The 56265-nt window shown below is 68.1% G+C and carries 56 protein-coding genes and 1 pseudogene (2 of these 57 only partly in view); 28 read left to right on the forward strand and 29 right to left on the reverse strand.

The features are described from left to right. Positions 1-952, reverse strand: the 5' portion of a protein-coding gene (locus tag AC0LPE_RS18360; protein ID WP_145693254.1) for a helix-turn-helix domain-containing protein. The gene continues 56 nt to the left of window position 1, outside the view; the window shows 952 of its 1008 coding nt (coding positions 1-952); the start codon lies at positions 950-952; its stop codon lies beyond the left edge, outside the window. Between the two features lie 67 nt (positions 953-1019). Further along, on the reverse strand, positions 1020-1877 hold the full coding sequence (locus AC0LPE_RS18365) for an SDR family oxidoreductase (protein WP_019291163.1): 858 nt from the start codon (positions 1875-1877) through the stop codon (positions 1020-1022). Positions 1878-2000: 123 nt separating this feature from the next. Between AC0LPE_RS18365 and AC0LPE_RS18370 the strand changes: the two genes are divergently transcribed. Next, positions 2001-3002 (forward strand): iron-containing redox enzyme family protein, encoded by a 1002-nt coding sequence (locus tag AC0LPE_RS18370; RefSeq protein ID WP_490604931.1) that lies wholly within the window; start codon positions 2001-2003, stop codon positions 3000-3002. Positions 3003-3080: 78 nt separating this feature from the next. Here AC0LPE_RS18370 and AC0LPE_RS18375 read toward each other — a convergent pair whose 3' ends face one another. The 3 genes from AC0LPE_RS18375 to AC0LPE_RS18385 form a co-directional block, all read right to left on the reverse strand. Next, positions 3081-3353, reverse strand: coding sequence for a hypothetical protein (locus tag AC0LPE_RS18375; RefSeq protein WP_016693687.1), 273 nt, complete (start codon positions 3351-3353; stop codon positions 3081-3083). A gap of 79 nt (positions 3354-3432) precedes the next feature. Continuing rightward, a complete protein-coding gene (locus tag AC0LPE_RS18380) occupies positions 3433-4539 on the reverse strand; it encodes an NAD-dependent epimerase/dehydratase family protein (RefSeq protein ID WP_088897037.1) in 1107 nt (368 codons plus the stop codon). Between the two features lie 25 nt (positions 4540-4564). Then, complete coding sequence (locus AC0LPE_RS18385; protein ID WP_490604932.1) at positions 4565-5110, reverse strand: Dps family protein; 546 nt, start codon at positions 5108-5110, stop codon at positions 4565-4567. A 218-nt stretch (positions 5111-5328) separates the two neighbouring features. On the opposite strand from AC0LPE_RS18385, the gene AC0LPE_RS18390 reads away from it, so the two are divergent. Next, a complete protein-coding gene (locus tag AC0LPE_RS18390) occupies positions 5329-5484 on the forward strand; it encodes a DUF6131 family protein (RefSeq protein WP_006552398.1) in 156 nt (51 codons plus the stop codon). 202 nt (positions 5485-5686) lie between these two features. Here AC0LPE_RS18390 and AC0LPE_RS18395 read toward each other — a convergent pair whose 3' ends face one another. The 4 genes from AC0LPE_RS18395 to AC0LPE_RS18410 all read right to left on the reverse strand — a co-directional run bounded on the left by AC0LPE_RS18395 (position 5687) and on the right by AC0LPE_RS18410 (position 8804). Next, complete coding sequence (locus AC0LPE_RS18395; protein ID WP_016693683.1) at positions 5687-5941, reverse strand: CDGSH iron-sulfur domain-containing protein; 255 nt, start codon at positions 5939-5941, stop codon at positions 5687-5689. 4 nt (positions 5942-5945) lie between these two features. Next, on the reverse strand, positions 5946-6572 hold the full coding sequence (locus AC0LPE_RS18400; RefSeq protein ID WP_145709031.1) for a HemK2/MTQ2 family protein methyltransferase: 627 nt from the start codon (positions 6570-6572) through the stop codon (positions 5946-5948). 199 nt (positions 6573-6771) lie between these two features. Then, entirely contained in the window at positions 6772-8364 is a 1593-nt protein-coding gene (locus AC0LPE_RS18405; protein ID WP_490604933.1) for a phytoene desaturase family protein, read from the reverse strand. After that, complete coding sequence (locus AC0LPE_RS18410; protein WP_145693253.1) at positions 8361-8804, reverse strand: SRPBCC family protein; 444 nt, start codon at positions 8802-8804, stop codon at positions 8361-8363. The genes AC0LPE_RS18405 and AC0LPE_RS18410 overlap by 4 nt, the downstream gene beginning before the upstream one ends. 115 nt (positions 8805-8919) lie before the next feature. Here AC0LPE_RS18410 and AC0LPE_RS18415 point away from each other — a divergent pair, with 115 nt between their 5' ends. Together AC0LPE_RS18415 and surE are read left to right on the forward strand one after the other, a co-directional pair. After that, a complete protein-coding gene (locus AC0LPE_RS18415; protein ID WP_026061461.1) occupies positions 8920-9879 on the forward strand; it encodes a 1-phosphofructokinase family hexose kinase in 960 nt (319 codons plus the stop codon). Beyond that, on the forward strand, positions 9876-10667 hold the full coding sequence (gene surE / locus AC0LPE_RS18420; protein ID WP_490604934.1) for a 5'/3'-nucleotidase SurE: 792 nt from the start codon (positions 9876-9878) through the stop codon (positions 10665-10667). Before AC0LPE_RS18415 ends, surE begins: the two co-directional genes overlap by 4 nt. A gap of 109 nt (positions 10668-10776) precedes the next feature. On the opposite strand, the gene AC0LPE_RS18425 is transcribed toward surE, so the two are convergent. After that, positions 10777-11763, reverse strand: coding sequence for an alpha/beta hydrolase (locus AC0LPE_RS18425; RefSeq protein ID WP_490604935.1), 987 nt, complete (start codon positions 11761-11763; stop codon positions 10777-10779). Between the two features lie 258 nt (positions 11764-12021). On the opposite strand from AC0LPE_RS18425, the gene AC0LPE_RS18430 reads away from it, so the two are divergent. From AC0LPE_RS18430 to AC0LPE_RS18445, 4 genes are all read left to right on the forward strand, one after another. After that, positions 12022-13548 carry an FAD-dependent oxidoreductase gene (locus AC0LPE_RS18430; RefSeq protein ID WP_160876719.1) on the forward strand — a complete coding sequence of 509 codons (1527 nt, stop codon included), beginning with the start codon at positions 12022-12024 and terminating at the stop codon, positions 13546-13548. 90 nt (positions 13549-13638) lie between these two features. After that, the gene (locus tag AC0LPE_RS18435) at positions 13639-14205 is read left to right on the forward strand and encodes a type 1 glutamine amidotransferase domain-containing protein (protein WP_490604936.1); all 567 of its coding nucleotides are present in this window, start codon (positions 13639-13641) and stop codon (positions 14203-14205) included. Positions 14206-14308: 103 nt separating this feature from the next. Then, positions 14309-14455, forward strand: a complete 147-nt coding sequence (locus tag AC0LPE_RS18440) for a hypothetical protein (RefSeq protein WP_016693674.1) — start codon at positions 14309-14311, stop codon at positions 14453-14455. Between the two features lie 138 nt (positions 14456-14593). Next, complete coding sequence (locus tag AC0LPE_RS18445) at positions 14594-16036, forward strand: alpha,alpha-trehalose-phosphate synthase (UDP-forming) (protein WP_490604937.1); 1443 nt, start codon at positions 14594-14596, stop codon at positions 16034-16036. An 87-nt stretch (positions 16037-16123) separates the two neighbouring features. Here AC0LPE_RS18445 and AC0LPE_RS18450 read toward each other — a convergent pair whose 3' ends face one another. After that, on the reverse strand, positions 16124-16324 hold the full coding sequence (locus AC0LPE_RS18450) for a hypothetical protein (protein ID WP_033096357.1): 201 nt from the start codon (positions 16322-16324) through the stop codon (positions 16124-16126). 294 nt (positions 16325-16618) lie between these two features. Between AC0LPE_RS18450 and AC0LPE_RS18455 the strand changes: the two are divergent. The 4 genes and pseudogenes from AC0LPE_RS18455 to AC0LPE_RS18470 all read left to right on the forward strand — a co-directional run. Beyond that, a pseudogene (locus AC0LPE_RS18455) lies at positions 16619-16792 on the forward strand (PAS domain-containing protein); the annotation flags it as partial. Positions 16793-16795: 3 nt separating this feature from the next. Further along, positions 16796-17179 carry an ANTAR domain-containing protein gene (locus tag AC0LPE_RS18460; protein WP_423658666.1) on the forward strand — a complete coding sequence of 128 codons (384 nt, stop codon included), beginning with the start codon at positions 16796-16798 and terminating at the stop codon, positions 17177-17179. A gap of 214 nt (positions 17180-17393) precedes the next feature. Beyond that, positions 17394-17750, forward strand: a complete 357-nt coding sequence (locus AC0LPE_RS18465; RefSeq protein WP_490604938.1) for a hypothetical protein — start codon at positions 17394-17396, stop codon at positions 17748-17750. Between the two features lie 168 nt (positions 17751-17918). Next, a complete protein-coding gene (locus AC0LPE_RS18470) occupies positions 17919-19142 on the forward strand; it encodes a glycosyltransferase (protein ID WP_490604939.1) in 1224 nt (407 codons plus the stop codon). 33 nt (positions 19143-19175) lie between these two features. On the opposite strand, the gene AC0LPE_RS18475 is transcribed toward AC0LPE_RS18470, so the two are convergent. Then, complete coding sequence (locus AC0LPE_RS18475; RefSeq protein WP_160876713.1) at positions 19176-19676, reverse strand: hypothetical protein; 501 nt, start codon at positions 19674-19676, stop codon at positions 19176-19178. Between the two features lie 182 nt (positions 19677-19858). Further along, positions 19859-20485, reverse strand: a complete 627-nt coding sequence (locus AC0LPE_RS18480) for an STAS domain-containing protein (RefSeq protein ID WP_367652610.1) — start codon at positions 20483-20485, stop codon at positions 19859-19861. Positions 20486-20610: 125 nt separating this feature from the next. Between AC0LPE_RS18480 and AC0LPE_RS18485 the strand changes: the two genes are divergently transcribed. Then, positions 20611-21030 carry an ATP-binding protein gene (locus AC0LPE_RS18485; RefSeq protein WP_026061321.1) on the forward strand — a complete coding sequence of 140 codons (420 nt, stop codon included), beginning with the start codon at positions 20611-20613 and terminating at the stop codon, positions 21028-21030. Continuing rightward, entirely contained in the window at positions 21027-21809 is a 783-nt protein-coding gene (locus AC0LPE_RS18490; RefSeq protein WP_016693083.1) for a SigB/SigF/SigG family RNA polymerase sigma factor, read from the forward strand. Before AC0LPE_RS18485 ends, AC0LPE_RS18490 begins: the two co-directional genes overlap by 4 nt. A gap of 45 nt (positions 21810-21854) precedes the next feature. Here AC0LPE_RS18490 and AC0LPE_RS18495 read toward each other — a convergent pair whose 3' ends face one another. The 4 genes from AC0LPE_RS18495 to aceA form a co-directional block, all read right to left on the reverse strand. Then, a complete protein-coding gene (locus tag AC0LPE_RS18495; RefSeq protein ID WP_016693082.1) occupies positions 21855-22913 on the reverse strand; it encodes an NAD(P)-dependent alcohol dehydrogenase in 1059 nt (352 codons plus the stop codon). 79 nt (positions 22914-22992) lie between these two features. Next, positions 22993-25293, reverse strand: a complete 2301-nt coding sequence (metE, locus tag AC0LPE_RS18500) for a 5-methyltetrahydropteroyltriglutamate--homocysteine S-methyltransferase (protein ID WP_033096358.1) — start codon at positions 25291-25293, stop codon at positions 22993-22995. 105 nt (positions 25294-25398) lie between these two features. Beyond that, positions 25399-26295: a 3-hydroxybutyryl-CoA dehydrogenase gene (locus tag AC0LPE_RS18505; RefSeq protein ID WP_016693080.1), complete on the reverse strand. Its 897-nt coding sequence runs from the start codon at positions 26293-26295 to the stop codon at positions 25399-25401. 168 nt (positions 26296-26463) lie between these two features. Continuing rightward, positions 26464-27753, reverse strand: coding sequence for an isocitrate lyase (gene aceA, locus AC0LPE_RS18510; RefSeq protein ID WP_006553580.1), 1290 nt, complete (start codon positions 27751-27753; stop codon positions 26464-26466). A 534-nt stretch (positions 27754-28287) separates the two neighbouring features. Here aceA and AC0LPE_RS18515 point away from each other — a divergent pair. Genes AC0LPE_RS18515 through AC0LPE_RS18525 form a run of 3 tightly spaced genes read left to right on the forward strand, consistent with a single transcriptional unit; the run spans position 28288 to position 31320 of the window. Beyond that, complete coding sequence (locus AC0LPE_RS18515) at positions 28288-29433, forward strand: globin domain-containing protein (protein ID WP_253249981.1); 1146 nt, start codon at positions 28288-28290, stop codon at positions 29431-29433. Positions 29434-29486: 53 nt separating this feature from the next. Next, positions 29487-30899 (forward strand): acetate metabolism transcriptional regulator RamB, encoded by a 1413-nt coding sequence (gene ramB, locus AC0LPE_RS18520; protein WP_088897027.1) that lies wholly within the window; start codon positions 29487-29489, stop codon positions 30897-30899. A 19-nt stretch (positions 30900-30918) separates the two neighbouring features. After that, entirely contained in the window at positions 30919-31320 is a 402-nt protein-coding gene (locus AC0LPE_RS18525; protein ID WP_088897026.1) for a PPOX class F420-dependent oxidoreductase, read from the forward strand. A 67-nt stretch (positions 31321-31387) separates the two neighbouring features. Here the strand turns inward: AC0LPE_RS18525 and AC0LPE_RS18530 are convergent, their stop codons facing one another. Continuing rightward, a complete protein-coding gene (locus tag AC0LPE_RS18530) occupies positions 31388-32281 on the reverse strand; it encodes a type IV toxin-antitoxin system AbiEi family antitoxin domain-containing protein (RefSeq protein ID WP_490604940.1) in 894 nt (297 codons plus the stop codon). Positions 32282-32613: 332 nt separating this feature from the next. On the opposite strand from AC0LPE_RS18530, the gene urtA reads away from it, so the two are divergent. From urtA to atzF, 9 genes are all read left to right on the forward strand, one after another. After that, positions 32614-33888 (forward strand): urea ABC transporter substrate-binding protein, encoded by a 1275-nt coding sequence (gene urtA / locus AC0LPE_RS18535; RefSeq protein ID WP_490604941.1) that lies wholly within the window; start codon positions 32614-32616, stop codon positions 33886-33888. 26 nt (positions 33889-33914) lie between these two features. Further along, positions 33915-34799 (forward strand): urea ABC transporter permease subunit UrtB, encoded by an 885-nt coding sequence (gene urtB, locus AC0LPE_RS18540; RefSeq protein ID WP_016693074.1) that lies wholly within the window; start codon positions 33915-33917, stop codon positions 34797-34799. Further along, entirely contained in the window at positions 34799-35935 is a 1137-nt protein-coding gene (gene urtC, locus AC0LPE_RS18545; RefSeq protein ID WP_016693073.1) for an urea ABC transporter permease subunit UrtC, read from the forward strand. The genes urtB and urtC overlap by 1 nt, the downstream gene beginning before the upstream one ends. Further along, a complete protein-coding gene (gene urtD / locus AC0LPE_RS18550; protein WP_088897022.1) occupies positions 35932-36714 on the forward strand; it encodes an urea ABC transporter ATP-binding protein UrtD in 783 nt (260 codons plus the stop codon). Before urtC ends, urtD begins: the two co-directional genes overlap by 4 nt. Further along, entirely contained in the window at positions 36714-37406 is a 693-nt protein-coding gene (gene urtE, locus AC0LPE_RS18555; protein WP_039585648.1) for an urea ABC transporter ATP-binding subunit UrtE, read from the forward strand. The genes urtD and urtE overlap by 1 nt, the downstream gene beginning before the upstream one ends. Then, positions 37406-38092, forward strand: a complete 687-nt coding sequence (locus tag AC0LPE_RS18560; protein WP_039585441.1) for a GntR family transcriptional regulator — start codon at positions 37406-37408, stop codon at positions 38090-38092. Before urtE ends, AC0LPE_RS18560 begins: the two co-directional genes overlap by 1 nt. A 54-nt stretch (positions 38093-38146) precedes the next feature. Next, on the forward strand, positions 38147-38677 hold the full coding sequence (locus tag AC0LPE_RS18565; protein ID WP_490604942.1) for a carboxymuconolactone decarboxylase family protein: 531 nt from the start codon (positions 38147-38149) through the stop codon (positions 38675-38677). Positions 38678-38778: 101 nt separating this feature from the next. Further along, positions 38779-42420: an urea carboxylase gene (gene uca, locus AC0LPE_RS18570; RefSeq protein ID WP_490604943.1), complete on the forward strand. Its 3642-nt coding sequence runs from the start codon at positions 38779-38781 to the stop codon at positions 42418-42420. After that, a complete protein-coding gene (gene atzF / locus AC0LPE_RS18575; RefSeq protein ID WP_490604944.1) occupies positions 42420-44174 on the forward strand; it encodes an allophanate hydrolase in 1755 nt (584 codons plus the stop codon). Before uca ends, atzF begins: the two co-directional genes overlap by 1 nt. Positions 44175-44249: 75 nt before the next feature. On the opposite strand, the gene AC0LPE_RS18580 is transcribed toward atzF, so the two are convergent. The 4 genes from AC0LPE_RS18580 to AC0LPE_RS18595 form a co-directional block, all read right to left on the reverse strand. Further along, positions 44250-45686 (reverse strand): fatty acid desaturase family protein, encoded by a 1437-nt coding sequence (locus AC0LPE_RS18580; RefSeq protein ID WP_490604945.1) that lies wholly within the window; start codon positions 45684-45686, stop codon positions 44250-44252. A 28-nt stretch (positions 45687-45714) separates the two neighbouring features. After that, positions 45715-46812, reverse strand: a complete 1098-nt coding sequence (locus AC0LPE_RS18585; RefSeq protein ID WP_160876703.1) for a 2Fe-2S iron-sulfur cluster-binding protein — start codon at positions 46810-46812, stop codon at positions 45715-45717. Positions 46813-46880: 68 nt separating this feature from the next. Next, positions 46881-47213, reverse strand: a complete 333-nt coding sequence (locus tag AC0LPE_RS18590; RefSeq protein WP_159417702.1) for a cupin domain-containing protein — start codon at positions 47211-47213, stop codon at positions 46881-46883. Then, the gene (locus tag AC0LPE_RS18595; RefSeq protein ID WP_490604946.1) at positions 47213-48025 is read right to left on the reverse strand and encodes a class I SAM-dependent methyltransferase; all 813 of its coding nucleotides are present in this window, start codon (positions 48023-48025) and stop codon (positions 47213-47215) included. The genes AC0LPE_RS18590 and AC0LPE_RS18595 overlap by 1 nt, the downstream gene beginning before the upstream one ends. 179 nt (positions 48026-48204) lie before the next feature. On the opposite strand from AC0LPE_RS18595, the gene AC0LPE_RS18600 reads away from it, so the two are divergent. Beyond that, entirely contained in the window at positions 48205-48882 is a 678-nt protein-coding gene (locus AC0LPE_RS18600; RefSeq protein ID WP_253249976.1) for a helix-turn-helix transcriptional regulator, read from the forward strand. Between the two features lie 74 nt (positions 48883-48956). On the opposite strand, the gene lpdA is transcribed toward AC0LPE_RS18600, so the two are convergent. The 5 genes from lpdA to AC0LPE_RS18625 all read right to left on the reverse strand — a co-directional run bounded on the left by lpdA (position 48957) and on the right by AC0LPE_RS18625 (position 54071). After that, positions 48957-50360, reverse strand: a complete 1404-nt coding sequence (gene lpdA, locus AC0LPE_RS18605) for a dihydrolipoyl dehydrogenase (protein ID WP_059384716.1) — start codon at positions 50358-50360, stop codon at positions 48957-48959. A 108-nt stretch (positions 50361-50468) separates the two neighbouring features. Further along, positions 50469-51107 (reverse strand): response regulator, encoded by a 639-nt coding sequence (locus AC0LPE_RS18610; protein WP_268654346.1) that lies wholly within the window; start codon positions 51105-51107, stop codon positions 50469-50471. Then, positions 51104-52339, reverse strand: a complete 1236-nt coding sequence (locus AC0LPE_RS18615) for a sensor histidine kinase (RefSeq protein ID WP_490604947.1) — start codon at positions 52337-52339, stop codon at positions 51104-51106. The genes AC0LPE_RS18610 and AC0LPE_RS18615 overlap by 4 nt, the downstream gene beginning before the upstream one ends. A gap of 26 nt (positions 52340-52365) precedes the next feature. Further along, entirely contained in the window at positions 52366-53166 is an 801-nt protein-coding gene (locus tag AC0LPE_RS18620; protein WP_363886693.1) for an ABC transporter permease, read from the reverse strand. Continuing rightward, positions 53163-54071 carry an ABC transporter ATP-binding protein gene (locus AC0LPE_RS18625; protein WP_174246997.1) on the reverse strand — a complete coding sequence of 303 codons (909 nt, stop codon included), beginning with the start codon at positions 54069-54071 and terminating at the stop codon, positions 53163-53165. Before AC0LPE_RS18625 ends, AC0LPE_RS18620 begins: the two co-directional genes overlap by 4 nt. Before the next feature lie 181 nt (positions 54072-54252). Here AC0LPE_RS18625 and AC0LPE_RS18630 point away from each other — a divergent pair, with 181 nt between their 5' ends. Beyond that, positions 54253-54543 (forward strand): hypothetical protein, encoded by a 291-nt coding sequence (locus tag AC0LPE_RS18630; RefSeq protein ID WP_363886695.1) that lies wholly within the window; start codon positions 54253-54255, stop codon positions 54541-54543. Positions 54544-54580: 37 nt separating this feature from the next. Here the strand turns inward: AC0LPE_RS18630 and AC0LPE_RS18635 are convergent, their stop codons facing one another. Together AC0LPE_RS18635 and AC0LPE_RS18640 are read right to left on the reverse strand one after the other, a co-directional pair. After that, the gene (locus AC0LPE_RS18635) at positions 54581-55426 is read right to left on the reverse strand and encodes an SDR family oxidoreductase (RefSeq protein ID WP_490604948.1); all 846 of its coding nucleotides are present in this window, start codon (positions 55424-55426) and stop codon (positions 54581-54583) included. A 30-nt stretch (positions 55427-55456) separates the two neighbouring features. Continuing rightward, positions 55457-56265: the 3' portion of a wax ester/triacylglycerol synthase domain-containing protein gene (locus tag AC0LPE_RS18640; RefSeq protein ID WP_088897010.1), read on the reverse strand. The gene runs 526 nt beyond the window's last position; only the last 809 of its 1335 coding nucleotides appear in the window; its start codon lies off the right edge, out of view — the gene reads right to left on this strand; its stop codon occupies positions 55457-55459.

The raw sequence follows: 56265 nt of genomic DNA on the forward strand, positions 1-56265 counted from the left end.
CCGCCCGCATCATGTGCCGCGCGAGTTGTCGGCGGTGTGCGGCGAAGGTGAGGACGTGGGTGACCACTCCCCCGAGGACGAAGCTCTCGGGAGGGTCGCACAGGGCGTCGATGAGTATGTCGCCCCAGGCGCCACGGCGATGGATGTCACGGATCGTCTCCACCCAGCGTGGAGCGACGTCCTCGAAACGGGCTGTCAAGGAGTCGATCCCGACGCCCGCATCATCGGGATGGTCGGCGCCGGCCATCGAGGCCAGCCACATCTCCTTCGCGCGCACCAGATTGCCGAGCACCCGGGAGACGGATTCCTCGGGGCCGTCCCATTCGAGGACGACCAGGCCGGGGAACCGGATCCGGTCGCGCTCGTCGTCGTCGAGTTCGGTGGCGCGCTCGAGGAGATAGCGGGTGTCCGCGAGGTCGTGCTGCACCATCTGCGCGAGGACCTCGGCGGCCGGGTGGGCGGGCGCGGTGGGCCGTCGCCCGTCCTCCTCGACCCAGAGGTTCGTGGGCGGATGGAAGTGGACTCCGTTGGGGGCGGGCAACCAGTGGTCGACGGGCGCAGGCGCCCAGGGGTCGACGGGTGCGGGTGCCCCGGGGTCGACGGGCGCAGGCGCCCCGGGATCCCTACGGCCGATGCCGAGCACCCGGGCGGCCGCGCTGGGCGGATATCCGTAGGCACGGGCGAAGGCCCGGGCGAACCCTTCGACGCTGTCGTAGCCGGCGGCGAACGCCGCATCGGTGACCGAACTGCCGTGACGCAGTTGCCAGGCGGCGCGTTCGAGCATCACCCGGCGCCGCAACGCCACCGGCGACTCGCCGGTGCCCACCGCGAAGGTGCGGCTGAAGTGCCACTGCGACGCGTAGGCGTGCTGCGCCATCCGTTCGAGGGTCGCGTTGTTCTCGTCGAGAACGGCGTCGAGCAGTTCCCGGAGTCGGTCACGGCCGAAGGTCATGCGTTCAGTGTCGCGCGCAGACCCCGGCCGCCGCCCGACCGTTCTTGCTCTCTACCGGCTCACCCGGTCAGCCCGGCATGGTCTCGCCGCCGAGCGGGGCGAGCACCTCACCGCTGTAGTACGAGGACATCGTCTCCGATGCGAAGAAGACGTAGGACGGGGCGATCTCGTCGGGCTGCGCGGCGCGGCCGAAGGGTGCCTGTTGCCCGAACTCGGAGACCTTCTCCGCGTCCATGGTCGCCGGGATCAACGGTGTCCACACCGGTCCGGGGGCCACGCAGTTCACGCGGATCTGCCTGTCCTGCAGTGCCTGCGCGAGCGAGTAGGTCAGGGCGATCACCGCGCCCTTGGTCGCCGAGTAGTCGATGAGCGTCTTGTTTCCGCGCAGGCCGTTGACCGACGCGGTGTTGATGACGGAACCGCCCGGCGTCAGATGCGGCAGGGCCGCCTTCGTCACGTGGAAGAAGCTGTCGATGTTCACGGCGAAGGTGTGCCGCCACTGCTCCTCGCTCAACTCGGCGAAATCGTCGACGGGCTGCTGGGTGCCGGCATTGTTGACGAGGATGTCGAGGCCACCGAGTTGCTCGACCGTCTCGGCCACCACCGCCCGGCAGTGCTGCGCGTCGCCGAGGTCGCCCGCGATGACGTGGCACGTGCGGCCCTCGCGTCGCACCAGGTCGGCGGTGTGTTCGGCGTCGCGGTGTTCCTCGAGATACGCGATCGCGACGTCGGCACCCTCCTTCGCGAAGGCGACGGCGACCGCCCGTCCGATGCCGGAGTCGCCGCCCGTGACCAGGGCCTTGCGGCCGGACAGCAGCCCGCGGCCGACGTAACCGCGCATCTCGTCGGCGGGGCGCTCGGCCATCTCGTCGGTCTCACCCGGATAGTCGATGGTGTGGGGTTCTCGTTCGCGGTCCTCGCTCATGGCCGCCGGATACCCACAGGCTGCACCGATATTCACGTCCGTTTCCCCGGTTCGCACCGACCCGGAGGTCGTTTCTGCGTGCCCCCGAGCGGGTAATCCCGGCGTATGGCTCATGAGACCCGGATGTGCGACGTGCACGACGCCCCGCTGCCCACGCCTCGCGGCCCCGTCTCCGCCGAGATCGTCGAGCGACTCGGCGGCCCGGTGGACGATGCCGTGTGGGACATCGCGACCGACGGCGCGGACGCCTACGGCGAGGACGTCCAACTCGCCCTGGCCGTTCTCTACGAGCTCCACTACCGAGGATTCGCGGGCGTCGACCCGGCATGGGAATGGGCACCGGGACCACTCGGGGTCCGGGCACGACTCGAGCGCATCTTCCTCGATCGGCTGCGCGCCGACGTCCCGGCCTCGGACGATCCGCAGAGTGTCCTCGAGGACCTGTGCCGTGAGCCGGACGATTCGTGGGGCGTCTCCCACGAGCTCGCCGCGAACGGAACGTGGGAGATGATGCGCGAGTTCTTCGTCCATCGCTCCATCTACCACCTCAAGGAAGCCGACCCGCACGCCCTCGCGATCCCGCGACTGTCCGGCCGCGCAAAGGCGGCGTTGGTCGCCGTCGAGTTCGACGAGTACGGCGGAGGCCGGGCCGAGCGTATGCACTCGCGGCTGTTCGCCGACCTGCTGCTCGCCGCCGGCCTGAAGGACGACTATCTGGGCTATCTCGACGTCGTTCCCGCCGTCACCCTTGCGACGGTGAACTTCATGTCGTTGTGCGGTCTGCACCGCGCACATACGCCGATGCTGGTCGGGATGTTCGCCGCAGCCGAGATCACCACCGCCCCGAGCGCCCGGCGCATGGTCGAGGCGCTCGAACGTCTGGGTGCCGACGACGCATGCGTCCTCTTCTACTCCGAGCACATCGAGGCCGACGCCGTTCACGAGCTCGTCCTGCGGCACGACGTGGTGGGTTACATTCTCGAGCAGGACCCGGCTCGGGCGCAGGACATCTCGTTCGGTGCACAGGCCATCGAGTTCCTCGAGGGCCGGCTCGGGAGCCACCTGCTGGGCAGCTGGGCCGCCGGGCGCAGTTCGCTCCTCACCTCGGCCGGGGCACCGGCCTGACGAGCGGGTACGAGACAGCGAACGGAGCCCCGGGACAGTGTGTCCCGGGGCTCCGTTCGTCGGTGCCGGAGTCCCGGCTCAGTCGATGAGACCGGGTTCGTGTGTGGGGGTACCACCGGATCCGCGCAGGCGACGTCGACGGAGGTTGAGAGCGGACATCACCACGCCGACGACGATGAGCACGAGCGCAGCGATGGCCCCGACGAGCACCCATCCCTCGAATCCGTCGCCAGCCGCGTAGAGGACGAGAGCGACGACGGCGATCCCTGCGAGGATGCAGGCGTATCCGACCCAACCCGAAGCTCGGGACGCAGTGGTGGAAGCGTGAGCTCGATTCGATGGTTTCGTCATGGTCGTGGATACCGCATCCGATCCTCCCCGAAACCACGGGGAGACAAGAGGGGAGCGGATGATTCTGCGCGGGAAAGTGTTACGGCGGGATCCGCCGGCCGATGGACCCACGTTCGACGAGTGCCGCGAGTCGTTCCCGCGCGCTGCGCGGAGAGAGGACAGGGCTGTCGGTGCCCGTCGCACTGCGCATGCCGCGTACCGTCTCGGACCACACCTCGGGTCCGTCGTACTTCGGCGACCATCCGAGTTCCTCGCGGGCCCTGCTGCAGTCGAGCATCGGGCAAGTGTAGGCGAGGTCGATCCAACCGCCCTGCACCGGTTGCAGCCGTAGGCGCCAGGTCGCTTCGGCGACGGACGACAGACCCCATCGCGGCACCGGAATCGTCGGGCAGTCGAACGGAGCAGCGAAGTCCCGCGCCCCGACCGGTGTCGGTGCACCCAGGTTGAACGGGCCGGGCACCCGCCGTTCGAGCGCTGCGACCAGCGCGTCCGCGACATCGTCGGAATGTACGGCGGGGATCGTGAGCCCGTGGTCGATCGGGATCAGCGGCAGGTGGTTCGTGATGCCGGCGGGCACGAACTCGGGCAGCACGTAGCGTTCGAGACCCGAGCCGGAGACGAGCTGCCCGATGAATCCCGGACGGAAACGGGTGAGGACGGGCGCCTTCGTGCCGGTCTCGAAGTCGTCGAGGAATTTCTCCGCCGCGACCTTGTCGACGCTGTACACGCAGGTGGGTACACCTTCGCGCGCCCACGATTCGTCGACCTCCCGACCGTAGGCGCCCTCGGAGTAGACCGCGGCGGAGGACATGTGGATCACGTGCCCGACACCGGCGTCGGCGGCGGCCGTCACGACGGCGCGGGTGCCGTCCACCGCCACCCGCCGGAGATAGTCACGACGGTGCGAGGGCTGGAATCCCCACGCCAGGTGCACGACGGCGTCGGCCTCCGCGAAGATAGGCGTCAGGACCTCGGCGGCGTCGGGAGCCGCGAGATCCACGGCGCACCACCGTGCCGCCGCATACGGATCGCGCGCCGGGGGAATCCGGCGCGCGATCGCGACGATATCGAGTTGTGCGGGATGAGCGGCCAGCCGGCGCAGAAGCGCCGTGCCGACATTTCCGCTCGCTCCGGTGACGACGATGCGTCGTGGCAGACCGGTTCGGGATGTGGAAGCCATCGGCATCGCCGGTATCGTCCGAGCGTCCCGGTCAGCGGGCCGATTCCGCTGCGTCCTTCTCAGTCTGCGCATCGGCGTTCTGGAGAGTACCGGCAGCGTTCTCGAGGTGGGCGCGGACGAACCACTGGAACTTCTCCAGCTGGCCGGTCTGGCCGATCAGGACGTCCTCGGTGATCGGGTCGAGCTTGCCGACCTTGTCGATCGCCTTGCGGTTGTCGGTGATGATCCCGTCGTAGACGAGGTCCAGCGCGGCGAGATGCGCCTGCGCGGTGTCGCGGCCGACCGAGTAGTCGTCCCACGTGCGGTTCTTCTCGATGGCGCCGGGCGTGCCCTTGGGGGACGCACCGAGCGCGGCGATCCGCTCGGCGACCTCGTCCGCGTATCCACGCACGAGCTCGACCTGCGGGTCGATCATCTCGTGGACGCCGATGAAGTTCGGACCGACGACGTTCCAGTGGATGTGCTTCAGCGTGAGGTGCAGGTCGTTGTAGGCACTCAGGCGCTCCTGGAGAATCTGCGCGGTGCGCGAGCCGTCGGCATCGCTCAGACCGGGAACCGTGTAGCTCGAGTTCGACATATTCTTCCTCCAGAATGCTCTCGGGTGTGTCGGAGGGCGAATACCCGAGGCGCGGTGGAATCCAAACATCCGGACGCGCTGGGCGTCCCGTGACCTGCGGCGAAGAATTTCGTCCGAATTCGGCGAGTCACAAACGTTTGAAAACGGACCAACCCGGTTATTCGATCGCCGGGCACCGAGGCTTCCAGGTTTCGGTCATGACATCTGAGGTGGCGACAATGATCATTCTGGGTCTGATTCTGTTGGTGGTGGGGTTCTTCACGGGTATCTCGATCCTCACCACACTCGGAGTGATACTCCTGGTGATCGGCGTGATCCTTGCGATCCTGGGCGCGACGGGCCGGGCGATCGGCGGACGCGCGCATTGGTACTGACCCCCTACCGATCGTCCGTGCCGGAAGGAGACGTCCGGCACGAAGTAGAACTGCGGATCCCGGGTGCTCACTGCACCCGGGATCCGTCGTTTCCGGACCTCTACGGACCGGTCCCGACAGGACGGACGGACCGGGTCCCGGAACGACATCCGGGCCGGCCCCTGTGCAGGGGCCGGCCCGGATCGGCAGATTCGTCGGGTGACTACGTGTCGGTGCGCGCCGCGGCTTTCGGCGTGCGGAGTGCGCGATGGCTGGTGTCGCAGAGGGGGTACAGGGCGCTGCGGTGACACCGGCACACGGCCACCACAAAACGGTCCGAAACCGTCTCCGCGCCGTCGTCCTCGACGATCCGCACCGGACCCTCGACGAGGGTCGGACCACCCCTCACCTGCCGCACGACTCGCGCCTCGCACTCTCCGTCGGCGGTGAGCTGCGTGATCTTCGGTGTCCTGCTCACGTTCTCAACTCCTCGTGCGGGGACGGTCGGCGCGGACGACCACCACTTCCTCGGTCAGTGCCCCCGGCTCCGCCAGCTGCGACGAGTACAGATAGTCCGTGCGGCTGCGAAGGACCGGTCCGAACGGGATACGGCTGCGGGCAACGACGGAGGCCTTGAGATCCGCGTCGCGCAACCGGGACAGCGTCGCTTCCACACCGGTGAACTCGGAGTGCACGATCAGCGCGAATCCGCCGGGCGTGAGCAGCGTGGGAAGGCTGTCGCACAACGGATCGAGAACGCAGCGACCGTCGGCCCCGGCATCCCAACGCGGGTCACGGTTCTCCCCATCGCACGGAACATACGGCGGATTCGACAGCACGATGTCGAACGGACCGTGCCGCAACGCCGCGTTCAGATCTCCCTGCCGGGCACGGATCGGCAACCGGCGCGACCACGCATTGACGCGGGCGCTGAACACCGCTCGCGGGTTGATATCGAAGGCCGTCACCGACGAAGCACCGAGCATGGCGGCGTTCACCGCCAGAAAGCCTGTCCCCGTGCAGAAGTCGAGCACCTTCGCGCCCTTCGTGCCGCCTGCGTCCGCAAGCGCGCTCGCGAGCAGGTACGAATCCTCCTGGGGGCGGTACACCCCCGGAAGGCGCCATACCCGCGGCGAATCCGATCCGTCCAGTGCCAGGGAAGCTGTCACGTCACACCACCTCGGTATCTCGAGTTCGACGGCATCTCCACCACCCCGGGCCGAAGACCCGGATCCATCCGTTCGCGGGCGGATACCCGCACGACTTCCGTGTGAAACACGCCACCGATCCGCGAGCGACACCCGGCGGTCACGAGAACAGCACCCGGCGCGCGGTGTTTCGCACGCGCCGGGTCACCGGAGCAGTACGCTTCCGGTCCGCGAGTGCGGCGTGAGCGGCGTTCCAGCCGCCCATGCCGTGGACTCCCCCGCCCGGATGGGCACCCGAACTGGCGAGATACACCCCTTCGACCGGGGTTCGCGGTCCACCGAAACCGGGAGTGGGCCGCAGGAACAACTGCTGGTGGACCTGCGCGGTTCCCCCGTTGACGGCGCCGCCGACGAGATTCGCGTCGGCCGCTTCGAGGTCGCCGGGACGCTGGACGTGCCGGCCGACCACGCGTGCACCGAAACCCGGTGCGTAGGCCTCGAGTTGCGCGTCGACGCGTTCGGCAAGGAGCTCGGCCGACGCGTCGTCGGTGATACCCCGCGGCAGATGCGTGTAGGCCCAGCAGCTTTCGGTTCCCTCGGGCGACCTCGTCGCATCGGTGGTCGTCATCTGCCCGAAGAGCAGGAAGGGGGACTCGGGGACGACCCCGGTGGACAGATCGGCCGACCACCGGATCATCGCGTCCGTATCGGCACCGACGTGCACCGTGCCGGCCCCGCTCAACGAGGGCGAACGCCACGGCACGCGGCCGTCGAGCGCGTAGTTCACCTTCACGACCGGGGTGTCCCACTCGAATTTGCGCAGGTCGTCGAGCACCCGTGACCCGACGGCGTCGGCCGGCAGGAGCCGTGAGTACAGGGCCGGGGCCGAGGTGTCGGCGAGGACGGCGCGGCGCACCTTCACCCGCTCGCCGCCGGCGGTCCGGACCGCGGAGACCTTCCCGCCCTGTACCTCCACGCCGACGACCGGCGAGTCGCACCGCAGCTGAGCGCCCGCCGAGGCGCCGCGCCGGACCAGCGCGTCGGTGAGCGCTCCCGCCCCGCCGACCGGCGCGGGGAATCCGACGTCCTGCGCGAGCATCGTGAGCATGTAGCCCATGACCCCGCTGCCGGGCGCTTCCGGCGGTGTGTCGGCGTGCATGGCATTGCCCAGGAGCAGCAACCGCGCCGCCGAACCGCCGAACAGTTCGGAGGACATCCGGGTGACGGGCAGCGCCAGCATGCGCGCGTAACGCAGTAGATCACCCGTCTTCATGGTGCGCAGCAGGTCCACCGAGCCCCGGACGGGCGGGAACGGGCCGAGGAGCAGTTCGAGCAACGGTCCACGCACCTGTTTCCACTGGTCGAACACCGCCAGCCACGCTTCCCCGTCACCGACGCAGCGACGCTCGAGGTCGGCTGCCGTGTCGGTGGGATCCGGAGAGACGACGATCGCGTCCTCGTCGTCAGGGCCGAGCGGATGACCGAAGGCCTTCGGCGAACGCGCCCAGCGGAGGCCGTGCGATGCGAGGTCGAGAGCCTGGAAGGCCGGTGAGGCCACGCCGAGCGGATAGAACGCGCTGAACAGATCGGCGCAGTATCCCGGGTGGAGTTCCGCGCTGCGCACGGCGCCACCGGGTTCGGGTTGTTCCTCGAGCACGAGGACGTCCCATCCGGCGTCGGCGAGCACCGCGGCGGCGGTCAGACCGTTGGGTCCCGCGCCGATGACGACCGCGTCGACCGTCGTGTCGCTCATTCGGTGGCGCCTTCGGCGAGCAACACCAGCCGTCTCAGGCATTCCTGATTCCTGGGCAACACCAGTTCCTCCTGCACGCGGTCGGGGACGAGGGCGTACGGGCCTGCAACGATGTGTTCGGCCATCGTGATGCGGGTGCCGCCGTCGTGGGTCGGTTCGAGGGTGATCGTGATCTCGGCCTTGCCGAACAGCCACGCGCGGGCGCGCAGCACCAGTTCCCGTTCGGGCACCATGGCCTTGACCTCCGTGTGGTCGTCGAGCAGGAGAGGCCACAGACCCACCGAATGGTGGATCCGGGTGCCCTTCTGCGGCCAGGCGGGATCGACGGCCCGGATGCGGGACGCACCCACCACCCATCCCGCGTACCGCCAGCCGTCCGCGAGGATCTCCCACACTCGCGCCGGCGCCACCGAAGTCTCGATCGTCGCGATCCTGGCCATGCCCGCTCCTCATCTGCTGGACGACAGCTCGCTTGCGGCAGACGCATACCCCGCCACCGCAGGTGTCACACGACGCCGGGTGTCATCGCTGTTCGGAGGGGGTATCCGGGCGGGCATGGAAGCCGAGAACACCCCCTCCTCGAACCCGTACGCCTTCGTCTTCGCACCGTCCCCGCTCCTCACTGTGACACTCGAGAAGGCACCCGACGGAAGCACCGAACTGCACGTGCACCCCGGCGGGCAGGGATTCTGGATCGGCCGCATGGCGGCGACCCTGGGAATGGACGTGCACCTGTGCGGACCGTTCGGCGGCGAGTCCGGCACGGTCCTCGTCGACATGATGAACCGCGAAGGGGTGACGGTGCACGCCGTGGAGACCGCGTCGCCCAACGGCTCCTACATCCACGACCGTCGCGAAGGCGAACGGAAGGAGATCGTGGAGATCGACCCGCCGGCGCTCACCCGGCACGAGACCGACGATCTGTTCAGCGCGTCGCTGGCGTCCGCGATGTGCGCGAAGGTCGCGATGCTGGGCGGACCGCACTGCGACGACGCCGTGCCGGCGGAGATGTACACGCGGCTGTGCTCGGATCTGGGAGCGCTCGGCGTCCCGGTCGTCGCCGACCTGTCCGGCCCCACCCTCGGCGCGGCCCTCGAAGGCGGGGTGACCGTGCTGAAGGTCAGCCACGAGGATCTCATCGAGGACGGTCGCGCGAAGTCCGAGGACCTCGACGATCTCATCGAGGCCATGCACCGTCTCCACGACGAAGGTGCCGCCTCGGTGGTGATCTCCCGCGCCGGTGATCCGGCGATCGCACTGCACGACGGAACCGTCTGGGAGGTGGAGGCCCCCTCGGTGCAGACGGTGGACCACCACGGCGCCGGAGACTCGATGACCGCCGGCATCGCCTCGGCCTACGCCGCGGGTGCGAAGTTCGAGGACGCGCTGCGTCTCGGCGCCGCAGCGGGCGCGGTCAACGTCACGCGCCGCGGTCTGGCGACGGGACATCGTGGCGCGGTGGAGAAGATGGCCGAGAAGGTGGAGGTCCGGAAGGTGAAGGGGAAGCGTTCATGAAAGCACTGATCGTCAACGACGACGGCATCGACAGCCCCGGTCTCGCCATGCTCGCACGCCTCGCCGTGGAGGCGGGATTCGACGTGCAGGTCGCGGCGCCCCATGTCGAGCGCAGCGGCGCGAGCGCATCGTTGACCGCTCTCCAGGACGAAGGAAAGCTCCTGTTGAGCCGTCGCCCGATCGACGACCTGCCCGAGGTGGAATCCTATGCGGTGGAGGCATCTCCGGCGCTGATCACCTTCCTCGCCTCGTACGGCGCGTTCGGGACGGCACCCGACATCGTGTTGTCCGGGATCAATCTGGGCCCCAACACCGGTCACGCGATCCTGCATTCGGGAACGGTGGGCGCGGCCCTGACCGCGGCCAGCCACGGCGCCCGCGCGGTCGCGTTGTCCCTCAACGGGACGGCTCCGTCGCAATGGGAGACCGCCGAACTGGTGGCCCGTCACGCTCTCGAGTGGGCGGTCGAACACAGCCGTCCGGGTGCGGTTCTCAACGTCAACATCCCCGACATACCCGTCCACGAGTTGCGCGGACTGCGCAGTGCCCCGCTGGCGGAGTTCGGTGCCGTCCAGGCCGAGATCGGGGAGGTCGAGGACGACGGCGACATCTCCCGCGCCCTGCCCATCACCTTCCGGGCCGTCGAACTCGACGAATCCCACGACAGCGACGCCGTTCTCGTCTGCCAGGGATGGGCCACCGCGACCGTGCTGACGATGCCCTTCGAGGTGGCGGACACCGATCTCGACACCCTGGAGTTCGCCCATTCGGACAGTGCGCAGTCGTAGGTTCGGATCCCGCTCGGTCGCGGACGCCGCGACCGAGCGGTCCCGGCCGTGAAAAGATATCGTTCCCTGCGATTCTCAGGGCACTGTAGTTCTCAGGACACTGCGGTTATCAGGCCACGGCGGAATTCGAGACGTAGCGGGAGATCGGCGTGACGACGGACCGTTCGGCGCGACCGGCCGTGTCCGTCACGGACTGCACGAACCTGCCGGCCTCGGCGAGCGCGCGCCGGCTCTCGGGAAGACTGTCGGCGAATATCGGAAACGCGTGCACCTGGTGTCGCCACAGGTGCAGGTCGCAGCTGACCCCGGCCTCCCGCACGGCCCGTGCCATGGATTCGGCGTCGCTGCGCAACAATTCGTCGTGACCGGCGTGGATCATCATCGGCGGCAGCACACTGAGGTCGTTGTCCAGCGGGCACATCAGCGGTCCGGGCTCCCCGTCGACGGTCAGACGCGTGTGGGTGCCCTCGATGTAGCGCACGAGCGACTGCACGGCCGATCCGGGGAACATGGGGCAGGCCGCCTGCATGTCGTGTTCGGCGCGGCGATCCGAATCGAGGTCGACGAGCGGCGACAGCGCGACGATGCCGGCGGGGCGGGGCAGATCGGATTCCGCGATGGCCAGGGCCGTCATGAACGACAGGTATCCCCCGGCGGAATCGCCGGCGATGACGATGTCCTCTCCCCGATAACCCTTCTCGCACAACCACTCGTAGCCGCGTACCGCGTCGTCCACCGCGTGTGCGATGGGAGCGTTCGGCAGCATCCGGTAGTCGACGCTGAGAACCGCGCCGTCGGCGCGATCCGACAGGCTCACGGCGAGCGAACGGTGAGTGTTGAGTCCGCACATCAGGAAAGCGCCGCCGTGCAGGTACAGCACCGCGCGCTTGGTCGATCGTCCTTCCGCACGGATCCACTCGGCACTGCACGTACCCAGGTCGACCTCCACGTACTGGGCTCCGGAGGGCTTGGGGAGCAGGGACGCAGCGCCGTCGACGACCGACAGTGGCCACGCGAGGTCCGGCCGGGCCATCCATGCCCCGACGACCGGCTTCGCGAGTGCGCGCACTGCGCCCCGAACGAATCGGGAGCGCACGCTTCCACCTCGGTGGGTGCGGCTGACGCCCTCACATCCACCGAAATCGTCGATCTCAGAAGACAGCACTGGAACCTCCCGTGGGACACCCACGAAACCGGTTGATTTATTTCGCCATACGCGACGTGGTACTGCGGTTTACCCACACCTGTCCGGCATCGAAACACCCGGTTCGGATCACGAACCGGACACGAACGGGTGCGAGGCGCCCCCACGGCGCCCCGTTTACCGGTCCGACCGGGGAGGTAACCAGCGCGTATGCCTACCGAGACCACGGTGTCCCTGTGGCGGGATCGCGCCTCGCGGACCGCGACGTACGACGACTGGACGGCCCGCCGGGAGCGTTACGACGTCGTGGTCGTCGGCGCAGGGATCACGGGCACCGTCACCGCCCTGCTCCTCGCCGAGCGGGGACTGCGCGTCGCGATCGTCGAAGCCCGGGACATCGGGGCCGTGACCACCGGAAACACCACCGGCAAGGTCAGCGTCCTGCAGGGCACACGCCTGTCGCAGATCGGCCGTAGACATTCCGGTGCGGTCCGTCAGGGATATGTCGACGGCACCCTGGCCGCGCAACGGTGGGTGGTCGACTTCTGCACGGAGAACGGACTCGACTTCGATCGTGCGGACGCCTACACCTATGCGCAGGACCCGTCGAACGTGAGCATGATCGACGCGGAGTACCACCACTGCCGCGCGGCCGGACTGCCGGCCGAACGTGTCGGCGAGATCCCGCTCCCCTTCGCCGTGGCCGCGGCGGTCACGATCCCCGACCAGGTGCAGATCGATCCCATGCCGCTCCTGTACACGGCGGTCGACCGGGCACGCACGGCCGGCGCCGACGTGTTCGTCGGGCGTCGCGTGAAGACCGTGGACACCGAGGACGCCGGATGCGTCGTCCGCACCGACGACGGCGACGTCCGTGCAGACCGCGTGGTCCTCGCGACCGGCATCCCCATCCTGGACCGCGGTGCATTCTTCGCCAGGGTGGAACCCGACCGCTCGTACTCCATCGCGGTCGAGGTGCCCGGCGGTCCTCCGGAAGGGATGTTCCTGTCCGCGGACAGTCCCACCAGGTCGCTCCGCACCGCCTCCGCGGCGGGAACGTCCTCGTCGGCGGATCGACTGCTGCTCGTCGGCGGGAACGGGCACGTCGTCGGCCGGCACGAGTCGCCCCGCTCGGCGTACGACGACCTGCTGCGATGGAGTCAACGGACCTTCCCCGGTGCCCACGAGCTGTACCGGTGGTCGGCGCAGGACTACACGAACATGGACAGCCTCCCCGAGGTCGGGCCCGTCCTGCCAGGCGCCGACCGGATCTGGGTGGCGACCGGCTTCGGCAAGTGGGGCATGACCGGCGGGGTCGCGGCGGCGCACATCATCGCGTCCCGGTTCTCGGAGTCGCCGGACCCCGAGGTCGAGGCGTGGGCGCCCGCCCTGGCGGCCTGGCGCACCGAACTGGTGACCGGCGCCCCCACCGCAGCCAAGCTCAATGCCACCGTCGCATGGCACATGGCCAAGGGCTGGTTGCAGGCCGCGACGTCCTCCGGACCGGAGCCCGAAGAAGGACAGGGCCGGGTGGTGCGCAGTTGCGGACGTCCCGTCGGAGTGTCCACGGTCGACGGCCGGACCCGCCGCGTGAGCGCGGTCTGCCCACACCTCGGCGGAATCCTGCGGTGGAACGACGCGGAGTCGTCGTGGGACTGCCCGCTGCACGGTTCCCGATTCGCCGCCGACGGCGCCCTGCTGGAGGGACCCGCGACCGGCGATCTCTCCCCCAGGTGACGTCGAGGGTGAAAGCGGGGGTGAGAGCCTGCGTTTCACACCCACCGCAGCCGGGTAGTTCTGACAGCAGCCGAGAAAGGACACACGAACATGAATTCCGCCGATGGGGCACGACTGTCCGGACTGACCGTCGCAATTCTCGCGACGAACGGAGTCGAGGAGGTCGAGCTCGTCGAGCCGCGTAAGGCTCTCGAGGACGAGGGCGCCACCGTCCGGCTCGTCTCGATCGAGCAGGGCGAGATCCAGGCCATGGAGAAGGACGTCGACGCCGCAGGGAAGTACACCGTCGATCACCTCGTCTCGGAGGTCTCCCCCGGTGACTTCGACGGCCTGGTCCTTCCCGGTGGAACCACGAATCCCGATCAGCTGCGCCAGGACGACAAGGCCGTGTCGTTCGTGCGGGAGTTCGTCACCTCCGGGCGTCCGGTCGGCGTGATCTGTCACGGGCCGTGGACGCTCGTCGAGGCCAACGTGGTGCGCGACCGCACCCTGACGTCGTATCCGAGCGTCCGTACCGACATCCGCAACGCCGGCGGAAATGTCGTCGATCAGGAGGTGGTCGTCGATCGCAATCTCGTCTCGAGCCGCAATCCCGGCGACCTGCCGGCGTTCTGCAAGGCACTCGTCGATCTCTTCGCAGCGAACCCCGCGAGCTGATTTCTTCGGGCCGCGCACCACGCAGGCCCATCCTCTTTCCTCCACCGACCGCGACCGCAGAGGTTCCGGTCCGTCCCCACCTGTTTTCGAAAGGACCTCGACGATGCTCGAGCAGAGCCCCGTTTCCGGCGCCACCGTCTTTCCCTCCGCGCCCCTCCACCAGGGCGTGCGGTTCAGCACCGCGGAGATCAAGAAGCGTATCGACGAAATGTTCGACACCTCGGCCGCTCCCCTGCCGAGCGAGAGCTGATTCCCGAACAACTGCTGGTCGAAGGCCCACAGCAGCGCTCGCGGTTTGCGGCCACCTACCCGCCTTGATAACAAGAAGCAGTCGATTTCGAACATTTGGGATTGGTTCGCCGTAAGGCAATTGCACGAAGGCGGGAATATGAACGAAACGAACTCCGACGATTTCGTCGTGGTCGCCAACCGTTTGCCGGTGGATCTGGAGACGCCGACCGACGGCGGCCCGCCGGTCTGGCGACGCAGCCCCGGCGGTCTGGTGACCGCCATGGAGACCGTCCTGAGGTCCAACAGCGGCGCCTGGGTCGGCTGGCCCGGCACTCCCGACGTGACGGTCGATCCCTTCGAAGAAGACGGGCTCTCGCTGTATCCGGTGGAGCTGTCCGCCCAGGAAGTCGAGGAATACTACGAGGGTTTCTCGAACGACACCCTGTGGCCGCTCTATCACGACGCGCTCGTTCCACCCACCTTCGATCGACGCTGGTGGCGCACCTATCGCGCGGTCAACCAGCGATTCGCCGAGGCCGCGGCCCGCGCCGCCGCCCCCGGGGCGACGGTGTGGGTGCACGACTACCAGCTCCAGCTCGTTCCCCGGATGTTGCGCGAGCTCAGGCCCGACGTCACCATCGGCTTCTTCCTCCACATCCCTTTCCCGCCCACCGAACTGTTCCTGCAGTTGCCGTGGCGTAAGGCGATCGTCGACGGTCTGCTCGGCGCCGATCTCGTCGGTTTCCACCTCCCCGGTGGGGCACAGAACTTCCTCTACCTCGCCAACCGGCTGTTCGGACTCCCGGCACCGCGCGGGACCGCATCCGGCGGCACCATCGATCTCGGCGATCGACAGGTCCGCGTCGGCGCCTACCCGATCTCCATCGACTCCGCGCAGCTCCGGGAACGTTCCAGCGACAAGGCCATTCGCGAGCGCGCCGCCGAGATCCGCAGGGATCTGGGCGATCCGGAGGTCATGCTGCTCGGCGTCGACCGTCTCGACTACACCAAGGGCATCGACGTACGGCTCGAGGCGCTGCACGAGCTGTTCGCCGACGGCACCCTCGATCCCGAGAAGGTCGTGATGGTGCAGTTGGCCACGCCGAGCCGGGAGCGCTTGACGGCATACGCACAGCTCCGGGACCAGGTGGAGCGCGAAGTGGGACGGATCAACGGCGAGTTCGCCCGGCTCGGCTCCCCTGTCGTCCACTACCTCCACGCCTCGGTCGACCGCGACGAGCTGCTCGCGATGTACACCGGTGCCGACGTCATGCTGGTCACTCCCCTGCGCGACGGCATGAATCTCGTCGCCAAGGAGTACATCGCCTGCCACGGCGACGGCAGCGGGTCGCTGGTTCTCAGCGAATTCGCCGGGGCGGCAGTGGAACTCCGTCGCGCCCTCCTCGTCAACCCGCACGATCTCGAAGGCGTCAAGCGCGCGATCGTCGAGGCGATCGAGGAGGATCCGGCCGAACGGAAGAGGCGCATGAAGACCATGCACGCGCACGTCATGGAGCACGACGTCGCCCGCTGGTCGCGCACCTTCCTCGAGGATCTACGGGACACCTCGGGTGCGCACGTCGCTGCCGCGGAAAACTAGGGCACGCGGGTCCCTCTCCGGCGCGTACCGGAGAGGGACCCGCGTGCCCCGAACCTCGAAGAACCGCAGGCCCGAAGAAGTGCAGACCTACTGGCTCGGCTGCGGTACCTCGCACTCGACCTGGGGATTGACGCCCGCGTAGTTGAGCGGCCCGGCCACCACCGTGACCGCCACCGTCGCGAGACTGCTGCAGTTCTGGTCCGAGTCGCTGAAGTAGCCCCGCTGACCGGCCGCCACCGCACCGATGATCAACCAGACCAGGACCACGAGACTCAACAATCGCACGATCTCACCTCGATCCGTCCCACACGCCGGACCGTCCGGCCGGGTAGCAATACCCGAGGTGGAAATCGAACAAACGCACCGAGGAACATGATCCGGCCATACCGGACGCAGCACCTCTCTGTACATCCGGGTGTGCACCATCGCGTAGGAGTACCGGCATAATTTCTCTTGTGACCGATCCGCCCGTCGATGAAGCGTTGAGCCGGATCCTCGCCGACGACGTCTCCCGGCACGTCGGAAGTTTCCGGTACCTGTCGACCGACGACTCGTGGGAATGGTCGGGCTTCCGTCGCCCGGATAGACGGCTACGAACCCGGCACCGTCGTACCCACGACCGAACTCGTCCTCCGGCACAAACACCCCGACGACAGGGAGGACATCACGACGCTCCTCACCTCCGTCCGTACCACGGGTGAGCCCTTCAGCAGCCGGCACCGGATCGTCGACACCCGAGGCACGATCAGACATGTCGTCGTGATCGGTGATCGCATCGTGGACGAGGACGGCTCGGTTCTCGGCACGTCGGGGTTCTATCTCGACCTGACCGACGCTCTCGAAGAGGACCTGCGGGCAGCGGTCGACGCGGCGATGTCGTCCCTGGCGGACGCCCGCGCCGTCATCGAACAGGCCAAGGGCGCTCTCATGCTGGCATACACGATCCCGGCCGAGCGCGCGTTCGAGATCCTGGTGTGGCGTTCCCAGGAGACGAACCTCAAGCTGCGGTCACTCGCCGAACGGCTCGTACACGAGATCTCGACCACCCCCGGGCTCCTCGAAGAGTTCCGCGGCCGTTTCGATCACCTGTTCCTCACCGTGCACGAGCGAGTCCGCTCGGGCGACCCGCTCCCTTCCGATTGAGCGACCCGCTCCCCTCCCCGATTGAGCGACCCGCTCCCCTCCCCGATTGAGCGACCCGCTCCCCTCCCCGATTGAGCGACCCGCTCCCCTCCCCGATTGAGCGACCCGCTCCCCTCCCCGATTGAGCGACCCGCTCGGGGGTACCCGAAGGTGGAGTCGCGCCCGGCGCCGCGCCGGTCGCTGCGCCCGCGCGCCCTTCGACGTGAGGAGAGCCATGACCCAGGATGTGGAGAAACGTTGGAACGACCCCCGCACGGCCCGTAAGGCCACGATGTACGCCGGGGGCGTGATCGTCGCTGCACTCGTGGTGATGGGCGTCGCCATCCTCTGGGGCACGAACTCCGGACAGGGCTGCAGCGACGCCGCATTCGCGGTGTGCACCGATCCCGCCCGCCAGATCCTCGTCTTCGGCCCCACACTCGTGCTCCTGCTCGGCGGTCTCGGTGCACTGTGGACGGCGTACCGCACATGGAAGCGCGGCGGTCGCTGGCCGATCTGGCAGGGCGCAGGATGGGCACTGCTGGTGCTGATGGTCGCCTACGCCACCATCTCCGCCCGCGCCATCATCTGATCCGGCGCCCGGTCGTCCCGGCCCGGGACGGCCGGAGCCACCGACCCGCACGAACGAACAGGCGGGACAGCAGCGTATTTCGGTTCGTACCGACGCGCCGTGACCGGTTTATCCCCCACCACACACGGGAATACCGCTGTGGTGAAGATCGCGATGGTTGCCGGACAAGTGAATCCCCTGCTCGGTCACGGCGCGCACGCAGGTGCAGCGCCGCAAGGACTGCACGTCCACCTGGCCGAACTGTCCTCCGCCCTCGCCGGGGCCGGTCACGAGGTGGTGGTCTACACACGCCGCGAGGATCGCGACGGCCCCGACCGGATCTCCGCCCCTGGTGGATACGAAGTGGTGCAGGTGCCGGCGGGTCCGCCGTCCCCGCTGCGCCCCGACGAAACTGCCTCTGCGATGGGCGAATTCGGGAGCTTCCTGGATCGGGAGTGGCGTCAGCGACCACCGGACATCACCCACGCCCACTACTGGCTGTCCGGACTGGCCACCCAGCTCGCCACCCGCTCACTGGGCATCCCCACGGTCCAGACCTTCCACTCCCTCGGCACGGTCGAGCACCGCATCCGGGAGAAGACGGCGATGGACGCATCCGCGCGCGACCGAATCCGCTTGGAGCGACTCATCGCCCGGGGTGCGACGCGCATGATCGCGACGAGTTCCGACGAGGTGTTCGAGCTGGCGCGCATGGGACTCCCCCGCACGCGGACCACAGTGGTGCCGAGTGGAGTGGACGCCGCGCACTACAGCACCGCCGCCGCTCCCGACACCACGAGGACCCGCAAGCATCGCCTGCTCGCAGCCGGTCCTCTCGAATCGGGCTCCGGATTCGACATCGCCATCGAAGCGCTGGCGGGCATTCCCGACACCGAACTCGTCATCGCCGCGCATCCCGCTCCGCCGTACCTGTCGCGCCGAGCAGACGAGCAGGAGAAGTCCCGTCTGGTGAAGCTCGCACGCGTACGCGGTGTGCAGGGACGCGTCCGGATCCGCCGCGACGTCGGGCGGGACGAGATGCCCGGTCTGCTCCTGTCCGCCGACGCCGTGGTCTCCACCCCCTGGCACGATCCATCGGGGATGCTCGCCCTGCAGGCGATGTCGTGTGGTCGCCCGGTCATCGCAACCGCCTCGGGTGGAATGCTCGACACCGTGCTCGACGACGCCACAGGCCTTCTCGTGCCCACCCGCTCCCCCGAGGCCGTCGCGGCCGCCGCACGCCGGCTTCTCTCCGATGCGACGACACGCGCCACCTTCGGTATCGCCGGACGCGACCGCGTGCTCGCCCGGTACACCTGGGATCGCGTGGCGGAGGACACTCTTCGCGCCTACGAACGGTGCGTGCCGGTCAGGCGTACTGCACACCGGACCGCACGGATCGGTGTGCAGTAGCGCCCATCGAACTCGGCACATGCACTGGAACGATCAGCGACGGAAGTCCTGATCGTTCCGGTGCGCACCCGCCCCACCGACCTCGCCGATCCGGCCCTCGCCGCCGGGCACCGAGTTCGAGGTCGGCGAACCTGCCGTTCCCGGAGTCGGTTCCCCGCGGTGGTCACCGCGATCGGCGCCTTCCGCCGCACGGGGATCCAGCTCTTCCGCGCGGCGACGACGTTCGTCGAGTTCGGCTCGCGCCGCTTCGGCGGTACGGCGTTCGTCCTCCGAGCGGGCACGCAGCCGCTCCGCCTCGGCCGCCTTGGCTTCGGCTTCCGCCGCGGCGCGGCGGGCCTCCGCTTCGGTGCGTTCGGCCGACGCAGCCCGTTGTTCGACTCCGGGCCTGTTCTCCTCGACGCTGCGACGCAGACGTTCGGCTTCGGCACGCCGTCGCTCGGCGCGCCGGTTGCGGAGCGTCCACACCAGCACCGCCACTACCACCAACGCGACGACCACCGCTATCACCAGCAGAATCCAGTCGTTCGTGCTCATCTCGACCTCCTCGGGTTCATCAGCGGGTTCCCCCGGGTCGAAGTGACGAAACGGGCAGGTCGGGCCGGTCGGTGGATCGGAGGCGTCCCGAAACAGAACCGTTGCCGCCCGGGTGTCCCGAACGGCAACGGTATGGAGGGGCGTGGCGCATCGCGTGCCACGCCGTGTGGTCGACTCTCCTCTTACATCACAGGAGCGACCGCAGCGAGCGCTGCTTCACGTGTCCTGCAGGCCTTGGCGGCGATGGCGGCATCGGCGACCCGGAGCAACCGTTCCACCGGTCGCCCACTCAGAAGAGCCCAGCGGACGTTCAGGGCACGCGCGCGCTCGTCGAGATCGTCGAAGACCGACAATCCCGCCGCACCGAAGAATTCGACTGCCCCGAGGTCGACGACCATACGGATCGATTCTTCGAGCTGCCGATGGGTGAACGCGTGGAGAGCGTGTGCGTTACGGATGTCGATCTCGCCGCGCACATCGATCCAGACGAGGTCCGGCTCGATCCTCTGAGCACTGAATTCCGCACCGACGACCCGCTCTGCGGGGATATCGGACCTGATCGGCCGAGCCGACCATGCGGATGGGACGGAATCTACCTGTGCGGCAATTCGCTGAGGAACTGTCATAGCACTTCCCAACATCGAAAATTGCAGGAAGCACGACCTACGAGACAGGCACAACCGGTGACCGATCGGAACCCTCCCGAAACGGGGGTGCTTCCGTGTTCTCGGCTGTGTGCTCAACCTTCTGCCCCAACAGTAGTCCACGAACCATCGGCGCTCAACACATCGAACGTGCATTTCGGGCATGTTGCGGACCCCTGCCCAGGTCACGGCGGATGGATTGAATTCGCGATATCTGGGTAATCTCTCCGACGACCAGACAGACACGACCCGCTCGTACCCCCACTCCCCGTACTGGAGACATCAGGCTCATGGCAAAATCCGCGTCGATCGAATCGGCACGCGACCACAATCCCCCGGTAGTCGAACTTCGAGTAGAGGCCCATCCCGATCAGCTCGCAGTGCTCCGAGCGGTAGCCGCCGCGATCGCGCTGCAGCACGACTTCGACCTCGATACCGTGGCGGACGTGAAGCTCGCCGTCGACGAAGCGGCCACGCGGCTGATCATGGGCGCTCCCGAGGACGCCGTTCTGGCATGCTCCTTCCGGGCGGCCCTTCCTCTGCTGCACATCAGCCTCTCGGCACCAACGAACGATGCCTCCGCAATCGGGCAGCCGCGCTCCTTCGGATGGCACGTGCTCAACTCGCTGACCGAGTCCATCTCGGTGACGAGCGACGACTCGCGCGCCACGATCGACATGTCCATCGCCGAAGGCAGCGCCGATCGGTGACGCGCAACACGGGTAGGTCGAGCGACGAGTACGCCGACGTCACCGAAACGCTGAGAACACTCCTCGCACTCGAGGAGGGCGACCCCGGTCGCATCCGCATCCGCGACGAAGTGGTCGAGCGGTGCCTTCCGCTCGCCGAGCACATCGCCCGGCGCTTCGACGGCCGTGGTGAGGCCTTCGAGGACCTGCTGCAGGTCGCGCGTCTGGGCCTGGTCAACGCGGTCGACCGGTTCGACCCCGAACGCGGCTCGGATTTCGTCTCCTTCGCGGTCCCCACGATCATGGGCGAGGTGCGCCGGCACTTCCGGGACGCCGGCTGGGCCGTTCGTGTGCCGAGGCGCATGAAGGAACTGCACCTGTCCCTGAGCAAGGCCACCTCCGAGCTCTCCCAGCAGCTCGGACGTGCGCCCACCGCTTCCGAGCTCGCCGAGGAACTCGGCATCGATCAGGAGGAGGTGTTGCAGGGTCTCGTGGCCGGTAACGCCTACCAGACGGTGTCGGTGGACCGATCGTCCCCGTCGGGCGACGACGGGCTCACCCTCGCCGACACGCTCGGCGACTACGACGCCGCGCTGGACGAGGTCGAGAACCACGAGGCGCTGCGTCCGCTGCTCGAGGCCCTTCCGGCCCGCGAACGCACGGTCGTGCTGCTGCGCTTCTTCGGCAACATGACGCAGACGCAGATCGCTGAGCGCGTGGGTGTCTCGCAGATGCACGTGTCGCGTCTGCTCACGAAGACCCTCGCGCAGCTCCGCGATCAGCTCGGCGACAACTTCTGACGGGGTCGACGTCCCGGGTTCTCGTTACCCGGGACGTCGACACGGTCAGAACGTCGAGGCGTCGATCACGAAGCGATAGCGCACATCACTGGCGACCACACGGTCGTATGCCTCGTTGATCCGGTCTGCGGAGATCAGTTCGATCTCCGCACCGATACCGTGCTCTGCGCAGAAATCGAGCATCGCCTGCGTGTCGGGGATGCCGCCGACATTCGATCCGGCCATCGCACGATCGTTCATCGCGAGCGAGAACGCCCGCACCGACAGCGGCTTCTCGGGCAGGCCGAGGCCGACGAGGGTGCCGTGCAGCCGCAGCAGCGACAGGTAGCGGTCGAGGTCGAGGTTGACCGAGACGGTGTTGAGGATCAGGTCGAACTTCCCGCGCAGCTCCTTGAACGTCGACTCGTCCTCGGTGGACCGGTAGTCGACCGCACCGAATCGCAGGCCGTCGTCCCGCTTCGACAGCGAGTGGCCGAGCACCGTCACCTCCGCCCCCATGGCTGCCGCAATCTTCACGCCGACGTGCCCGAGGCCGCCCATGCCGATGATCGCGACCTTGCTCCCCGGCCCGGCATTCCATCGCTTCAGCGGCGAGTACAGGGTGATTCCCGCGCACAGCAGAGGTGCCGCGGCGGCCGGGTCGAGTCCGTCGGGAATCCTCAGGACGAAGTGTTCGGTGACGACGATGTGCGTCGAGTAGCCGCCCTGGGTGACGGTGCCGTCGCGGTCGACGGAGTTGTAGGTCCCCGTCACCCGATTGGTGCAATGCTGTTCGAATCCCGTTCGGCAGGGATCACATTCGCCACAGGAGTTCACGAAGCAGCCCACGCCGACACGGTCGCCGACGGCATGTCTCGTGACCTCGGACCCGACGGCGGCGACGGTACCGACGATCTCGTGACCCGGCACGATCGGGTACTTGGTTCCACCCCACTCGTTCCGGGCGGTGTGGATGTCGGAATGGCAGATGCCGGCGAACTCGATCTCGATGAGCACGTCGAGCGGGCCGAGGGCACGTCGTTCGACGGTGGTCTTCGACAGGGGCGCATCGGGCGCGGTGGCGGCGTAGGCGGCGACGGTGGTCGTACCGGTTGTGGACGTCATTCCTCCACAACTACTCCGCCTCACGACGACGTGCACCCGCGGGGGACTCCCGCGGGTGCGCGTCGTCGAGACGGTTCGGCTATCCGGCCTGGTCGGCCTGTTGTGCCGCCCGGCGGCGCAGTCGTCGCGCCGCGGCGACGAGGTTGCGCAACGACGGCTCGAGCTGCCAGTGATGACGGGTCTTGAGGCCACCGTCCGGATTGGCCCACAACCGGTCGAGTTCCACCGATTCCGCCGCCTCGGTGAGCAACTCGTCGAGCTCGTCGATGTCCGGGATCCGGGCCGACCGCGACTCGTAGACACCGGGACCGACACCGTGGGACAGCGCGCGGTCCTTGATCGCCTCGAGCACCCAGCGGATCGAGCGCGTCGCCACGATCGCCGTGACGTCGGCGTCGAGCCGCTCGATCGCGTCGACCACCGACGCCTGACCCGAATAGGTCAGGTGCGTGTGGATCTGCGTCTCCGGCTTCGCACCACCGGTGGCGAGACGGAAGGCGTCGACGGCCCAGTCGAGGTACTCGGCGCGTCCGTCCTGCCGCAGCGGCAGCAACTCACGGATGGCCGGTTCGTCGACCTGGATGATCGCGATGCCCGCCCGCTCGAGATCGGTGATCTCGTCGCGGATGGCCAGCGCGAGCTGGTCGGCCGTCTCGTGGAGCGGTTGATCCTGACGCACGTAGGAACGCGCCAGCATCGTCACCGGACCGGTGAGCATGCCCTTGACCGGCTTGTCGGTCAGCGACTGTGCGAACGAGATCCACTCGACCGTCATCGGCTTCGGGCGCACGATGTCGCCGTAGAGGATCGGCGGACGCGTGCAGCGCGAACCGTAGGCCTGCACCCAGCCGAAGTGCGTGGTGGCGAAGCCCTCCATCAGCTCGGCGAAGTACTGCACCATGTCGTTGCGTTCGTGCTCGCCGTGGACGAGGACGTCGAGACCGATGTCCTCCTGCAGACGGATGGTGGACTCGATCTCCTCCTGGATGCGCTTGACGTACTCGTCGTACGACATCCGGCCACGACCGAGTTCTGCTCGTGCCCTGCGGATCTCCGCGGTCTGCGGGAACGAGCCCAGGGTCGTCGCCGGCACCGGCGGCAGATCCAGGCGCTTCTGCTGCGCGACGCGGCGTTCCTCGTACGGCGCACGCACCCGATGGGCGGGCGTGATCGCGTTCAGACGTGCACGGACGGTGTGCTTCTGCTTGAAGTGCACCGACACGGGCGGCTTGCGCCACCGCTCCTCGGCACCGGTCGTCAGTGCCTTGGCGAGGGAGACCACCTCCCCCACCTTCTGCTTCGCGAACGCGAGACGATCGGCGACGTCGCCGGGGATGTCGTACTCGACGAGCACGTCGTAGGGCACGTGCAGCAGCGAGGACGAGGTCGACACGACGAGATCCGGTGCGACCGCGACGATCGACTTCAGGTACTCGAGGGTGCGGTGGCGGTCGACCTTCCACACGTTGCGGCCGTCGACGACACCGGCGTAGATGCGCTTGCGCTTGAGTCCGGGCACGGCGGCCAGTTCGTCCGCGCTGATGCGGCCGTCGACCAGGTCCAGGCCGATCGCCTCGATCTTCGACGCGGCCAGGATCGGCAACGCCTCGCCGAGATGCCCGTACGGGCCGGTCACGAGCAGACGCGGACGCAGCGGAGCGTGCGAGAGCACGTCGTAGGCACGCGCGAGGGCTGCGAGCTCCTCCTCGCTGCGGTCCTCGGTGAACGACGGCTCGTCGAGCTGCACGCAGGTCGCGCCGGCGCGGGCGAGCTGCTCGAAGAGCTTCTCGTACTCGGGGAGCAGCGCGTCGAGCAGGTCGAGGGTGCGGAAGCCCTCCTTCGTCGACGTCGGCGCGACCTTCGACAGCAGCAGCAGCGAGACCGGGCCGAGCACCACCGGCCGCAGCTCGACGCCCTCGGCCTTCGCACGCTCGAACTCGTCGAGCACAGTCGCCGAGTTCAGCTCGAAGACGGTGTTCTCGTCGAGTTCGGGCTGGCGGTAATGGTAGTTGCTACCGAACCACCGCACCAGCTCGAGCGGCGGGAAGTCCTCGCGTCCACGGCACAGCGTGAAGTACAGATCGAGCGGGTCGAGCTCGTCGGCCAGCGGACGGAACCGCTCGGGCAGCGCTCCGAACAACAGGGCGTTGTCCAGGACGTGGTCGTAGTAGGAGAACGTGTTGCCGGGTACCTGGGTCAGACCCGTGGCTGCGAGCTCGCGCCAGGTGTTCTCCTGGAGCTCGCGAGCGACCGCGACGAGTTCGTCGCGCGTGCCCTCACCGTGCCAGTAGGCCTCGAGGGCGAACTTGAGCTCGCGGCGGGGCCCGATGCGCGGGTACCCGAGGATGCTCGATCCGTATCCGTCGGCGAGAGTTGCCATGTCGGCGTCGACCTTTCCCTCATGCACATCGCGCCCGTGCACCGGTGACCAGTGTTCGGAACACTGTCGCCGGGCACGGGCGCCGTGTGCGGTGGTGCTACCTGGCTAGCCGGCCTTCTTGACCGTGCGACCGTTGTCGGCGTACTCGTAGAAGCCGGCGCCCGACTTCTTGCCGACGAGTCCCGCCTCGACCATGCGCTGCAGCAGCGGCGGGGCCGAGTACAGGGGCTCCTTGAACTCCTCGTACATGGAGTCGGCGATCGACTTGACGGTGTCCAGACCGACGAGGTCGGTCAGGGCCAGCGGACCCATCGGGTGGGCGCAACCCAGGACCATCGTCTTGTCGATGTCCTCCTTGGTGGCGAAACCGGACTCGACCATCCGGATCGCCGAGAGCAGGTACGGCACCAGCAGTGCGTTGGCGATGAAACCTGCACGGTCGGAGGACCGCACGACCTGCTTGCCCAGTACGTCGGCGGCGAACGCCTCGGCGCGCTTGGTGACGGTGGGGCTGGTCTTCAGGGTGGTGACGAGCTCGACGAGCGGGAGCACCGGCACAGGGTTGAAGAAGTGCATGCCGATGACACGCTCGGGGGCACCGGTCGCGATACCGAGCTTCATGATCGGGATCGACGAGGTGTTCGATGCGAGCACCGCGTGGGGATCGGTGACGATCTTGTCGAGTTCGGCGAAGATCTCGCTCTTGATCTTCTCGTCCTCGACGACGGCCTCCACGACGAGCTGCCGATCGGCGAAGTCACCGAGATCGGAGGTGAAACGCAGACGCCATGCGGCCTGCTCACGCTCCCGTTCGGTGATCTTCCCGCTGCTCACACCCCGGTCCAGCGACCGGAGGATGCGGGCGCGTCCGGCAGCCGCGAGTTCGCGGGTCTGCTCGAACACCAGTACGTCGACATGAGCGCGTGCGCACACCTCGGCGATACCTGCGCCCATGATGCCGGCGCCGATCACGCCGACGCGCTGAATCTTTTCGCTGGTCACGTCAGCTCCTTCTCGTTGTGGGGGTCGTGGCCGAGGCCGGAAGTACAGGTGCGGACCCATCGGGTGCGCGGGTGCAGAACTGCCCCTGATACGCACGCACCCCGCGGCAGGACATGGGGACCTGTGGATCCCGCCGCGGGGTGGTGGCCTCTTCGGTGGCGCTTGTTCCTAGTGGAACTGGCCTTCCTCGGTGGAGCCCTTCAGGGCAGCCGTGGAGGTGTTGGGATCGACGGTGGTGGCGATGGTGTCGAAGTAGCCGGCACCGACCTCACGCTGGTGCTTGATGGCGGTGAAGCCGCGCTCCTTGGCCGCCTTGAACTCGCGCTCCTGCAGGTCGACGAAGGCCGTCATGCCCTCGCGGGCGTAGCCGTGCGCCAGGTCGAACATGCCGTAGTTGAGCGAGTGGAAGCCGGCGAGGGTGATGAACTGGAACTTGAAGCCCATCGCGCCGAGCTCCTTCTGGAACTTCGCGATGGTCGCGTCGTCCAGGTGCGCCTTCCAGTTGAAGGACGGCGAGCAGTTGTAGGCCAGCAGCTGGTCCGGGAACTCGCTGCGGACGCCCTCGGCGAACTTCTTGGCGACCTCGAGATCCGGCACACCGGTCTCCATCCAGATGAGGTCGGAGTACGGAGCGTAGGCCTTCGCACGGGCGATGCAGGGCTCGATGCCGTTCTTGACGTGGTAGAAGCCCTCGGCGGTGCGCTCACCGGTGATGAACGGGCGGTCGCGCTCGTCGACATCGGAGGTGATGAGGGTCGCGGCCTCGGCGTCGGTGCGGGCGATGACCACGGTCGGGACGTCCGCGACGTCGGCCGCGAGGCGAGCCGAGGTCAGGGTGCGGATGTGCTGCTGCGTGGGGATGAGCACCTTGCCACCGAGGTGACCGCACTTCTTCTCCGACGCGAGCTGGTCCTCCCAGTGCGAACCGGCGACGCCGGCCGCGATCATGGCCTTCTGCAGCTCGTAGACGTTGAGGGCGCCACCGAAGCCGGCCTCACCGTCGGCGACGATCGGAGCGAGCCAGTTGTCGACGGAGGTGTCGCCCTCGACCTTGGCGATCTCGTCGGCGCGCAGCAGCGCGTTGTTGATGCGGCGGACGACCTGCGGAACCGAGTTCGCCGGGTACAGCGACTGGTCCGGGTAGGTGTGGCCGGACAGGTTGGCGTCGCCGGCGACCTGCCAACCGGAGAGGTAGATGGCCTTCAGGCCGGCGCGGACCTGCTGGACCGCCTGGTTGCCGGTGAGGGCGCCCAGCGAGTTGATGTAGTCCTCGTTGTTGACGAGGTCCCACAGGATCTCGGAACCGCGGCGAGCGAGGGTGGCCTCCTCGACGACATTGCCCTGCAGCTTGGCGACCTGCTCGGCGGTGTAGTTGCGGGTGATCCCCTTCCAGCGCGGATTGGTGTCCCAATCCTTCTGGATCTCTTCTGCAGTCCTCGGGGTGCCGGTGGTCGACATCAAATCTCCACTCTCTAGATCTGCCCCGCTCGGGATGAAGCAGTACGCGTGTACGACTTCACATCCTTTGCGTGCCGTTCGGATGTACAAGAACGACAATGACACAGTCCAAAAAACCCGTCTACCTGTTGCTAATGCCAATCTCGGTTATTTTCGTTGCAGGCATTGCGAAGATTGCTAATCGATGGTCGGTCCAACTACCCGAATCGGGCACGCGTTTATTACCCGCGAGTAGCAACTACCTCGGCTTTTGCCGCTGTCGTCCGGCCCACGCCGTCGGAACGACCCGTCCCGACGAATCACCCACCGCGGGACGGACCGGACACCTGTCTGTGACTGCCTTCACAAGCGTTGATCGCCGTTTGTGATCCCCATTGACCCCTGGAATCCCATCCGTAACATGTCTCGGGCCGGATCGGGGCCGGTGCGTCGTAGCGCCTTCGTGTCTCAGGGCCCCGGCCGAACAGCCCCCGAACACGAGGAGTCGACATTCTCTCGAGTACGTCGCGGTCGATCGTCGAAGCGACCCTGCCGGTGGTCGGCGCCGAGATCGGCACGATCTCACGTGTCTTCTACAACCGGCTCTTCCGGGCCGTCCCGTCCCTGCGGGACACCTTCAACCGCACCAACCAGGCCAACGGGGCCCAGCAGCGGGCACTCGCCGACTCGGTCGCCGCCTTCGCATCACTGCTGGTCACCCATGCACCGACCGATATCGACCCCATCATGGAGCGGATCGCCGCCAAGCACGCGTCCCTCGGTGTGCAGGCAGCGCACTACGGGATCGTGCGGACGCACCTGTTCGCCGCGATCGCCGAGGTCCTCGGTGACGCCGTCACACCGCAGGTCGCCGTGGCCTGGCACGAGGTGTACACGCTGATGGCGAACTCGCTCGTCGAGCAGGAGACGGAGCTGTACCGGCGGGCCGGTGTGGCGCCCGGCGACATCTGGCGTCGCGTGGTCGTCACCGAGCACGAGTACGACGGCGCGCACGCGGCCACCCTCCACCTCCGTTCCGTCGACGGTGAACCGCTGCCGGCCTTCCTTCCCGGCCAGTACATCTCGGTGCGGGTCGCGCTGTCCGACGGCTCCGAGCAGATCCGCCAGTACACCGTGTTCCCCGGCAGGGTGAGCGGCGAGTTGGCCGTCACCGTCAAGCGCGTGCCGGACGGACTCGTCTCCCCCGTGCTCTGCGACGGCCTGCGCGTCGGCGATCACCTCCTCGTGTCGCCGCCCTTCGGCAGCGTCGTGGTCGATCGGGGCAGCGAACCGCTGCTGCTCGTCTCGGCGGGCGTGGGCGTGACGATGACCGTCGCGGCGCTGCGCGACATGCAGTCCCGAGGCGACGGCCGGAGCGTCGACGTCGTCCACATCGACCGCACCCCTTACGAGCAACCGCACCGGACCGAGATCGGCATCCTGGTCGACTCGTTGCCGGACGCCCGGCTGCACGTGCGCTACACCGAGTACGACGAGATCCGCAGCGACGGGCGAACTCCCCTGTCCGGGCTGACGATTCCGGGCGACGCCCGCACCTACGTGTGCGGTCCGATCCCGTTCATGCGTGCGATCCGCTCCGATCTCGTCGCGTCGGGCCTGTCCCCGGGGTCGATCCACTTCGAAGCGTTCGCGCCGGGCTCGTGGTTCGGTCTCGAGGCTCCACCGGTGCCCGTCGATTAACACGCTGCGAACGCCACCTTGCGAAGGCTGCGAGGCAGTTCTACCCTGGGCGAATGGCCAAGACCTATGTAGGCGCCCGGTTGCGGCAGCTACGCACCGAGCGAGGACTCAGCCAGGCTGCGCTCGCCAAGACCCTCGAGATCTCGGCAAGTTATCTCAACCAGATCGAGCACGACGTCCGGCCCCTGACCGTGCCCGTCCTGCTGCGCATCAGCGAGGTCTTCGGGGTGGACGCCACCTTCTTCTCCTCGCAGGACGACACCCGTCTGATCGCGGAGATGCGGGAGGTCGCGCTCGACCAGGAGATGGGCATCGAGGCCGACGCGCAGGAGATCGCCGAGATGGTCGCAGCCCATCCCACTCTGGCGCGCGCAATGGTCAATCTCCACCGGCGCTTCCGCAACACCACCGCGCAGCTCGCCGTCGCGACCGAGGAGAGGTACAGCGACGGCAGTGGCAGCGGTGCGATCACCATGCCCCACGAAGAGGTGCGCGACTACTTCTACCAGCGGCAGAACTACCTGCACGATCTCGACACCGCGGCCGAGGAACTGGCCAACCGCATCCGGTTCCATCGCGGCGACGTCGGCGGCGAGATCGCCCGCCGCATGACCACGGTCCACGACGTGCAGATCGTCAAGCGCATCGATCTGGGCGAGAACATCCTGCACCGCTACGACCCCGAGACCCGTGTCCTCGAAGTCGCGCCGCAGCTGTCCGGCGGGCAGCAGGTCTTCAAGCTGGCCATCGAACTCGCGTACCTGGAGTGCGGGGAGCTCATCGACCGCCTCGTCGCGGAGGGTTCGTTCACGAGCGACGCCTCGCGCGCGCTGGCCCGGCTCGGGCTCGCCAACTACTGGGCGGCCGCACTGATCCTGCCGTACACACAGTTCCACGAGATCGCCGAGGACTTCCGCTACGACGTCGAGCGTCTGTCGGCCTTCTACGGCGTCAGCTACGAGACGATTGCGCACCGTTTGTCGACCCTGCAACGTCCGAAGCTGCGGGGCGTCCCGTTCTCGTTCGTGCGCGTCGACCGCGCGGGGAACATGTCGAAGCGACAGTCCGCCACCGGTTTCCACTTCTCCACCAGTGGCGGCACGTGCCCGCTGTGGAACGTCTACGAGACCTTCGCCTATCCCGGCAAGATCATGACGCAGATCGCGCAGATGCCCGACGGTCGTCGCTATCTGTGGGTCGCGCGCACGGTCGAGCGTCGCGCCGCACGCTACGGCCAGCCGTCGAAGACCTTCGCGATCGGTCTCGGCTGCGAACTGCGGCACGCGCATCGCCTCGTCTACGCCGACGGTCTCGATCTCGACGAGTCCAACCCAGGCACGCCGATCGGCTCGGGTTGTCGCGTGTGCGAGCGGATGAACTGCCCGCAGCGTGCCTTCCCGCCCCTGGGCAAGGAGATCGACATCAACGAGCACCGTTCGTCGGTCTCGCCGTATCTGGTGCGCTGAGCGTCGGTAGGCTCGTCGCATGGCACGCACCCCCGACGCGATCGGCGCGAAGGCACTCGAGTTCCTGTCCGAGTACCACCTCGCGACGCTCACGACCCTCCGCAAGGACGGCTCGCCGCACGTCGTCGCCGTCGGGTTCACGTGGGACGGCGAGGCCTGCCTCGCCCGCGTCATCACCTTCGAGGGTTCCCAGAAGACCCTCAACGTCGAGCGCGGGGGTTACGCGGTGGTGAGCCAGGTCGACGGCGGTCGCTGGCTCACCCTCGAGGGCCCGGCCCGCGTGACCCGCGAGCCGGCCGACGTCCGCGAGGGCGAGTGTCGCTACGCCGGCCGCTACCGCGAACCCCGCCCCAACCCTCGCCGCGTCGTCATCGAGATCGCAGTCGAGCGCGTGATGGGTTCGGTCCTCGACCCCGCCTGACGCATCCGCTCGCTTGTTTGCCATCCGCAGCGGAAGCAGCTGCGGCAAATAGCTGGGACGGTAGCGGTTACCGCCGCGCACGGGCGACGGCACGGTCGAAGCGAGCGCGGACGACGTCGAACCGGGACAGTTCGGGCCACGTCCACCTGACCACTTCGAAGCCGAGGTCGCGCAGGGCGTCCTCCCGTCGCTTCTCGTTCCGTAGGGCCTCGACGCCTCCCTCGTCGTACTTGCCCATCCCGTCGAACTCTCCGACGACTCCTACGTCCTCCCAGAGGAAGTCGACCCGGGCGACGAACTGCCCGTCGGGTGTTCGTATCTCCTTCTGGAGCGTCGGTGCGGGCATGCCGGCCTGATGCATCCGGATGCGACTCAGCGATTCCCCCGGACTCTCGCTGCGACCGTCGAGAAAGGCAGCCACGCGTCGCGCCGCGGCGATACCCCTACGCGGCCCGGACTCGTCGAGACAACAGAGCAACGCGGAGCCGAACTCCGCATCGCGTGCCGCAGCGCAATCACCCGCGATCACGGCTTCGTCGAAGTCGAGTGTGCAGGCGAGATCCACGACGGTCCGGGCGAGCGAGGTGCAGGGAACGCCGTCCACCTCCGATCGCTCGTCTGCGGGAAGTGGTGCGATGTGCAGGTGGCGACTTGCGGTCCTGCGTCCCCCACCCGACCTGTCGCGGGTGACGTGGACCCGCGTGAGGTCCGGCTTCCACAGGGCGAGCCCGTGCAGGACGGCGGCGGACTCGTGGCTGATCACCGTACCCGGCGCGAGCACCGCCCCGACGGATCGCACGCGCACGCGATAGCGATCGAGTTCGTCGAGGGCGTCGTCGCGGTGGAGGTAGACGCCGGGTTCGAGTCGCTCGAGTTCACCGGCGCGTACCGCACGACGGATCTCGGAGTCGGTCATCCCGGAAGCGAGAGCGGTGGTCCGCAGGAAAGGCGTCGGTCGCATGCGGACCACCGTGCCCGATCGTCGTGGTACAGAAGCGGTGCGAACATCGGTATTCGCGTCGCCTGTGGATGATCCCGCCCCCTGTGGACAAACAGTTCGCTACACCGTCAGCCATCCGCCGCAGCGACTGCCGTAGCGGATCGCGAAGGTCGTAGCGGATGCTTGTGCGCACTTTGTAACACACGCGAAATCTGTGTCACGAGACCGTGACCGGAAGATATTCCCGCGCAACAACTCCCTTCTACTGTGTGGCCTCACGGATACAGCGCTGTATACGCCTCCCGGATACACCGGGGTCTTCTCCGGCCACACCTTCGAAGGAAGGGCTCTACATGTCTGTTGTCAGGTCCAGGCTCGCCACCCGCGCCATCGCGGCCCCCGCAGCACTCGTCGCAGTCGGACTCGTGCTGTCCGCCTGCGGAAGCCGCGCGGGTGACGAGGGCAGCACGGCCGCCTCCGGTGCTGCGTCGTGCGTCGACACCTCGGGCGACACCATCAAGGTCGGCTCGCTCAACTCCCTGTCGGGCACGATGGCCATCTCCGAGGTCACCGTCCGCGACTCGATCGCGCTGGCCGTCGAGGAGATCAACGCCGACGGCGGTGTGCTCGGCAAGCAGATCGAGATCGTCTCCGAGGACGGCGCATCCGAGCCGACGGTGTTCGCGGAGAAGGCCGAGAAGCTCATCGGATCCGACTGCGTTGCAGCGGTGTTCGGCGGTTGGACGTCGTCGAGCCGCAAGGCGATGCTGCCGGTCTTCGAGGACCGCAACGCGCTGCTGTACTACCCCGTCCAGTACGAGGGCCTCGAGTCGTCGTCGAACATCTTCTACACCGGCGCGACCACCAACCAGCAGATCGTGCCCGCATTGGACTACCTGAAGGAACAGGGCGTGAAGTCGCTCTACCTCGTCGGTAGCGACTACGTCTTCCCGCAGACCGCCAACCGCATCATCAAGGCGTACGCCGAGGCCAACGGCATCGAGATCAAGGGCGAGGACTACACCCCGCTCGGCTCCACCGACTTCTCCACCATCGTCAACAAGGTGCGCACCGCCGACGCCGACGCGGTGTTCAACACCCTCAACGGCGACTCCAACGTCGCGTTCTTCCGCGAGTACACCAACGCCGGCCTCAACGCGAAGGACATGCCGGTCGTGTCGGTGTCCATCGCCGAGGAGGAGGTGGGCGGCATCGGTGCGCAGAACATCGAGGGCCAGCTCACCGCGTGGAACTACTACCAGACCGTCGACTCCCCCCAGAACGCGTCCTTCGTCGAGGCGTACAAGGCGAAGTACGGTGCCAACAAGCCGACCTCCGATCCCATGGAGGCCGCCTACACCTCGGTCTACCTGTGGAAGAACACCGTCGAGAAGGCCGAGTCCTTCGAGGTCGACGACGTCATCGAAGCCGCCGACGGCGTGACCTTCGACGCCCCCGAGGGCACCGTCACCATCGACGGCGACAACCACCACATCACCAAGACCGCCCGCATCGGTGAGATCCGCGGCGACGGCCTGATCTACACCGTCTGGGAGTCCGACGGCGCCATCGAGCCCGACCCGTACCTCGAGTCCTACGACTGGGCGTCGAGCCTGTCCGGTAACTGAGCACGGAAGCCGAAGGGGGAGACGACATGGATGTCCTCGTAGGACAGCTCTTCACAGGATTGAGTATCGGATCGATCCTGTTGCTGGCAGCGCTGGGGCTGTCGCTGACGTTCGGCCAGATGGGCGTGATCAACATGGCCCACGGCGAATTCATCATGGCCGGCAGCTACACGGCGTTCGTCGTGCAGCAGGTGATCTCGTCGGCCGGGGTGTCCCTGTTCGTCTCCCTCCTCGTCGGCTTCCTGGTGGGCGGTGTGATGGGCGTGATCCTCGAGGTCACCCTCATCCGCCGCATGTACCACCGCCCGCTCGACACCCTGCTGGTCACCTTCGGTGTGGGCCTGCTGCTGCAGCAGGCCGCCCGCGACATCTTCGGCGCCCCCGCCGTCAACGTCGTCGCACCGTCCTGGCTCTCCGGTGGTGTGGAGATCTTCGGGGCCGTCGTCCCGAAGACCCGACTGTTCATCCTCGCCCTCGCCGTGGTCTGCGTGGTCGCCCTGATCGCGTCGATGAAGTACACGCCGATGGGACGACGGATCCGGGCCGTGGTGCAGAACCGCGATCTCGCCGAGACGGTGGGCATCTCGTCGCGCCGCACCGACATCACGACCTTCTTCCTCGGCTCCGGTCTCGCCGGCCTCGCCGGTGTGGCCCTGACGCTCATCGGCTCGACCAGTCCGACGATCGGCCAGTCGTACCTCATCGACGCCTTCCTCGTGGTCGTCATCGGCGGTCTCGGTCGTATCGAGGGCGCGGTGCTCGCGGCCGTCGCACTGGGCCTGCTCAATTCGTTCATCGAGTACTCCACGACCGCGTCGATCGCGAAGGTCATCGTGTTCGTGCTCATCGTGATCTTCCTGCAGGTCCGCCCGCAGGGCCTGTTCGCCGTCAAGACGAGGAGCCTGGTCTGATGTCGTCGACATTCTCGGTCCGCAGCTTCACGAAACCCGGACCCGTCCGCACAGCAAGCGGATTCGCGATCGCCGCGATCGTCCTGTTCGGTCTCGCACCCGCAGTACTCTCCGATTTCCGTCTCGGCCTGCTCGGCAAGTTCCTGTGCTTCGCGATCGTCGCCGTCGGCATCGGTCTCGCCTGGGGTCGCGGCGGCATGCTCACCCTCGGCCAGGGTGTCTTCTTCGGCCTGGGCGCCTACATCATGGCGATGCACCTGAAGATCTCCGACGCCGAACTCCGCGGCGATGCGGTCCCCGACTTCATGCAGATCGCGGGCATCCGGGAACTCCCCGCCTACTGGGTGCCGTTCGCCTCCCCCGCCGTCACCCTGCTGGCGATCCTGATCGTGCCGGCGCTCATCGCCGCACTGCTCGGCTTCGGTGTGTTCGCCCGCCGCGTCAAGGGCGCCTACTTCGCCATCCTGTCCCAGGCGCTGGCCGCGGCCTTCGCGATCCTGCTCGTCGGGCAGCAGTCCACCGGAGGATCCAACGGCCTCAACCGTTTCCGCACCTTCTTCGGTTACGACCTGTCCGACCCGGTCAACAAGCGGATGCTGTTCTTCATCGTCGCCGCGATCCTGCTGCTCGTCGTCGCCGCGACCCGCCAGCTCATGCAGTCCCGCTACGGCGAACTGCTCGTCGCGGTGCGCGACCAGGAGGAGCGGGTCCGGTTCCTGGGCTACGACCCCGCGCTGATCAAGGTGGCCGCCTACACCGTCGCCGCCTTCTTCGCCGGTATCGCCGGTGCGATGTTCGTGCCCATCGTCGGCATCATCTCCCCCGCCGACGTCGGCATCGTCCCGTCCATCGCGTTCCTCATCGGTGTCGCCATCGGCGGACGCACCACCCTGCTCGGCCCGGTCCTCGGCGCGGTGGGTGTGGCATGGGCGCAGACCACCCTGTCGGAGAACTTCCCCTCCGCCTGGACCTACGCGCAGGGCCTGCTGTTCATCGTCGTCGTCGGCTTCTTCCCCGCCGGCCTCGCCGGGGTCATCACCCTGCTCCGCCGACGCCGCCGCACCACCCCGACGGAACCCACACCGCCGGCCGAACCCGAGCCCGCCGACCTTCCCGAGATGGAGCCCGTGCGATGAGCAAACCCGTCTACGGCGGCAACGCCGGAATGAGCAGCGACTACCTCGAGATCCGCGACCTGCGTGTCACCTTCGACGGCTTCACCGCCGTCGACGGCGTCGACCTCACCCTCCTCCAGGGCGACCTGCGGTTCCTCATCGGCCCCAACGGCGCCGGCAAGACGACCCTCGTCGACGCCGTCACCGGTCTGGTCCCGGCGACCGGCTCGATCACGAAGTCGGGCGTCGAACTGCTCGGCAAGAAGACCCACAAGATCGCGCGCCTCGGTGTCGGCCGCACCTTCCAGACCGCTTCGGTCTTCGAGGAACTGTCGGTCCTGCAGAACCTCGACATCGCCGCCGGCGCGGGCCGCTCCCCGTGGCAGTTGCTGCGCCGCCGCAACGACGTGCTGCCCGAGATCGAGGAAGCGCTCGAGACGATCGGCCTGACCGCTCACCGCGACACTCCCGCGGGCATCCTCGCCCACGGGCAGAAGCAGTGGCTCGAGATCGGCATGCTGCTCGTGCAGAACGCCGACGTGCTGCTCCTCGACGAACCCGTCGCCGGCATGAGCCACGACGAACGCGAGGAGACCGGGCAGCTGCTGCGCCGCATCGGTGCGCAGCGCACGGTGGTCGTCGTCGAGCACGACATGGACTTCATGCGCGCCTTCGCCACCTCGGTCACCGTCCTCGCCCGCGGCAAGGTCATCGCCGACGGCACCGTCGACCAGGTCCAGAACGACCCGCAGGTCCAGGAGGTCTACCTCGGGACCGCCACCGCTCCCCAGGAGGCATGATGCTCGAACTCGTCGACGTCCGCGCCGGTTACGGTCGCACCGAGATCCTGCACGGCATCTCCCTCACCGTCCCGACCGGGAAGACCGTCGCGGTCATGGGCCACAACGGCGCCGGCAAGACCACACTGCTGCGCGCCGCCGTCGGCCTGCTGCCCGTCACGAAGGGGAAGATCCTCTTCGACGGTGACGACATCACGTCGCTGCGACCGTCCGCGCGGGTCGCCCGCGGTCTGGCCTACGTCCCCCAGGGGCAGCAGTCCTTCGGTCAGCTCACCTGCCGCGAGAACCTGCAGGTCGTCGCGGACACCCGCCGCAACGGCCGCGCACTCGTCGCCGACATGCTCGATCTGTTCCCCGCCCTCGTTCCGCTGCTGGACCGGCGGGCCGGCCTGCTCTCCGGTGGTCAGCGCCAGCAGCTCGCCATCGCCCGCGCCCTGATCACCGAGCCGCGCATGCTCATCCTCGACGAGCCCACCGAGGGCATCCAGCCGTCGGTGGTCGCCGAGATCGAGAACACCATCGTCGAACTCGGCCGCAGCGGCGACCTCGGGGTGCTGCTCGTCGAACAGCACATCGGTTTCGCCCTCGACAATGCCCTGCACTACTACGTCCTCGAATCCGGGCGCATCACCTCGACGGGTGACGGTGGTGTCGACGCCGCCTCCACCGTCCGTGCGGCGATGGCGATCTGATGGCCGCCGACACACGGCGCGAGAGGGTCTACAAGGCCCTGCGCGATCGCCTGATGTCCGGGACACCCTCCCCCGACGAACGACTCAGTGAAGAACGCCTCGCCGAGCAGTACGGGGTGTCGCGCACGCCGGTGCGCGAGGCCCTCGCCCGATTGGTCTCCGACGGACTCGTCGAACGCCGCGACCAGGGGCTGTACCCCTACCGTCCGCGCTTCGACGACCTCGCCGACCTGTACGAGCTGCGGACCACGCTGGAGCTGCGCGGGATCCGCCGCGCGCTCGACGGCGAGTCGGTGCGGCACGATCCCGACGTCCTCGGTCCCGAACTCGACCGCTGGTACGAGATCCGCGAGGAGCCGCCCGAGCCCGACGCCGGTTTCGTCACGCTCGACGAGCGCTTCCACATGACGCTGCTCGCCGCTTCCGGCAACCGTGCGCTGTGCGACGCGCTGGCCTCGGTGAACGCGAAGGTGCGCCCGGTGCGGATGTTCGACTATCTGACCCCCGACCGCATCGTCGCGACCGTCGACGAGCACATCGAGGTCGCCGAGCTGGTCCTCGCCGACAAGCTCGACGACGCCCACGACCTGCTGCTCGCTCACATCGACACTTCGCGATCGGTGGTCGTGCGCCGGGCCGAGGAGGCACGCGCCTTCGCCCGGATGGCCCGCGCCGTCCGAGACTGACACTTCCGGTCGTGTCACGTGACCGGAGGGGTCCGGTGCGGCACACTGGCGCTCATGACACCCCGCATCCCGCCCGGACGTTTCAAGGAACTCGGCCCGATCAACTGGGTGACATGGAAGGCCCTGTCCGCCGCCGGCGGCACCTCTGATGCCCACCTGTTCAGCACCCTCGGCCGCACCGGACGACTGTTCCGCGGGTGGTTGCACTACGCCGGCATGCTCATGCCGTTCGGCCGTCTCGGCCGGTTCGAATCGGAGATGGTCATCCTGCGCGTCGCGCATCTGCGCGAGTGCGGTTACGAATTCGACCACCACACCCGCCTGGGTCGCCGTGCCGGCATCACCGACGAGGTGCGCGAGCGTATCGTCGCCGGACTCGATGCTCCCGGCTGGCAGGCGAGGCATCGCGCACTTCTCCTCGCCGTCGACGAACTCGTGGCGACGAAGAATCTGTCCGACGAGAGGTGGGCGTCGCTCACGCAGTTCTACGACGACCGCAGGCTCATCGAGTTCTGCCTGCTGGTCACGCAGTACGACGCTCTCGCCACGACCATCGGGGTGCTGCGGATCGAACGCGACTTCTGATCCGTCCGCACCGGCCGGCATCCGTTCGGCGGCGCGATCCCTAACAAGGCTGTTACACAACGTCACAGCGGCGTCATTGCTGGTCCATAGCGTATACAGCCATGTCCACAAAGACGTATACAGAAGCGTCGGTCCCCTCGACCTTCGCCTTCGACACCCTGCTGGTCGCCAACCGCGGTGAGATCGCGTGCCGCATCATGCGGTCCGCGCACAAGCTGGGTCTGAAGACTGTTGCGGTCTACTCGGACGCCGACGCAGCGGCCGCACATGTCGAACTCGCCGACCTCGCGGTCCGGCTCGGCCCGGCTCCCGCAGCCGAGTCCTACCTGCGGGCCGATCTCGTCGTCGAGGCGGCCCTGGCCACCGGTGCGGGAGCGATCCATCCCGGTTACGGATTCCTCTCGGAGAACGCCGAATTCGCCGCTGCCTGCGAAGGTGCGGGAATCGCCTTCGTCGGGCCGACCCCCGACCAGTTGCGCGTCTTCGGCGACAAGCACACCGCCCGTGAGGCCGCCCGCGCGGTGGGCGCGCCCCTCGTCCCCGGTAGCGGCCTGCTCGATTCGCTCGACGACGCGCTCGCCGCGGCCGAGGACATCGGCTATCCCGTGATGCTCAAGGCCGTCGGCGGGGGCGGCGGTATCGGGATGCAGGCCTGCCACAGCGCCGACGACCTGCGTGGGGCGTACGAACGCGTCATCCGTCTCGCCACGGCGAACTTCTCGTCCTCCGGTGTCTTCCTCGAACGGTTCGTCCCCCGCGCCCGGCACGTGGAGGTGCAGGTCTTCGGCGACGGGCACGGCCGGACGATCAGCCTCGGCACCCGCGACTGTTCGTTGCAGCGCCGGAACCAGAAGGTCGTCGAGGAAGCGCCCGCGCCGAACCTCCCCGACCACATCGTCGAGCAGATGCTCTCGTGTTCACGCGCTCTCGCGTCGTCGGTGCGGTACCGATCGGCGGGCACGGTCGAGTTCGTCTACGACGTCGACCGCGGCGAGGTGTCCTTCCTCGAGATGAACACCCGACTGCAGGTCGAGCATCCGGTCACCGAGGAGGTCACGGGCGTCGACCTCGTCGAGTGGATGCTGCGTCTCGCGCGCGGCGACGACAGCATGCTGGGCGGCCTGCCCGATTCCGGACCCGAGCTCACCGGGCACGCCGTGGAAGCCCGTGTGTACGCGGAGGATCCGGGACGCGACCACCGGCCGAGCGCGGGTCTGCTCACCCACGTCGAGTTCCCCGCCCACACCCGTATCGAGACGTGGGTGGACACGGGCACCGAGGTCGGCACCTTCTACGACCCGATGCTCGCGAAGGTGATCGTGCGCGGCGAGTCGCGGCGCACAGCCTTCGCCGGGTTGGCGGAGGCACTCGACGACACCCGGATCCACGGCGTGCAGACGAACCTGTCGAAGTTGCGCAGGATCTGTTCCGATGCAACGGTTCTCGACGCGGAGCATGTCACCACGACGCTGGCGGACATCCCCCCTGCCGGACGTCGCATCGACGTGCTGCGCGCCGGCACGATGACGACCGTCCAGGACTTCCCGGGGCGGATCGGACTGTGGGAGGTCGGGATTCCGCCGTCCGGCCCGATGGACGATCTCTCCTTCCGCGCCGCGAACGTCGCCGTCGGCAACCCCGAGGGCGCACCCGGTCTCGAATGTACCCTGCTCGGCCCGCGCCTCGAGTTCTCCGATCCGACGATCGTGTGTGTCACGGGCGCCCCCGCCGAGGTCACCGTCGACGGTGTGCCGGTGCCGATGTGGGAGCCCGTCGAGGTCCCGGCCGGCTCCGTTCTCGAAGTCGCCGCCCCCGTCGACGCCGGTCTGCGCACCTATGTCGCGGTCCGCGGCGGACTCGACGTGCCGCTCTATCACGGCAGCGCATCGACGTTCACGCTCGGCGGCTTCGGTGGGCCGACCGGCAGGGCGCTCGCGACCGGCGACGTGCTCGGTCTCGCGTCCGGCGAGACACTCACCGATCCGGCGCCGGTCCCCACCGGGATCCGCCCTGCCTTCGGGCACACCTGGCATCTCGCGGTGACCGAGGGCCCGCAGCCGGCCCCGGCCTACTTCACCGCCGACGACCTGCAGCAGTTCTACGACGCGACGTGGACGGTGCAGACGCACGCCAACCGCACCGGCATCCGGCTCGACGGCCCGAAGCCCACCTGGTCGCGCACCGACGGCGGCGACGCCGGTCTGCACCCGTCGAACCTGCACGACAATCCGTACAGCGTGGGCGCGCTCAACGTCTCCGGCGACACCCCGATCCTGCTCGGCCCGGACGGTCCGAGTCTCGGTGGTTTCGCGTGCCCGCTCACCGTGGTCTCCGGCCACCGCTGGAAGCTCGGCCAGATCCGCCCCGGCGACTCGCTGCGGTTCGTGCCGGTCACCGACGAGGGGGCCGTCGAACTGCGCAACAGTGCGGCCCGCGGCGCCGACCTCCCGCCGGTCGCCCGGCAGAGCGCACCCGACGGTGGGCGCCTCGGTCGCATCGAGCCGTTCCTGGACCATCCCGAGGTCGTGTACCTGCGCGGCGGCGACGACAACATCCTCGTCGAATACGGCGAGATGGTGCTCGATCTCGGTCTGCGTATGCGGGTGCACGCACTGTCGGAGGCGCTGGCCGCCACGCGTCTGCCCGGCATCGTCGACGTCACACCCGGGGTGCGTTCGCTGCACATCCACTTCGATCCCGGCGTGCTGCCGCAGTACCGCCTGCTCGGGGTGCTGCAGGATCTCGAGACGGAACTGCCCGCGACGCGCGATCTGGTGGTGCCGAGCCGCACCGTCCGGCTGCCGCTGTCGTTCGACGACCCGTCCATCGCGGAGGCCATCTCGCGCTACCGCAGCGGGGTGCGTGACGAGGCGCCCTGGCTGCCGTCGAACACCGAGTTCATCCGGCGCATCAACGGTCTCGACTCGGTCGAGCAGGTCCGTGACACCGTCTTCGACGCCGAATATCTGGTCCTCGGTCTCGGCGACGTCTATCTCGGTGCGCCCCTGGCCGTTCCGCTCGACCCGCGGCACCGGCTGGTCACGACGAAGTACAACCCGGCCCGCACGTGGACGCCGTCCGACGCGGTGGGCATCGGCGGCAAGTACCTGTGCGTCTACGGCATGGAATCGCCCGGTGGATACCAGCTGGTCGGGCGGACGATCCCCATCTGGTCGGGCTACCGGCAGACGGGGCCGTTCGAGGAGGACAAGCCGTGGCTGTTCCGGTTCTTCGACCGCATCGTCTGGGAGGCGGTGACGCCCGAGCAGTTGCTCGAACACCGGGCCGCAGCGAAGGCGGGCCGGTTCGACGCAGACATCTCCGACGGCACCTTCGCTCTCGCCGACCACCTGCGTTTCCTCGAGGACAACGTCGACTCCATCGACGCCTTCCATGCCGCGCAGTCCCGCGCGTTCGACGCGGAGAAGCAGGCCTGGCTCGAGGCCGGAGAGTTCGACCGTGTCGACAGCGAGCCGATCGAGGTGTCCGCCGGCGGTGAGCCCCTCGACGGGATGCCGGCCGGCGCCGTCGTCGTCGAGGCGCCGATGGTCGGCAACGTGTGGCGCGTGGAGGTCGCCGAGGGCGACACCGTCGCCGCCGGGGACACCGCGGTGATCCTCGAGGCGATGAAGCTCGAGATGCCCGTGCCGTCGGGGACCACCGGCACGGTCCTGAAAGTTCTCGTGAGCCCGGGCACGAAGGTTGCACCCGGGACCCCCCTTCTCGTGATCGGAGCAGTCTGATGAGCATCGGCAGTACCCTCGACAACCCGGGTGTCGGATTCACGGCGCCCGCCCCCTCGGTGAGGGTGTCCGCCACCGATCGCGTTCGTGCCGCACTGGGCCGCATCGACGAGGTGGACCGACCCGAGGTGTGGATCACGCTGCGCAGCGCCGACGATCTCCTCGCCGACGCCGCCGCCGTGGACGCGCGGGTCGCCGCCGGTGAGTCGCTTCCTCTCGCCGGTCTGGTCGTGGCGGTCAAGGACAACGTGGACGTCGCAGGAATCCCCACCACCGCGGCATGTCCCGAGTTCGCGTACGTCCCGGAGGAAACCGCTTCGGGTGTCGAGCGTCTGGTCGCCGCCGGCGCCGTCGTGCTGGGCAAGACCAATCTCGACCAGTTCGCCACCGGTCTCGTCGGCACCCGCAGCCCCTACGGGGCGGTGCGGTGTGCGTGGGATCCCGAGAAGGTCTCGGGTGGTTCGAGTTCCGGTTCGGCGGCCGCGGTGGCGCTCGGCATCGCCGACATCGGGCTGGGCACCGACACGGCCGGTTCGGGACGCGTCCCCGCTGCGCTGCACGGAATCGTCGGCATCAAGGCCACTCTCGGCGTGATCCCGGCCCACGGTGTGGTCCCGGCCTGCGTCGACTACGACTGCCTCACGGTCTTCGCGACGTCGCTCGACCTGGCGGCGACCGCGATGCGGATCATGGCCGGACCCGAACCCCGCGACCCGCGCAGCAGGGCCTGGCCCGCGGACGTGCGACTCGCCGCGCCGAACACCCTGCGCGTCGCCGTGCCGCGCGCCGAGGACCTCGAGGCGCTGTGTGAGGAATACCGCGACGCCTTCACCCGCACGGTGACCGCGGCACGCGAGTCCGGCATCGAGATCGCGGAAGTGGACGTCTCACCGCTGCTCGACGCGGCCCTGCTCCTGTACGACGGTGCCGTCGTGGCCCAGCGCTACGCGGCCGTCGGCGAGTTCCTGTCGACCGCACCGGCGGGCGCAGATCCCACCGTCGCCGCGATCGTCGCCGGGGCGAAGAAGCCCGCTGCCCACGAACTCGTCGAGGACCTCGACACCCTCACCCACGTGAAGGCGTTCGCGAGTGAACTGCTCGCCGGGTTCGACGGGTTGCTGCTCCCGACGACGACGGAACACCCGACGATCGCCGCGGTGCAGGCCGATCCGATCACCATCAATCGTCGGATGGGCACCTACACGAACTTCTGCAACCTGCTGGACATGGCGGCGGTGGCCGTTCCGGGCGCGCCCACGGCGGCCGGCGAGCCGTTCGGGGTCATGGTCGTGGTCCCGGCCTTCGGCGACCAGGTAGCCGTGGACGTCGCGGCCGCGCTGAACGGTGTGGATGCGCCGCGCGTCGTCGAATCCGGCGTCGAACTCGCGGTCTTCGGAGCACACCTGAGCGGTCAGCCGCTGCACTTCCAGCTCGAGGAACTCGGGGCGCGTTTCGTCGAGGAGGTGCACACCTCCGACGCGTACCGCCTCGCCGCGTTGAACACGACGCCGCCGAAGCCGGGACTGGTGCGTCACGCACCGGGCGAGGGCGCCGCGATCGTCGGTGAACTGTTCCGGTTGTCGGAGGCCGCTCTGGGGCGGTTCCTCGCCGCGCTGCCCGCCCCGATGACGTTGACGAGTGTCGAACTGGCGGACGGGCGGTGGGTCGTCGGTTTCGGGTGCACGCAGGACGCAGCCGCCGACGCGGTGGACATCACCGAGTTCGGCGGCTGGAAGGCTTACCGGGCGTCCTGACCCCGGGCTCCGGAGTGCAGTTCTCGTCGGCGAATTCACGCATCGTCGACGAGAACTGCGCACCGGACGAACTGATCAGCGGGGCGGCGGATCGACCTTCACGCCGCCACCGGCGTGTTCCGGTCCGGCGTCGGTATGGTCCGCCGGCAGGCGGTCGCGGAACCGTGCGGCCTCGCTGGGGACGGGACCACCGGTGGGGTCCTGCGAACGACGATACGGTCCGGGCTTCGGACGGGGCTTGCCGCCCGGGAACGCGAGCCGGGCGATGGTGCGGTGCACCATGAACCATTGCTTGCCCAATCTGCCCGAGTTGTAGGGAAGTTCGTAGCGCTCGCAGATGTCCTTGACCTTCGGCGCGACCTCCGCGTAACGAGTACTCGGCATGTCGGGGAACAGGTGGTGCTCCACCTGGTAGCCGAGATTGCCGCTGAGGATGTGGAACAGCGGGGTGCCTTCGATGTTCGCGGCTCCGACGAGCTGCCGCACGTACCACCCGCCGCGCGACTCGTTCTCGACCTCCTTCTTGGAGAAGGTGTAGGTCTGGTCGGGGAAGTGCCCGCAGAAGATGATCGCGTGCGCCCACACGTTGCGGATGATGTTGGCCGTGATGTCGGCGAGAACCGTCGCGAGGAAGGTCTTCTCGACGCCGGGCAGATACCGGTCGGCGAGATGGGCTGCGGTGCGGAACTTTCCGGACCGCCCCTTGCCCATCGGTCCCTTACTCATCGACCGCAGTCGCCGACCCAGACGCGACGTCTTCGGCTGGGGCAACCGGCCCTGCAGCGCGACCTGCGCGAGACCGAACAGCGCGGCACTCACCAGCGGCCAACCGACATAGTCCTTGACGAACTGCGCGCGGGCCTTGCCGAAGATGCCCTTCAGCTCCTCGATCACCTGCCCGGTCGACTTCTCGCCGGCCCACAACGCCTCGAGGTCGAGGTCGTGCAGCGCCACACCCCATTCGAAGAGCACGGTCAGCAGCGCGTTGTAGAGCGGTTGCGCCAGGTAGACGGGGTGCCACTTCTGGTGCGGGTCGATCCGCATGATCTCGTAGCCGAGATCCTTGTCGAGGCCGCGGATGTTCGTGAACGTGTGGTGGATGTAGTTGTGCGAGTGCTTCCACGCCTCTGCGGTGGAGGCGGTGTCCCAGTCCCACACCGACGAGTGGATGTCCGGATCGTTCATCCAGTCCCACTGGCCGTGCATGACGTTGTGGCCGATCTCCATGTTCTCGAGGATCTTCGCCACTCCGAGACAGGCCGTCCCGGCCACCCATGCGGGCTTGTACGACGACGCGAAGAGCAGTACCCGCCCCGCCACGACCAGCTGCCGCTGTGCGGCGATGACGTTCTTGATGTACTGCCGGTCCTTGTCGCCGAGACTCGAGTACACCTCGTCGTGGATGGCGTCGAATTCCTTGGCGATCTGCTCGAGATCGTCGTCGCTCAGATGCGCGAGCGGACTCTGTGGTTCCCGCGTTCCGGTGTCGGTCCTGTCGATGCTTCTCGTCACGACGCCCCCTGCTTCGAAGCCGGTTGCTTCACAGTTCTATTTCGATGTCACCCTCCGCGGTGTGGATGCAGGTACGCACCGCAGCCCCGGTGGGCTCGCTCACCTCGTCGGTCCGCAGGTCCCGGAGTTGCCCGCATTTCAGCGTTCCGACGCACGTGTGGCAGATGCCGATACGGCAGCCGTACGGCAACTTCAGGCCGGCGTTCTCGCCTGCGACCAGGATGGGTGTTCCCCCGTCGCACTCCACCTCTTTCTCACTGTCGAGGAAGTGGATGGTGCCGCCCTCGCCGCTCCCGGCATTCCCACCGATGATCGGCTGGAAACGTTCGAGATGGAATCTTTCGGGATCGCCGTGTTCGTCCCAGTGTTCTTCGAGGGCGTCGAGCAGGTCGCGCGGGCCCGAGCAGAAGGCGTCGCGTTCGCGCCAGTCGGGGCACAGAGCGTCGAGGTCGTCGGGGGTGATGCGGCCGCGGTCGCCGCTGAGCCACAGTTCGAGGCGCAGTCCGGGATGACGTTCGTCGAGGTCGCGCAGGGTCGAACCGAAGATCACCTCGTCCTCGGTGTGGGCGGAATGCACGACGACGACGTCGTCGATGCGGTCGCGGTGATCGAGGCTGCGCAGCATGCTCATGATCGGCGTGATCCCGCTGCCCGCGCTGATGAACAGCATCTTCGCGGGCAGCGGGTCGGGCAGGGTGAACACGCCCTCGACCTCGCCGAGCCGGACGATGTCGCCGGGCTCGAGTTTGCGGACCAGGTACGGCGAGACCACCCCGTTCTCGACGAGTTTGGGCGTGACGCTGATGAGCCCGTCGACCGGATCGGGATCGGAGGTGAGCGAGTACGCGCGCCAGTGGTAGACCCCGTCGATGATCACCCCGAGCCGCACGTACTGGCCCGGCTCGTGCCCGCGCCACTCGTAGGCCGGGCGGATGAGCACCGACGCGGCGTCGCCACCCTCGGGGACAATCCGCTCCACACGGCCGCGCAGTTCGCGGGTCGTCCAGAGCGGGTTGATCATCTCGAGATAGTCGTCGGGCCGCAGAGGTGTGAACAGGTGCCGCACCGTGCGCAGCAACCATCTCCGAATCGGGTGCACGTGTGGGCGAGCGCCGCGTTCCGCCATGGCGCAACAGTACGCGGGCGCGCACAGCTCACGTGCGAATTCGTCGCCGATGTGGGATCGGTGAGAGCTCAGCGCAGGATCGTCAGTTGCACCACCGAATCGGCGTTCGCGACGAGGCGGTGCACGATGCCGGCGTCGACGTGGACGGCGGTGCCCGGCACGAGCGAGACGGTCTCGTCGGCGGTGCTGAACGAGATGTCCCCGGTGACGGCCTGCACGAGGATCGGAGCGCCGGCCTTGTGGTCGTCCATCGTCTGCCCGGCGAGGAAGGACAGACGTACCACGGTGGCACCGGTGACCGCCGCGAGCTTCTCGATGCGCGGCCCGCTCCCCTCACCCGCATTGAGCTCCGCGAGCCCCTCGATACGGGTGAGCTTGCCCTCGACCTGCTGTGTACTCATCACGCTTCCTTCTTCGTGGCGACGATCTCGATCGCGACCAGATGCTTCTTGTACTTCGTGAACGTCGACCGCATCTGCAACACCCGGTTGCGGGCGTCGGAGTCGCGAAGGACGTTGCGGACGAATTTCAGGGTGCCGGGCAGGCCCTCGTCGGCGAGGATGCGCTTGGGTTCGAGCAGCGCCATGGGGGCGAAGCCGACCTTCTCGACCTCGAATCCGTTCTCCTCGAACAGGCTCCGCCATTCTGCCGCGGTGAGCGGGCGGGCGTTGACCTTGATCGAGCGCGCGAGCGACTTGCGGATCTCGGTCTTGACATCGTCGTCGACCTCGTCGGGTTCGATCGCGAGTTCGTGGATGGCGTACCGGCCGCCGGCGCGGAGCACCCGGCGGGCCTCCTGCACGATCTCCGCCTTGTGCCTGTCGGTCTGCATGGTGAGCATCGCTTCGCCGACCACGACGTCGGCGACCTCGTCGGCGAGTCCGGTCTTCGACGCCTCGCCGCTGACCACCCTGCCGCCACCGGCGATGGCCTTGCGCGTCAGTTCGGCTGCCGTCTCGTCGGATTCGACGCCGGTGTAGCTGCCGGGCGAGTACGCGAGGATCTCCTGCGCCGTACGGCCGAGGCCGGGCGCGAACTCGACGACGTCCGCGCCGCGCAACCGCGCGTCGGCGAGCACGCGTGCCGTCAGTTCCTTGCCGCCGGGCCGGAGCACACGCTTGCCGAGGCGGGCGAGCAGCCAGTGTCCCGGCAGGTGGGCGGTGTCCCTACCGGCAAGGGGCAGAGCATCTTCCGATGCGCGCTCATTCGTCATGTTCTGCACTCTTTCTCGCGAGGCCAAGGGTAGCCACAGTTCCGAGGCCTTCCGGACCGGTCGTAACGTGGACGGTGAGCCGGTCGTCGCCTCCATGACACCGACTATAGAGGATTTTCCTCCTTTTAATAAGGTGACCCTCACCTAAGAGTCACCGCGGGCGCGACGGGAGAGCGGACTTGGCACGGCGGGTGAAGCAACGCGAGCGGATTCTGGGACTGCTGCGGGAGTCCCCGGGGCCGGTCGACGCCCATCACCTCGCCGCCACGCTCGACCTGCACGTCACGACCGTCCGCTTCCACCTCACAGGCCTCGAGGAGGAAGGTCTCGTCCGCACCCGGCAACTTCCGGCCGAGCGGGTCGGGCGCCCGCGTCTCGGCTACGTCGCGGTGAAGGAACCGTCCTACACCGATCTCGTCGCGCTGCTCGCCGCGCGGATCGGGGGCACCCCCACCGAGCGCGAGGACAAGGCGTTCGAGGTGGGCTCGGACTGGGCGGGCATGCTCGCCCTGGCACCCGCACCGACCGTCGACGCCGGCACGCTCGTCATCGACGCCCTGCAGCAGTTGGGGTTCGAGACACAGACCGCGACGAACGCCTTCGGCACCCACAGCCTCACGTTGTGCACGTGCCCGCTCGCGGAGATCGCCCGCACGAATCCCGAAGTGGTGCGCGGCATCCAACGCGGATTGATCCAGCGCGTCCTCGACGACCACGCCGACCTGCTGCGCAGCCGCTACGCCGTCGATGTCCGGCCCGACCCGCAGGACGGCAACTGTCTCGTCCAACTGGTGCTGCGCCCGGAGAAGGGCGGAACGACGTCAGCCCGCGACGACGGTCGAGTCGTCACGGGCTGAGCCGGTACATCCGAGCGGGGATCCGCCCACACGGAAGAAGGGTGAACGCGGGGCCTCGGGTCGGCCCCGCATCCTCAGAAGTTGATCATGTGTCCTGCGAGACCGTGGATGGCCTCCTGCAGCGCCTCGCTCAGAGTCGGGTGCGTGTGGACGTTGCGCGCGAGCTCGTTGACCGTGAGGTCCCACTTCTGGGCCAGGGTCAGCTCGGGCAGCAGCTCCGAGACGTCGGGGCCGATGAGGTGGCCGCCGATGAGCTCACCGTGGGTCTTGTCGGCGATGAGCTTGACGAAGCCGTTGGGATCGCCCAGACCGTGCGCCTTGCCGTTGGCGGTGAACGGGAAGGTCGCGACCTTCACGTCGTAGCCCTCGGCCTTCGCCTGCTCCTCGGTGAGACCGAAGGAGGCGACCTGCGGCTGGCAGAAGGTCGCGCGCGGCATCATGCGGTAGTCGCCGAGCTCGAGGGTCTCGGCACCGCCGATGGTCTCGGCCGCGACCACGGCCTGCGCCTCCGCGACGTGCGCGAGCTGCAGCTTCGCGGTGACGTCGCCGATGGCGTAGATGCCCTTGACGTTGGTGCGCATGCGCTCGTCGATCGCGATGGCGCCGCGGTCGGTGAGCTCGACGCCGGTGTTCTCGAGGCCGTAGCCCTCGACGCGCGGCGCGAAGCCGACCGACTGCAGCACCTTGTCGACCGTGACGGTCTCGACGTTGCCGGACTTGTTGTCCTTGATCTCGACGGTCACCTTCGAGCCGTCGTCCGAGATCTTCTGCACGGCGGCACCGGTCTTGATGGTGATGCCGAGCTTCTTGTACGCCTTGGCGATCTCCTTGGAGACGTCGGCGTCCTCGTTGGGCAGTGCGCGGTCGAGGAACTCGACGATGGTGACGTCGACCCCGTAGTTCTTCAGGACGTAGCCGAACTCCATGCCGATGGCACCGGCACCGACGATGACGATGGATTCGGGAAGATCGCGGGTGAGGATCTGCTCCTCGTAGGTGACGACGTTGTCGCTGAGCTCGGTGCCCGGCAGCAGCTTGGTGACGGAACCGGTGGCGATGATGACGTTGTCGAAGGTCACCTGTTCGGTGCCGCCCTTGGTGAGGGCCACCTCGATGGTCTTGGCGTCGACGAACGAGCCCTTACCGTCGTATTCGGTGATCTTGTTCTTCTTCATGAGGAAGTGCACGCCCTTGGTGCGCCCGTCCGCGACCTTGCGGCTGCGGTCGTAGGCGGCACCGAAGTCGAAGGACACGTCTCCCGAGATGCCGAAGGTCTTGGCCTCTTTGTTGAAGAGATGTGCCAGCTCGGCGTTGCGGAGAAGCGCCTTCGAGGGGATGCAGCCGACGTTCAGGCAGACACCACCCCAGTACTTCTGCTCGATGATGGCGGTGCTCAGTCCCAGCTGTGCCGCGCGGATAGCAGCGACGTACCCACCGGGACCGGCTCCGAGGACAACGACGTCATAGTGTGAGGTCACGGATATACAGGGTAGTCCCGCCCGATTCCGGTGTCTGCCGATGGTCCGGTTACCGGCCGGTAGCTACCGGATCCGGTGATCGGCCGTGTATCGGCGCACGGCGTTCCGCTAACCCAGGATCCCCCGGTCGTAGGCGGCTGCGACCGCCGCTGCCCTGTCCTTCACCTCGAGCTTCGCGAAGACGTGGGCCAGGTGGGTCTTCACGGTCGCCTCGCTGACGAACAGTTCCTGGGCGATGGCCCGGTTCGAGGTGCCCTTCGCGACGAGCGCCAGCACCTCACGCTCCCGGGCGCTGAGCGTCTGCGGGACGGTGGGTGTCCGCATGCGGTTCATCAACCGCGACGCGACCACCGGCGACAACACCGCCCGCCCCTCCGCCGCGGCCCGCACCCCGGCGAACAGGTCGTCGCGCAGAGCGTCCTTGAGCAGGTAGCCGGTCGCGCCGGCTTCGATCGCGGGAACGGTGTCGGCATCCGTGTCGTAGGTCGTCAGCACCAGGACGCGGCTGCGCGCACCTCGTGCGACGAGCTCGGTGATCGCCTGCACTCCCCCACCTCCCGGCATCCGCAGGTCCATGAGCACCACATCGGGATCGAGTTCGAGCGTGAGCGCCACGGCCTCCGGACCGGAGGCGGCCTCCCCGACCACGTCGAATTCCGGGGAGGCCGAGAACATCCCGCGCAGGCCGTCCCGCACGACGGGGTGATCGTCGACGATCAGCACGGTGATCTCGCCCCCTCCCCTCACGACACCCTCCCCGCCCTGATCAGCGGCACCCGCACCGAGACTGCGGTCCCCACTCCCGGTTCGGACTCGACGTCCACGACACCGGCGATCCGGTCGGCACGGGATTGCATGCCCCGCAACCCGAATCCGTCGCCCGCGTTCACGGTCGGGTCGAACCCGCACCCGTCGTCCCGGATGTCCACACTCACCTCGTCGTCCATGTACGACACCGTGACACCCGCGCGGCACGCCGAGGAATGCTTCGCGACGTTCGCGAGCGCCTCCTGGGTGATCCGGAACAACGTCACCCCGATGTCGTCGTGCAGCGGTTCCGAGGAACCCGTGACCGTGAGATCGGCTCGGATTCCGTGTTCGGTGGACCATTTCGCCACCTCGTGGGCGAGCGCGTCGTCGAGCGTGCGGTGTTCGAGTACCTCGGGAGCGAGATTGCGCACCGAACGACGGGCGTCGCCGAGGCTGCGTCGGGCGAGGTCCGTCGCCCTCTCGACGTGGCGCCGCGCCGCCTCCGGGTCGGTGGTGTCCTGCGCGGCCTGCAGCTGCGTGACGATCCCGGCCAGGCCTTGGGCGAGGGTGTCGTGGATCTCCGCGGCGAGTCGGCGACGCTCGTCGTCGATCCCCGATTCCCGGGCGTGGACCAGCAGCTGCGCGTGCAGAGCCTCGTTCTCGGACAGCGCGTTCTCGAGTTGCACGTTGGTGCGTTCGAGTTCGGCGATCGCAGCCAGCCGTTCGAGACTGCGTTGCTCGTCGCGTTCGGCGAGCCTCATCATCAGCATGGAGATCGACGCGTTGAGCACGACGAGGAGCCCGAACGCGATCCACATGGTCGTGTCCTCCGGCGGCAGACCGCCCGCCTGCGAACCCGCCACCGTCACGGCGGTGACGAGCAGCCCGAACCGGATCCAACGGTCCGGCAGCATCGCGTGGGCATCGAAGTAACCGGAGGCCGCGTAGATCGCAAAGAACGGGTTGAGCCAGCTCAGGACGAACGCCAGGGCGGACCGGAGGAGGTAGTAGACCGCGTCGCCCTCCGGCATCGACCGACGGCGACGGCCCCGCCACAGTTCCAGACCCACCGCCACCGCGGTGAGCACCGCTGCCGTGTACCGCTCGGCGGGACTCATCAACAACGTCGCGGTGCCGACGGACAGGACGGTGCCGGTGGCGAGCATCCCCACCGGCGCCCATCTGTAGGTCCGTTGCCACGGATCGTCGGTGGTCGTCGAATCCGTCATGGCTTCCAGGATGACGGTCGACGCGGTCACTGCCAACGGAACCACCGGATCGCCACGCCGGTCAGGACGACGGTCCAGCACACCACGACCGCGAGCCCACCGAGATTCGGCCAGTCGCCCGCGGCGGTCTCGTCGAGCAGTTGCGCTGCGGCACCGAAGGGTGTCAGCTCCACGATCCTCCGCAGCAGCTCGGGCATCGCCTGCACCGGAAGCCACACGCCCGCACTGAACATCAGCGGGAAGAACACGATCGTGCCCAGCGTCTGGGCGATCCGCACCGACGGTGCCACCGCAGCCAGTGTCGCTCCCGCGCTCAGTGCCGCAGCGAGAGTGACGAGTACCGCGAATGCGTATCCCCAGGGCTGGGCGGGGAAGGCGACTCCGAAGGCCGCCCGACCGACGATCAGCGCGAGGACCACCGACGCCAGGACCGCGATCGCGTGCACCACGATCTGTGCGGTCAGCAGGTGCGACGGATTCGCCGGGGTCACGGCGAGCCTGCGGAGGATGCCCCGTTCGCGATACGACGACAACACCGCGGGCATCGTCTGGACACCGGCCACGATCATCGCCACAAGGATCGCCACGGGGACGTACAGATCGATCACCCGCAGACCACCGAGCTCCGGATCCGGTTCCCGGAAACCGGGAATCATCCCGAGGATCACGAGCAACAGCGTGGGGAAGACGAGGATCCAGAAGAGCGCCCCGGGTTCCCGTGTGAACAGTCGTGCCTCGGTACGCAGAACGGCGGTCGAGGCGGACAGCGCCGGGGCGCTCGTCGTCGATGTCTCGACGAGCCGGGTGCGGACGGTCGGGTCGGTCATGACGTGCTCCTGCTGTCGGTGAGATCGAGGTAGGCATCGTCGAGGGTCGCTTCGGCGATGCGGAGGCGTTCGGCCGTGACGCCGAGGCGTCCCAACAGGGCGAGTACCGCGTGGATCGACTCCTCGCTGCCTTCGACGGCCACCCGTTCCCGGGTGGTGTGCACGGAGACGACGCCGGGCAGGGCCTCGAGGAGTGCCTGGTCGAGCGGACCGGACGGGTGGAACGAGACGACGATCGCTGCGGACGATTGCCCGATCAGCTGGGCCGGGGTCCCCAGCGCACGGATGCGCCCGGAATCGAAGACCGCGACACGGTCGCAGAGGCGCTGCGCCTCTTCCATGAAATGGGTGACGAGCAGGACGGTGACGCCGGAATCGCGCACTTCCTCGATCAGTTCCCAGGTATCACGGCGTCCACGCGGGTCGAGTCCGGTGGTGAGCTCGTCGAGGACGACGACGCGCGGTGAACCGATGAGTGCCAGTGCGATGAACAACCGCTGTTTCTGGCCCCCGGACAGTTTCGTGAACCGGGTGTCGAGCATGCGGCCCAGGCCGAGGCGTTCGGCAAGCGCATCACCGTCCGCGGGCCGGGCGTAGAAGGCCGCGTACAGCCGGAGCGCTTCGCGCACGGTCAGTTTCGGTTGCAGCTCGCTCTGCTGCAGCTGCGTGCCGAGCAGTTCGGTGACGGCCCGGTGGTCGCGGACCGGGTCGAGGCCGGCGACGCGGACGGTGCCCTCGTCGGGTTTTCGAAGACCCGAGATGTGTTCGACGGAGGTCGTCTTCCCGGCCCCGTTCGGGCCGAGGATCCCGAATATCTCACCTTCGTGGACTTCGAAGCTCACGCCGTCCACGACGGCGCGACCTCCGTAGGACTTGTGCAGATTGTTCACTTCGACGATCGGCATGCATCGAGCGTCCCGCGGAGTACCGGTCGCGCACATCCTCCGACCGTCGCTATCGGATGTCCCCCGATCGGATGATGGCGAGGGTCGTCCGGGTCGGGCATGATGTCGCCGTGCGTGTTCCCCGTCGAGATCAACCCGCGCGGCGCGAGGCCGCTCGGGTGTTCGACACGGGAGAACCCACATGGAATACAACGCAATGATCGAAATCGACGCCGACCTCGATCGCCTGACCGACGACGAGACCGTCGACCTCATCGAACCGATCGTCCCGCACCACGGGGCGGTGGGGCGCAGCGACAACGGTCGCGCCCAGCTCACGCTCACCGTCGACGCCGTCGACGCGATCCACGTCCTGCGGTTCGTGCGCGACCTGATGCAGAACTCGTACCCGTCCTACCGCGTGAACGCAGTGGATGTATTGCCCACCAGCGCGTTCGACGCGATCTACGGATTCGGCGACTACTTCGCCTGATACGGGAGCCTGGTGAGGGTCCGCACTGCGCGGACCCTCACTTGCGGCGCCCGAACCTGCGCATACCGAGCAGGTAACGCGGGATCGACCGGAACGGGACCCGCACCGGCCAGTCGTCGGGACGGAAGTACGCCTCGGTCCCGCCGTCGACCACCACGACGCTGCCCGTCATGAAGTCCGCTGCCGGCGACAGCATGAATTCGACCCACTGCGCGATCTCCTCGGGCTTCCCGAAACCCCCGAGCGGAACGGGGAAGCTCTCCACCGCCTTCTTGAGCGGGCTCTCGAGTTGCGCGTCGAGCAGCGGGGTGGAGATCGCTCCGGGCGCGAGGATGTTGAGGCGGATGCCGGCACCCGCCCATTCGGGGGTGACTGCCGCGCGCCGTGCCCATCGGGTCACGGCGATCTTCGACGCCGCGTAGGTGAACGGCGGACCCGCCTGCGGGATGCGGGTGGTGCGCGCGACGCCCTTGTCCATGTCCCCGGCGAGGAAGGCCTTCACCGCCGAGTTCGGCACGCCGGGAGTCGTGGTCGTCGAATTGGACCCGAAGACCACCACCTTGCTGTTCGCGGACGCGGCCAGAGCCGGTCGCCAGCCGACGAGCAGGTCGATCACGCCCCGTACGTTGACCTGCGCGATGATCTTCTCCTTGCCCGGGGTGGGGCCCAGACCCGCGGCGAGCACGGCACCGTCGAGACGGCTGCCTGCCAGCTCGAGCGTCGCCCGGACGGCGTGGGATCGACCCTCCGGAGTGGACAGGTCCGCCGTGACCTCGGTGTCCTTCAGGTCGATGCCGATCACCGTGTGCCCGGCGGCCCGCAACCGCTCCGCGCTCGCCCGGCCCATTCCCGACGCGGCACCCGTCACCGCATATACCGCCATGTGCCCCTCCATCGTTGGATTCGGGGCACGTTACAGCGAGGCGACCGCCGCGTGCAGCAGGGCGACGTACCGAGCGAGACCTGCCGCGTCGAGGACGTCCGGGGAGGTCGTCACCGACAGGGTCACGGTGCCACCGATCCCGTGTACGCCGTGGGTGAGCGCCTGCACGGGCGACAGGCCGGGGAAGCCTGAAGTGAACCGCACCCGTCCACCGCCGAGTTCGAGGTCTGCCGGTCCCCGGTCGACGCTCGACACGACGGTGTTGCCGGTGACGGTGGGCGGGACGACCGACAGGTCGAGTCGGCCGGTGCCGAACCGCAGCAGCGGCGCGGGGACGTGGTCGTCGGTGCGGGCCCGGATCGCCATGGCGGGGTGCCGCGCGCGGATCCGCTGCAACGCCAGGTCGGCGGTGATCGCCGCGGCACGTTCGTGCGGGTCGCGGATCGCGCAGTGCAGGTCGACGCCGACATTGCGGTAGCTGTTGCGGGCCGTGCCCGGCGCCACCGCGACCGGCACCTCTGCGGACAGTTCGTCGACGCCGAGGAACTCCGACAGGGCAGCGCCGATCGCCGTGAGCGCGCCGATCGTGACCGTGCCGACGCGACGCAGGTCGGCTGCGTCGAACACGAGGGTGCGGACCGTCCGGCGCGGCCCGGGCGCGGTGTTCACGGCGACCAGAGGTCGGCCCGGAGCGGGCTGCGGCACCGACGGATCGGCGAGCTGCCGCTGCGCCTCCACCGCCCGTCGCCCGTCGGCGATGACCCGCGGGATCGAGAACGGCAGTCGCAGTGCGGCACGCGTGAGCATCCCGGCCGGCGAGGGGGCACGCGGTGGTGTCG

The sequence above is a fragment of the Rhodococcus sp. S3 genome (genome assembly GCF_058211795.1).

Bases quoted from the DNA above. Each gene is read 5' to 3' on its own strand.
- AC0LPE_RS18365 (WP_019291163.1), bottom strand. From the start codon at position 1,877: ATGAGCGAGGACCGCGAACGAGAACCCCACACCATCGACTATCCGGGT.
- AC0LPE_RS18370 (WP_490604931.1), top strand. From the start codon at position 2,001: ATGTGCGACGTGCACGACGCCCCGCTGCCCACGCCTCGCGGCCCCGTC.
- AC0LPE_RS18375 (WP_016693687.1), bottom strand. From the start codon at position 3,353: ATGACGAAACCATCGAATCGAGCTCACGCTTCCACCACTGCGTCCCGA.
- AC0LPE_RS18380 (WP_088897037.1), bottom strand. From the start codon at position 4,539: ATGCCGATGGCTTCCACATCCCGAACCGGTCTGCCACGACGCATCGTC.
- AC0LPE_RS18385 (WP_490604932.1), bottom strand. From the start codon at position 5,110: ATGTCGAACTCGAGCTACACGGTTCCCGGTCTGAGCGATGCCGACGGC.
- AC0LPE_RS18390 (WP_006552398.1), top strand. From the start codon at position 5,329: ATGATCATTCTGGGTCTGATTCTGTTGGTGGTGGGGTTCTTCACGGGT.
- AC0LPE_RS18405 (WP_490604933.1), bottom strand. From the start codon at position 8,364: ATGAGCGACACGACGGTCGACGCGGTCGTCATCGGCGCGGGACCCAAC.
- AC0LPE_RS18410 (WP_145693253.1), bottom strand. From the start codon at position 8,804: ATGGCCAGGATCGCGACGATCGAGACTTCGGTGGCGCCGGCGCGAGTG.
- AC0LPE_RS18415 (WP_026061461.1), top strand. From the start codon at position 8,920: ATGGAAGCCGAGAACACCCCCTCCTCGAACCCGTACGCCTTCGTCTTC.
- surE (WP_490604934.1), top strand. From the start codon at position 9,876: ATGAAAGCACTGATCGTCAACGACGACGGCATCGACAGCCCCGGTCTC.
- AC0LPE_RS18430 (WP_160876719.1), top strand. From the start codon at position 12,022: ATGCCTACCGAGACCACGGTGTCCCTGTGGCGGGATCGCGCCTCGCGG.
- AC0LPE_RS18435 (WP_490604936.1), top strand. From the start codon at position 13,639: ATGAATTCCGCCGATGGGGCACGACTGTCCGGACTGACCGTCGCAATT.
- AC0LPE_RS18440 (WP_016693674.1), top strand. From the start codon at position 14,309: ATGCTCGAGCAGAGCCCCGTTTCCGGCGCCACCGTCTTTCCCTCCGCG.
- AC0LPE_RS18445 (WP_490604937.1), top strand. From the start codon at position 14,594: ATGAACGAAACGAACTCCGACGATTTCGTCGTGGTCGCCAACCGTTTG.
- AC0LPE_RS18465 (WP_490604938.1), top strand. From the start codon at position 17,394: ATGACCCAGGATGTGGAGAAACGTTGGAACGACCCCCGCACGGCCCGT.
- AC0LPE_RS18475 (WP_160876713.1), bottom strand. From the start codon at position 19,676: ATGAGCACGAACGACTGGATTCTGCTGGTGATAGCGGTGGTCGTCGCG.
- AC0LPE_RS18480 (WP_367652610.1), bottom strand. From the start codon at position 20,485: ATGCCCGAAATGCACGTTCGATGTGTTGAGCGCCGATGGTTCGTGGAC.
- AC0LPE_RS18485 (WP_026061321.1), top strand. From the start codon at position 20,611: ATGGCAAAATCCGCGTCGATCGAATCGGCACGCGACCACAATCCCCCG.
- AC0LPE_RS18495 (WP_016693082.1), bottom strand. From the start codon at position 22,913: ATGACGTCCACAACCGGTACGACCACCGTCGCCGCCTACGCCGCCACC.
- metE (WP_033096358.1), bottom strand. From the start codon at position 25,293: ATGGCAACTCTCGCCGACGGATACGGATCGAGCATCCTCGGGTACCCG.
- aceA (WP_006553580.1), bottom strand. From the start codon at position 27,753: ATGTCGACCACCGGCACCCCGAGGACTGCAGAAGAGATCCAGAAGGAT.
- ramB (WP_088897027.1), top strand. From the start codon at position 29,487: ATGGCCAAGACCTATGTAGGCGCCCGGTTGCGGCAGCTACGCACCGAG.
- AC0LPE_RS18525 (WP_088897026.1), top strand. From the start codon at position 30,919: ATGGCACGCACCCCCGACGCGATCGGCGCGAAGGCACTCGAGTTCCTG.
- AC0LPE_RS18530 (WP_490604940.1), bottom strand. From the start codon at position 32,281: ATGCGACCGACGCCTTTCCTGCGGACCACCGCTCTCGCTTCCGGGATG.
- urtA (WP_490604941.1), top strand. From the start codon at position 32,614: ATGTCTGTTGTCAGGTCCAGGCTCGCCACCCGCGCCATCGCGGCCCCC.
- urtB (WP_016693074.1), top strand. From the start codon at position 33,915: ATGGATGTCCTCGTAGGACAGCTCTTCACAGGATTGAGTATCGGATCG.
- urtC (WP_016693073.1), top strand. From the start codon at position 34,799: ATGTCGTCGACATTCTCGGTCCGCAGCTTCACGAAACCCGGACCCGTC.
- urtD (WP_088897022.1), top strand. From the start codon at position 35,932: ATGAGCAAACCCGTCTACGGCGGCAACGCCGGAATGAGCAGCGACTAC.
- urtE (WP_039585648.1), top strand. From the start codon at position 36,714: ATGCTCGAACTCGTCGACGTCCGCGCCGGTTACGGTCGCACCGAGATC.
- AC0LPE_RS18560 (WP_039585441.1), top strand. From the start codon at position 37,406: ATGGCCGCCGACACACGGCGCGAGAGGGTCTACAAGGCCCTGCGCGAT.
- AC0LPE_RS18565 (WP_490604942.1), top strand. From the start codon at position 38,147: ATGACACCCCGCATCCCGCCCGGACGTTTCAAGGAACTCGGCCCGATC.
- uca (WP_490604943.1), top strand. From the start codon at position 38,779: ATGTCCACAAAGACGTATACAGAAGCGTCGGTCCCCTCGACCTTCGCC.
- atzF (WP_490604944.1), top strand. From the start codon at position 42,420: ATGAGCATCGGCAGTACCCTCGACAACCCGGGTGTCGGATTCACGGCG.
- AC0LPE_RS18585 (WP_160876703.1), bottom strand. From the start codon at position 46,812: ATGGCGGAACGCGGCGCTCGCCCACACGTGCACCCGATTCGGAGATGG.
- AC0LPE_RS18590 (WP_159417702.1), bottom strand. From the start codon at position 47,213: ATGAGTACACAGCAGGTCGAGGGCAAGCTCACCCGTATCGAGGGGCTC.
- AC0LPE_RS18595 (WP_490604946.1), bottom strand. From the start codon at position 48,025: ATGACGAATGAGCGCGCATCGGAAGATGCTCTGCCCCTTGCCGGTAGG.
- AC0LPE_RS18615 (WP_490604947.1), bottom strand. From the start codon at position 52,339: ATGACGGATTCGACGACCACCGACGATCCGTGGCAACGGACCTACAGA.
- AC0LPE_RS18620 (WP_363886693.1), bottom strand. From the start codon at position 53,166: ATGACCGACCCGACCGTCCGCACCCGGCTCGTCGAGACATCGACGACG.
- AC0LPE_RS18625 (WP_174246997.1), bottom strand. From the start codon at position 54,071: ATGCCGATCGTCGAAGTGAACAATCTGCACAAGTCCTACGGAGGTCGC.
- AC0LPE_RS18630 (WP_363886695.1), top strand. From the start codon at position 54,253: ATGGAATACAACGCAATGATCGAAATCGACGCCGACCTCGATCGCCTG.
- AC0LPE_RS18635 (WP_490604948.1), bottom strand. From the start codon at position 55,426: ATGGCGGTATATGCGGTGACGGGTGCCGCGTCGGGAATGGGCCGGGCG.